The sequence below is a fragment of the Mycolicibacterium neworleansense genome, assembly GCF_001245615.1.
GTDB lineage: Bacteria > Actinomycetota > Actinomycetes > Mycobacteriales > Mycobacteriaceae > Mycobacterium > Mycobacterium neworleansense.
This window is the reverse complement of sequence record NZ_CWKH01000003.1, coordinates 56,597-113,150: the sequence shown is the minus strand read 5'-3', so window position 1 is coordinate 113,150 and position 56,554 is coordinate 56,597. Positions and strand designations below refer to the sequence as shown.

At 67.5% G+C, this 56,554-nt stretch carries 52 protein-coding genes (1 of these 52 only partly in view); 32 read left to right on the top strand and 20 right to left on the bottom strand.

The features are described from left to right. The 3 genes in view from BN2156_RS31555 to BN2156_RS24965 are tightly spaced (at most 49 nt apart) and all read right to left on the bottom strand, a layout consistent with a single transcriptional unit that may run on beyond the window. Nucleotides 1-280, bottom strand: partial view of an HNH endonuclease signature motif containing protein gene (locus BN2156_RS31555; RefSeq protein WP_407661751.1) — the 5' portion only. It extends 227 nt beyond the left edge of the window; 280 of the gene's 507 nt are visible here — the first part of the coding sequence; its start codon is at nt 278-280; the stop codon falls past the left edge of the window. Beyond that, complete coding sequence (locus BN2156_RS31550; RefSeq protein WP_407661750.1) at nt 249-653, bottom strand: DUF222 domain-containing protein; 405 nt, start codon at nt 651-653, stop codon at nt 249-251. The genes BN2156_RS31555 and BN2156_RS31550 overlap by 32 nt, the downstream gene beginning before the upstream one ends. Nucleotides 654-702: 49 nt before the next feature. Next, entirely contained in the window at nt 703-3,870 is a 3,168-nt protein-coding gene (locus tag BN2156_RS24965) for an ATP-binding protein (protein WP_090517710.1), read from the bottom strand. Between the two features lie 84 nt (nt 3,871-3,954). Here BN2156_RS24965 and BN2156_RS24960 point away from each other — a divergent pair, with 84 nt between their 5' ends. Further along, nucleotides 3,955-4,230, top strand: a complete 276-nt coding sequence (locus tag BN2156_RS24960; protein WP_090517709.1) for a ribosomal protein L7/L12 — start codon at nt 3,955-3,957, stop codon at nt 4,228-4,230. A gap of 6 nt (nt 4,231-4,236) precedes the next feature. On the opposite strand, the gene BN2156_RS24955 is transcribed toward BN2156_RS24960, so the two are convergent. The 3 genes from BN2156_RS24955 to BN2156_RS24945 all read right to left on the bottom strand — a co-directional run bounded on the left by BN2156_RS24955 (nt 4,237) and on the right by BN2156_RS24945 (nt 7,341). Further along, a complete protein-coding gene (locus BN2156_RS24955; RefSeq protein ID WP_090517708.1) occupies nt 4,237-4,725 on the bottom strand; it encodes a DNA-deoxyinosine glycosylase in 489 nt (162 codons plus the stop codon). Beyond that, on the bottom strand, nt 4,722-5,426 hold the full coding sequence (locus BN2156_RS24950; protein ID WP_090517707.1) for a polysaccharide deacetylase family protein: 705 nt from the start codon (nt 5,424-5,426) through the stop codon (nt 4,722-4,724). Before BN2156_RS24950 ends, BN2156_RS24955 begins: the two co-directional genes overlap by 4 nt. Before the next feature lie 85 nt (nt 5,427-5,511). After that, nucleotides 5,512-7,341 (bottom strand): flavin-containing monooxygenase, encoded by a 1,830-nt coding sequence (locus BN2156_RS24945; protein WP_090517706.1) that lies wholly within the window; start codon nt 7,339-7,341, stop codon nt 5,512-5,514. Between the two features lie 142 nt (nt 7,342-7,483). Here BN2156_RS24945 and BN2156_RS24940 point away from each other — a divergent pair, with 142 nt between their 5' ends. The 5 genes from BN2156_RS24940 to BN2156_RS24920 all read left to right on the top strand — a co-directional run bounded on the left by BN2156_RS24940 (nt 7,484) and on the right by BN2156_RS24920 (nt 12,480). Further along, a complete protein-coding gene (locus tag BN2156_RS24940; RefSeq protein WP_090517705.1) occupies nt 7,484-8,539 on the top strand; it encodes a 2,3-butanediol dehydrogenase in 1,056 nt (351 codons plus the stop codon). Further along, nucleotides 8,536-9,315, top strand: a complete 780-nt coding sequence (locus BN2156_RS24935; RefSeq protein ID WP_090517704.1) for an acetoin reductase — start codon at nt 8,536-8,538, stop codon at nt 9,313-9,315. Before BN2156_RS24940 ends, BN2156_RS24935 begins: the two co-directional genes overlap by 4 nt. 45 nt (nt 9,316-9,360) lie before the next feature. Further along, nucleotides 9,361-10,641 (top strand): GAF domain-containing protein, encoded by a 1,281-nt coding sequence (locus BN2156_RS24930; RefSeq protein WP_162839256.1) that lies wholly within the window; start codon nt 9,361-9,363, stop codon nt 10,639-10,641. 4 nt (nt 10,642-10,645) lie between these two features. Beyond that, nucleotides 10,646-11,755 carry an adenylate/guanylate cyclase domain-containing protein gene (locus BN2156_RS24925; protein WP_090518530.1) on the top strand — a complete coding sequence of 370 codons (1,110 nt, stop codon included), beginning with the start codon at nt 10,646-10,648 and terminating at the stop codon, nt 11,753-11,755. A 71-nt stretch (nt 11,756-11,826) separates the two neighbouring features. Then, entirely contained in the window at nt 11,827-12,480 is a 654-nt protein-coding gene (locus BN2156_RS24920) for a DUF305 domain-containing protein (RefSeq protein WP_162490957.1), read from the top strand. On the opposite strand, the gene BN2156_RS24915 is transcribed toward BN2156_RS24920, so the two are convergent. Beyond that, a complete protein-coding gene (locus BN2156_RS24915) occupies nt 12,477-13,565 on the bottom strand; it encodes a HAMP domain-containing sensor histidine kinase (protein WP_090517702.1) in 1,089 nt (362 codons plus the stop codon). The two genes, BN2156_RS24920 and BN2156_RS24915, sit on opposite strands and share 4 nt — an antisense overlap. Beyond that, complete coding sequence (locus BN2156_RS24910; RefSeq protein ID WP_090518528.1) at nt 13,562-14,278, bottom strand: response regulator; 717 nt, start codon at nt 14,276-14,278, stop codon at nt 13,562-13,564. The genes BN2156_RS24915 and BN2156_RS24910 overlap by 4 nt, the downstream gene beginning before the upstream one ends. Before the next feature lie 98 nt (nt 14,279-14,376). Between BN2156_RS24910 and BN2156_RS24905 the strand changes: the two genes are divergently transcribed. The 6 genes from BN2156_RS24905 to BN2156_RS24880 all read left to right on the top strand — a co-directional run bounded on the left by BN2156_RS24905 (nt 14,377) and on the right by BN2156_RS24880 (nt 20,425). Beyond that, nucleotides 14,377-14,583, top strand: a complete 207-nt coding sequence (locus BN2156_RS24905; protein WP_090517701.1) for a heavy-metal-associated domain-containing protein — start codon at nt 14,377-14,379, stop codon at nt 14,581-14,583. A 13-nt stretch (nt 14,584-14,596) separates the two neighbouring features. Next, nucleotides 14,597-15,412 (top strand): DUF8832 domain-containing protein, encoded by an 816-nt coding sequence (locus tag BN2156_RS24900; protein ID WP_090517700.1) that lies wholly within the window; start codon nt 14,597-14,599, stop codon nt 15,410-15,412. Further along, nucleotides 15,409-17,625 carry a heavy metal translocating P-type ATPase gene (locus BN2156_RS24895; protein WP_090517699.1) on the top strand — a complete coding sequence of 739 codons (2,217 nt, stop codon included), beginning with the start codon at nt 15,409-15,411 and terminating at the stop codon, nt 17,623-17,625. The genes BN2156_RS24900 and BN2156_RS24895 overlap by 4 nt, the downstream gene beginning before the upstream one ends. Next, a complete protein-coding gene (gene lpqS, locus BN2156_RS24890; RefSeq protein WP_090517698.1) occupies nt 17,622-18,005 on the top strand; it encodes a putative copper homeostasis (lipo)protein LpqS in 384 nt (127 codons plus the stop codon). Before BN2156_RS24895 ends, lpqS begins: the two co-directional genes overlap by 4 nt. A gap of 72 nt (nt 18,006-18,077) precedes the next feature. Next, a complete protein-coding gene (locus tag BN2156_RS24885) occupies nt 18,078-19,166 on the top strand; it encodes a PLP-dependent cysteine synthase family protein (protein WP_090517697.1) in 1,089 nt (362 codons plus the stop codon). Beyond that, on the top strand, nt 19,163-20,425 hold the full coding sequence (locus BN2156_RS24880) for an MFS transporter (protein ID WP_090517696.1): 1,263 nt from the start codon (nt 19,163-19,165) through the stop codon (nt 20,423-20,425). The genes BN2156_RS24885 and BN2156_RS24880 overlap by 4 nt, the downstream gene beginning before the upstream one ends. Here the strand turns inward: BN2156_RS24880 and BN2156_RS24875 are convergent. Beyond that, nucleotides 20,406-21,266, bottom strand: coding sequence for an AIM24 family protein (locus BN2156_RS24875; protein WP_090517695.1), 861 nt, complete (start codon nt 21,264-21,266; stop codon nt 20,406-20,408). The genes BN2156_RS24880 and BN2156_RS24875 overlap by 20 nt on opposite strands. Nucleotides 21,267-21,357: 91 nt before the next feature. On the opposite strand from BN2156_RS24875, the gene BN2156_RS24870 reads away from it, so the two are divergent. After that, on the top strand, nt 21,358-21,561 hold the full coding sequence (locus tag BN2156_RS24870; RefSeq protein WP_090518527.1) for a hypothetical protein: 204 nt from the start codon (nt 21,358-21,360) through the stop codon (nt 21,559-21,561). Nucleotides 21,562-21,636: 75 nt separating this feature from the next. Beyond that, nucleotides 21,637-22,179: an ATP-binding transcription factor AbmR gene (locus BN2156_RS24865; RefSeq protein ID WP_407661761.1), complete on the top strand. Its 543-nt coding sequence runs from the start codon at nt 21,637-21,639 to the stop codon at nt 22,177-22,179. Here BN2156_RS24865 and BN2156_RS24860 read toward each other — a convergent pair. From BN2156_RS24860 to BN2156_RS24850, 3 genes are read right to left on the bottom strand one after another with little or no spacing between them, the layout of a single operon-like run. Continuing rightward, on the bottom strand, nt 22,176-24,341 hold the full coding sequence (locus BN2156_RS24860; protein ID WP_090517693.1) for a molybdopterin-containing oxidoreductase family protein: 2,166 nt from the start codon (nt 24,339-24,341) through the stop codon (nt 22,176-22,178). The two genes, BN2156_RS24865 and BN2156_RS24860, sit on opposite strands and share 4 nt — an antisense overlap. Nucleotides 24,342-24,377: 36 nt before the next feature. Further along, nucleotides 24,378-26,270 (bottom strand): ABC transporter ATP-binding protein, encoded by a 1,893-nt coding sequence (locus BN2156_RS24855; protein WP_162490956.1) that lies wholly within the window; start codon nt 26,268-26,270, stop codon nt 24,378-24,380. Then, nucleotides 26,267-28,012, bottom strand: coding sequence for an ABC transporter ATP-binding protein (locus BN2156_RS24850; RefSeq protein ID WP_090517692.1), 1,746 nt, complete (start codon nt 28,010-28,012; stop codon nt 26,267-26,269). Before BN2156_RS24850 ends, BN2156_RS24855 begins: the two co-directional genes overlap by 4 nt. 147 nt (nt 28,013-28,159) lie before the next feature. Here BN2156_RS24850 and BN2156_RS24845 point away from each other — a divergent pair, with 147 nt between their 5' ends. After that, nucleotides 28,160-28,723, top strand: a complete 564-nt coding sequence (locus BN2156_RS24845) for a DUF3558 domain-containing protein (protein ID WP_090517691.1) — start codon at nt 28,160-28,162, stop codon at nt 28,721-28,723. Continuing rightward, on the top strand, nt 28,723-29,268 hold the full coding sequence (locus tag BN2156_RS24840; protein WP_090517690.1) for a DUF3558 domain-containing protein: 546 nt from the start codon (nt 28,723-28,725) through the stop codon (nt 29,266-29,268). The genes BN2156_RS24845 and BN2156_RS24840 overlap by 1 nt, the downstream gene beginning before the upstream one ends. Here BN2156_RS24840 and BN2156_RS24835 read toward each other — a convergent pair. After that, nucleotides 29,265-29,786, bottom strand: coding sequence for a SixA phosphatase family protein (locus tag BN2156_RS24835; RefSeq protein ID WP_235625495.1), 522 nt, complete (start codon nt 29,784-29,786; stop codon nt 29,265-29,267). The genes BN2156_RS24840 and BN2156_RS24835 overlap by 4 nt on opposite strands. A gap of 127 nt (nt 29,787-29,913) precedes the next feature. On the opposite strand from BN2156_RS24835, the gene BN2156_RS24830 reads away from it, so the two are divergent. The 3 genes from BN2156_RS24830 to BN2156_RS24820 are packed head-to-tail and all read left to right on the top strand — an operon-like array spanning nt 29,914 to nt 35,228. Further along, nucleotides 29,914-31,065 carry a metallophosphoesterase family protein gene (locus tag BN2156_RS24830; RefSeq protein ID WP_090517688.1) on the top strand — a complete coding sequence of 384 codons (1,152 nt, stop codon included), beginning with the start codon at nt 29,914-29,916 and terminating at the stop codon, nt 31,063-31,065. Continuing rightward, nucleotides 31,062-33,695 (top strand): AAA family ATPase, encoded by a 2,634-nt coding sequence (locus tag BN2156_RS24825; protein ID WP_090517687.1) that lies wholly within the window; start codon nt 31,062-31,064, stop codon nt 33,693-33,695. Before BN2156_RS24830 ends, BN2156_RS24825 begins: the two co-directional genes overlap by 4 nt. A gap of 27 nt (nt 33,696-33,722) precedes the next feature. Next, nucleotides 33,723-35,228, top strand: a complete 1,506-nt coding sequence (locus BN2156_RS24820; protein ID WP_090517686.1) for a GMC family oxidoreductase — start codon at nt 33,723-33,725, stop codon at nt 35,226-35,228. On the opposite strand, the gene BN2156_RS24815 is transcribed toward BN2156_RS24820, so the two are convergent. Beyond that, nucleotides 35,219-36,439 carry an acyl-CoA dehydrogenase family protein gene (locus BN2156_RS24815; RefSeq protein ID WP_090518525.1) on the bottom strand — a complete coding sequence of 407 codons (1,221 nt, stop codon included), beginning with the start codon at nt 36,437-36,439 and terminating at the stop codon, nt 35,219-35,221. The genes BN2156_RS24820 and BN2156_RS24815 overlap by 10 nt on opposite strands. A gap of 56 nt (nt 36,440-36,495) precedes the next feature. After that, complete coding sequence (locus tag BN2156_RS24810; protein WP_090517685.1) at nt 36,496-37,101, bottom strand: TetR family transcriptional regulator; 606 nt, start codon at nt 37,099-37,101, stop codon at nt 36,496-36,498. 121 nt (nt 37,102-37,222) lie between these two features. Between BN2156_RS24810 and BN2156_RS24805 the strand changes: the two genes are divergently transcribed. From BN2156_RS24805 to BN2156_RS24785, 5 genes are read left to right on the top strand one after another with little or no spacing between them, the layout of a single operon-like run. Further along, entirely contained in the window at nt 37,223-37,978 is a 756-nt protein-coding gene (locus tag BN2156_RS24805; protein WP_090517684.1) for a hypothetical protein, read from the top strand. Beyond that, a complete protein-coding gene (locus BN2156_RS24800) occupies nt 37,975-38,694 on the top strand; it encodes a hypothetical protein (RefSeq protein ID WP_090517683.1) in 720 nt (239 codons plus the stop codon). The genes BN2156_RS24805 and BN2156_RS24800 overlap by 4 nt, the downstream gene beginning before the upstream one ends. Before the next feature lie 46 nt (nt 38,695-38,740). Then, a complete protein-coding gene (locus tag BN2156_RS24795; RefSeq protein WP_235625545.1) occupies nt 38,741-39,259 on the top strand; it encodes a cytochrome c oxidase subunit 3 in 519 nt (172 codons plus the stop codon). Nucleotides 39,260-39,261: 2 nt separating this feature from the next. Further along, complete coding sequence (locus BN2156_RS24790) at nt 39,262-39,528, top strand: cytochrome C oxidase subunit IV family protein (protein WP_090518524.1); 267 nt, start codon at nt 39,262-39,264, stop codon at nt 39,526-39,528. A gap of 25 nt (nt 39,529-39,553) precedes the next feature. Then, nucleotides 39,554-40,807 (top strand): alpha/beta fold hydrolase, encoded by a 1,254-nt coding sequence (locus tag BN2156_RS24785; RefSeq protein WP_090517681.1) that lies wholly within the window; start codon nt 39,554-39,556, stop codon nt 40,805-40,807. Here BN2156_RS24785 and BN2156_RS24780 read toward each other — a convergent pair. From BN2156_RS24780 to BN2156_RS24760, 5 genes are all read right to left on the bottom strand, one after another. After that, nucleotides 40,800-42,500, bottom strand: coding sequence for an oligopeptide ABC transporter substrate-binding protein OppA (locus BN2156_RS24780; protein ID WP_090517680.1), 1,701 nt, complete (start codon nt 42,498-42,500; stop codon nt 40,800-40,802). The genes BN2156_RS24785 and BN2156_RS24780 overlap by 8 nt on opposite strands. Nucleotides 42,501-42,571: 71 nt before the next feature. Further along, a complete protein-coding gene (locus tag BN2156_RS24775) occupies nt 42,572-44,005 on the bottom strand; it encodes an RNA-guided endonuclease InsQ/TnpB family protein (RefSeq protein ID WP_090518523.1) in 1,434 nt (477 codons plus the stop codon). A 106-nt stretch (nt 44,006-44,111) separates the two neighbouring features. Beyond that, nucleotides 44,112-45,956, bottom strand: a complete 1,845-nt coding sequence (locus tag BN2156_RS24770) for an oligopeptide ABC transporter ATP-binding protein OppD (RefSeq protein WP_090517679.1) — start codon at nt 45,954-45,956, stop codon at nt 44,112-44,114. Then, entirely contained in the window at nt 45,953-46,885 is a 933-nt protein-coding gene (locus BN2156_RS24765) for an oligopeptide ABC transporter permease OppC (protein ID WP_090517678.1), read from the bottom strand. The genes BN2156_RS24770 and BN2156_RS24765 overlap by 4 nt, the downstream gene beginning before the upstream one ends. Next, nucleotides 46,882-47,859, bottom strand: coding sequence for an oligopeptide ABC transporter permease OppB (locus tag BN2156_RS24760; RefSeq protein ID WP_090518522.1), 978 nt, complete (start codon nt 47,857-47,859; stop codon nt 46,882-46,884). The genes BN2156_RS24765 and BN2156_RS24760 overlap by 4 nt, the downstream gene beginning before the upstream one ends. Before the next feature lie 122 nt (nt 47,860-47,981). Here BN2156_RS24760 and BN2156_RS24755 point away from each other — a divergent pair, with 122 nt between their 5' ends. The 8 genes from BN2156_RS24755 to BN2156_RS24720 all read left to right on the top strand — a co-directional run bounded on the left by BN2156_RS24755 (nt 47,982) and on the right by BN2156_RS24720 (nt 56,515). Next, nucleotides 47,982-48,239, top strand: coding sequence for a hypothetical protein (locus BN2156_RS24755; RefSeq protein ID WP_090517677.1), 258 nt, complete (start codon nt 47,982-47,984; stop codon nt 48,237-48,239). Nucleotides 48,240-48,290: 51 nt separating this feature from the next. Then, nucleotides 48,291-48,560 (top strand): hypothetical protein, encoded by a 270-nt coding sequence (locus tag BN2156_RS24750; RefSeq protein WP_090517676.1) that lies wholly within the window; start codon nt 48,291-48,293, stop codon nt 48,558-48,560. Nucleotides 48,561-48,636: 76 nt separating this feature from the next. After that, entirely contained in the window at nt 48,637-48,879 is a 243-nt protein-coding gene (locus BN2156_RS24745) for a hypothetical protein (RefSeq protein WP_235625494.1), read from the top strand. A gap of 209 nt (nt 48,880-49,088) precedes the next feature. Beyond that, nucleotides 49,089-49,793, top strand: a complete 705-nt coding sequence (locus BN2156_RS24740) for a response regulator transcription factor (protein ID WP_164481193.1) — start codon at nt 49,089-49,091, stop codon at nt 49,791-49,793. Beyond that, nucleotides 49,771-51,378 carry a sensor histidine kinase gene (locus tag BN2156_RS24735; RefSeq protein WP_090517674.1) on the top strand — a complete coding sequence of 536 codons (1,608 nt, stop codon included), beginning with the start codon at nt 49,771-49,773 and terminating at the stop codon, nt 51,376-51,378. Before BN2156_RS24740 ends, BN2156_RS24735 begins: the two co-directional genes overlap by 23 nt. 22 nt (nt 51,379-51,400) lie before the next feature. After that, the gene (locus BN2156_RS24730; RefSeq protein ID WP_407661749.1) at nt 51,401-53,251 is read left to right on the top strand and encodes a glycosyltransferase family 39 protein; all 1,851 of its coding nucleotides are present in this window, start codon (nt 51,401-51,403) and stop codon (nt 53,249-53,251) included. A gap of 55 nt (nt 53,252-53,306) precedes the next feature. Beyond that, on the top strand, nt 53,307-54,593 hold the full coding sequence (locus tag BN2156_RS24725; RefSeq protein WP_090517672.1) for a bifunctional glycosyltransferase family 2/GtrA family protein: 1,287 nt from the start codon (nt 53,307-53,309) through the stop codon (nt 54,591-54,593). Then, nucleotides 54,590-56,515 (top strand): ArnT family glycosyltransferase, encoded by a 1,926-nt coding sequence (locus BN2156_RS24720; RefSeq protein WP_090517671.1) that lies wholly within the window; start codon nt 54,590-54,592, stop codon nt 56,513-56,515. The genes BN2156_RS24725 and BN2156_RS24720 overlap by 4 nt, the downstream gene beginning before the upstream one ends. Nucleotides 56,516-56,554: the final 39 nt, after the last annotated feature.

Below are 56,554 nucleotides of genomic sequence, written 5' to 3'. Positions count from 1 at the left end.
GGGTCGGGAACATCGCGGCGCCGTGCGGTTCGGTGGTGTAGGTGTGCCCGGTGGGTGTGGTGATTTCTACTGTCCCATCGGGTAACTGACGATCCGACCAGCCCGGGCAGAACGTTTTGACCAGGTGGTGTGCCCGGCAGTACAGCTTGGTGTTGGACGGATGGGTCGGGCCCTGCGGATAGGGCATGGTGTGGTCGATGTCGCAGCGTTGCACCGGGGCGTCACAACCGGGGAAGCGGCACGTCAGGTCACGGAAGCGGATGAACTCCGAGAGTGCCACCGAGGGGCGGTACCCGGGCTCGGTGCCCTCGGGGGCGGTGGGTGCGGCGGGTGATGATCATCCGAACCACCCGATAATCGATATCGCCGACGGCGAAGCGGGCCGCCACCTGGGGCAGCTTGTCGCGCAACACCCGGGCGTGATGCACCTGGGTGCGGGCCCGGCCCCGGCTGATCCGCATCGCCGCCGACACCTCGGCGCACACCTCCTCGTAGGGGTCGGTGCGCCACAAAATGCTGTCGATCAGTTCCTGTTCACGCAGGGTGTCCAACGCCCCGATCGCGGTGAACCGGGCCGCGATCGCCACCGACTCGGCCCGCGAGGCAGCACCGACCTGGTCGATCAGGACCACATCAGACACCACATCGAACATACGTTCGAGTATGCCACCGCCCACCGACAGGAGAAGAGAAAGCACCCACTCAGGCCAACGCGGCGGCCAGCGCCATGTGCCCCTCGAACCCCAGCCTCGTTGCCGTGTCTCGGTATCGGTCGCGGAAATACCGGTAGCCGGTGTCGTCGCCTTTAGCGCGGGCGATGAGCGCACGGATCCGTAGGAGCACGATGTCGCGAAGGATCAGGCCATCGTCGGCGGGGATCGCACCCAGCCGCCCGATGGCGGCCTCCGCTTCGTCCAAGTCGCCCTCGGCGCCACGATCCAGGAGCGTTTCGGCAAGGATCCCTGTCGCCAGGATGTTGTACGACAGCTGCCCGCTGTGGAAGAGGTCGTCGATCGCCTGGCGCAGCACCCGGATCGCGCCGGCCCGGTCACCGCGCTTGGCCCGCTCGCGCGCGGTGTAGACATCGATGCCGACGAGCTCGGAGAGGTAGAACCGTCCGCTCAGGCACATCTGCCGGACTTGTCCGAGGATCGCCAGCCCTCTTTCCCGGTCGGCCGGGGAATCCCGGTTCAGCAGTGCGTACCCCATGGTCACGCGGGCAAGGCCGAGCGCGATGTCGTCGCCGGCTCCCTCGGTGGTCTGCAGGGCCTCGTCGATGTCGCGCAGTGCTTCGTCGCTGGCGAGCAGTACCCCGCAGGACACCGTGGTGAAGTACGTCCAGGTGATCACGAGCGCGTGGGTAAATCTGTCGGTGTTGCGTGACATGGCGAGTGCATGACTCAGATCCGCCCGCCAACCCTCAAGGCCCAGTGCCCATTTCGCGATGCTACGGGCCGCTACCGCGACCGCCAGTGGTGAGCCGACGATGAAGTTTCCCTTGGTGGGATCACCGTCGGCCAGGTCGATCGCCATCTGAGACCAGCGCAGCACCTCACCCATTTCTCCGCTCTCGATCTTGAGTGAGATCGGGGTGGCGGACAGTCCGACGGTGAGTACCGGATCGCCGATGGACTCGATCAGGCTCATGTGTTCGGAGACTTGGCGCGACGCCTCGCGCACGCGGCCCTGAAGCATCAATTCGCCGGTCAGCCCGGCCATTCCGATGGCAAGGGAGGCCTTGTCTCCGGCGGCCTCGCACAGCTCGCGCAGTTCTTCGAATCGGGCGCCCGAGACGCTGACCTTGCTGCGGAAGCCGTTGCCGCACACCAGGGTGCGAGGCGCGATCCGCATCGCCGGCCGATCCGGATCGTCGGCGGGCAACAGATCGGCGATCTGGCGGGCGCGTTCCCAGCAGACCTGTGCCGCTGCGGTGTCGCGGGTGTTCGCCCAGGCACCGGCGCGCATGTGCCAGGCGTAGGCCGCCCGCAGGTCGCCGGCGGCTTCCAGGTGTTCGGCGATCAACGCCGCGTTCTCGTCGGCTTGCTCGGGCTCGCGCTCGGCTATGGTGTCGGCCAGCCGGCGATGCAGTTCCGAGCGATCGGATTTGAGCTGTGATTCGTAGGCCACGGTGCGCACCATCGGGTGGTGGAACGCGAACTCGGCGTGCGGCGTGTACTGCACTTGGTCGATCAGCTCGGCCTCGATCAGCTCCTCGAACGCCGGCTCCGTGTTCAGGCAGGTCAACAACCCGGCGCTGAACCGTGACCCGATGACCGCGGCGGCGCTCAGTGTTCGCTTGGCCGCCGGGTCCAGCCGGTCGATCCGCGCCGCGATGGTGGCCTGCAGGGTGGCCGGCACGCTCACCCGGCCGTGCCCGTCGCACAACGCGTAGGCGCCTCGTTCGCCGCGGAGCAGGCCGCGTTCGGCCAGGTCACGCACGATCTCGAGGGCGAAGAACGGGTTCCCGGCGGCGCGTCCCGTGATGGTCTCGGTGAGATCACCAACTCCGTCGCCGGTCCCCAGCAGTTCGGTGATCAGGGCGGAGGTCTCCGAATCATTCAGCGGCGCAAGCACAATCGTTTGTGCACCGTGCACATGGCTCAACGCGCCGTGGTATTCAGGGCGGTAGGTGATCACCACCAGGGACGGGGTTTGTGGGGTCACCAACAGGAAATCCGACAGCATCGACTCGCTGACGCCGTCAATCCAGTGCGCGTCCTCGACGACGTAGACCGTCGGGGTGGTCCGTGCCAGCGACGCCGCGTTGACCAGGGTGGTGAGTCGGCGCCGGCGAGCGTCGGGGTCGATCGTCGGCAGAATGACGTCGGGGTCGGCGATGCCGAGCAGGTCGTCGAGCAGCTCCAGGCTCTCCGGGGCGTCGTCGGGAATCTGGGCCCGGACCTTCGCGCGCGCGGCCTCGCGGTCCAGGTCTGCCACGCCGAATCCGGCCCGCAGGAGACCGGCGATGGCGTGGAACGGAATCTCGGTGGTGTGCGACTCGCAGAAAGTCGAGTGCACCGGCACGCCGCGCGCGGCGGCCTTCGCGGCGAGCTCACTGACCAGTCGGCTCTTGCCGATCCCGGGCCCGCCCACCAGCAGGACGATGCTGCCGTGCCCCTGGATCGAGCGCTCGAGGATGCCCTCGACGGCGGACAATTCCCAGCCCCGGCCCACCAGCGTCGATTCGCTGATGTTGAGCAGGTCGTGGGCGGAATCGACCTCCAGGAGCCGGCGTGCCCGGATCGGGTGGTCGGCACCCTTGATCTGCACCATCTCGGGTTCGCCGAGCTTCATGGTGTCCTTGACCAGGTGTGCGGTCGATTCGGTGAGCATCACGCCGCCGGGCGGGGCGACCGATTCCATCCGTTGCGCCATGCCCACGTGCTCGCCGATCGCGGTGTAGCTCATCGTGTCGGTGCCGACCTCGCCGGTGATGACCTGACCGGAACTCAGCCCGATCCGAAGATGCAGGTCGAGGCCGTCGCGGGCTTTCACCTGCACCGCCAGCAGGGCGGTCTGCTGATGGATCTCCAATGCGGCCAGGCAGGACCGAAAAGCATGGTCCTCCAGCGCAACTGGTGCTCCAAAGATGGCCATGATGCCGTCGCCGGTGAACTTGTCGACGGTACCGCCGTAGCGGCGGACCACAGCGGCGGAGCGGTTGAACAGCTCGCTCATGATCTCGCGAAGCCGTTCGGCGCCCAAAGTGGCCGCGATGTCCATTGACCGGACGACATCGGCGAACAAGACGGTGACCTGTTTGTACTCGGCACCGGGTGTCGAGGTGACCGGTGCGCCGCACGCGTCGCAGTACCGGGCACCCGCCCGTGGCTCGGTGCCGCATGCACGGCACGTCGCAGTTTCCGTCATTCGAAGCCCCCGCCATCGGAGAACCTGCTGAAACGAGGATAGAACGCAGCAACGTCGCAGGGGCCCGGATGCCACACTGGCACGATGGGCCTTTTCCGCGGCAACGACGAATCGAGCAACGACCTGCGCCGACGCGTGGAGGAACTGGAGCGACGGGTTGCTGCACTGGAACGCGCGGCCTCGGCTGCCGGGCATCCGGTGTCGCTACCGCCCACGGGTCAGCCCAGCGAGATGATGGCCAGCCAGATGGTCCGCCAGCTCGCCCTGCAGGGGCAGAAGATCGCTGCCATCAAACTGTTGCGCGACGAGACCGGGCTGCGGTTGAAGGAGGCCAAGGACATCGTGGACCGACTGGCCTGACCGAGGCTAAGCGTTGAGCGCCGGCCGCCACGCCTCGAGTTTGTCCTCGTAGCGCATCGTCTGTGCGGGGCTGGTCGACGGCACGCGCACGCTGCGCAGCGGGGGAGCGCCGAGAAGGCGCCGGTAGTTCGCCTCGGCGGCAGCCCCGTTGAACACCACCCGCTGCAGTGTGGGGTGCGAGCCGAAAAATGCGGCAAAGTCGTTGGGTGCCATGCTGTCCCGCTCGACGGCTGAATCCAGGCTCCCGACGCGGCGGCAGGACCGCAGCACATCCCACACCGCGACCCGGTGCGTGCACAGGGCGTTCACTCGATCTGAATACGGTGCATCGGCATCGAACCCGAAGAGCGCGCCGGTGATCCGCCAGAATGCGTTACGCGGATTGCCGTAGTACTGCCCGGACGCCAGCGACATCACGCTCGGCATGTTCCCCAGGATCAGCACGCTGGGCGTCTCGCCGACGATGGGATCCAGCCCGTGCAGCAGCTCGGTCATGGGTTCGCCAGCAATTCGGACACGGTGACGAATCGGTAACCAGCCGAGCGTAATTCGTTGACGATACGGGGGACGGCGGCCCGGGAGGCATCGCGGCTGTCGTACATCGCGTGCAACAGGACGATCGAGCCCGGGTGGACCTGGGAGACGGTCTCGGCCACGATCGCGTCGGCAGCCGCGCCGGTGGCCGAGTCGGGTTCGACGTCCCAGGTGACCATGGTCCGGTCATGTGAGGACAGGTATCGCGGCAGCGTCCACAGCTTCTTTCCGTAGGGCGGCCGGAAGGTGATCGGACCCTGGTACCCGGTGGCTCGGATCGCGGAGTCGGTCCGTTCGATTTCGTCGGCGACGGTGGCCGGTGACGTCAGCACCATCCGCTGATGCGAGTAGCTGTGATTACCGATTTCGTGCCCGGCGGCGGCGATTGCGGCGCCGTATTGTGGCGCGGCGGTCAACTCGGCGCCGGTGAGGTAGAAGGTGGCTCGGACGCCGGCGTCGTCAAGCATCCGCAGCACCTCGGGGGTGTGCCCGGTCGGTCCGTCGTCAAAGGTGAGGGCAACGACTTTGGCGGAGGTGGCGACCCTGGACACCAGGTGCCCGGTGAGCGCGAAGGTGCGTGACTTCGACACCCAGTACCCGGCGGCCGTCACGGTCACCGCGACGATCAGCAGAACGGCGAGACTCCACAACCATCGACGCACCCTCGTATGTATACCCGGCACACACGCGGGCGCCCCGAACGGCGTGGGGGGAGATGTCACGTTCGGGGCGCCATGTCGTGGGTCGTCAGCTCAGGTGATGGACCTCCTGAAGTCCGTACACCGGCGTTGCCAGGCCTTCGTAGCGGGCCTTGAGCTGCAACGCCAGATACAGCGAATAGTGCCGGGATTGGTGCAGATTGCCGCCGTGCAGCCACAGGTTGGGCTGTTGGGTGGGCTTCCACATGTTGCGTTGTTCGCCCTCCCACGGCCCGGGATCTTTGGTGGTGCCCGAGCCGAGGCCCCACACCTTGCCGATCCGGTCCGCAACTTCCTGGCTGATCAGGTCGGCGGCCCAGCCGTTCATCGAACCGAACCCGGTGGCATACACGACCACATCGGCGGGCAACTCCGTGCCGTCGGCCAGGATCACCGAGTCCTCGGTCAGCCGGTCCACGTCGCCGTGCGCGAGTTTGATGCTGCCGTCCGCGACGAGCTCGCAGGCGCCGACGTCGATGTAGTAGCCCGAACCGCGCCGAAGGTACTTCATGAACAGGCCTGAGTCGTCGTCGCCGAAGTCCAGGTCGAATCCGGCGGCTTCGAGCCGGGCGTAGAAGTCCTTGTCGCGCTGGCGGATTGCGTCATAGATGGGACGCTGGAAGTCGGCCATTATGCGGTACGGCAGGGACGCGAACGTGAGATCGGCCTTCTCGGTGGTCATTCCGGCCGCGACGGCCCGCTCGGAGTAGAGGTCGCCGAGCCCCAGCTCCATCAGCGATTCCGATTTCACCACGTGGGTCGATGAGCGCTGCACCATGGTCACGTCGACGTAGTTCTCGTACAACGCTTTACAGATGTCATGGGCGGAGTTGTTGGAGCCGATCACCACGACGCGCTTGCCCACATACTGATCCGGGCCGGGATGGTGGCTGGAGTGATGCTGATCGCCGCGGAAAACGTCCTGTCCGGGCAGCGTCGGAATGCTGGGCTTGCCCGACATGCCCGTTGCCAGCACCAGCTGCACCGGGCGCAGCGTGACGGGTTCGCCGTTGCGGTTCACCTCGACGGTCCACCGCTGTTCGTCTTCGTCGTACGACGCGGACACGCACGTCGTCGAGCTCCAGTACGGCACCTCCATGACGCGGGTGTAGAACTCCAGCCAGTCGCCGATCTTGTCCTTCGGTGCGAACACCGGCCAGTTGGCCGGGAACGGCAGATAAGGCAGGTGGTCGTACCAGACCGGGTCGTGCAGGCACAGCGACTTGTAGCGCTTGCGCCACTGGTCGCCGGGCCGCTCGTGCTGGTCGACGACGATGGCCGGCACACCGAGCTGTCGCAGCCGGGCGCCCAGTGCGATGCCGCCCTGACCACCGCCGATGACCACGGTGTAGGGCTGTTCGGTGTAGCCGAGGGTGAGGTCTTCGTCGAGACGCTTCTCGGCCCAGGACCGCCGGTCCGGATCGGAGCCGTGCACGGCGCCCAGTGGCCGGTTGGCGCCCTTGCGTTCTTCGTGCCCCTTGAGCTCCTGCAGTGTGGTCAGCAAGGTCCAGCCCAATTCGTCTCGCAGCCGCAGGTGCCCTTTGCCGCGGCCCACCGCCGTATCGAACTCGATGAAGGCCGAGGTGACGACGTGTTCCCCGTCGAACTCCTCGGTCGGGGTTTCCGAGGTGCGGAATCCGGAGGGATCGGTGTCGTTCAGCCGGGCGGTCAGCATGTCGGCTATGCCGTCGCGGCCTTCGAGGGTCTTGAGGTTCCAGGTGAAGGCGACCAGGTCACGCCAGAAGCTGTCGGTGGCGAACTTCGCGACAACGCGTTCGACGTCCCGGTCGGCCAGTGCGGATTCGAAGTCGGCCAGCCAGGCGTCCACCCGTTCCTGTGGGGACAGCGTGGCCAGCGGTGCGGCGGTGGTCTGTGTCATGTGGCCCAGCCCACACCGTGTCGAACACCGCAACAAGGGTTGCACGGGGTTGCAATCCACCTGGCGTTTGCCTGTGCAAATTGAAGGCGCAACGTCTTGCAACCCTTACGGCGCACCCGTCTGGGCGCCTACAACGTCCTCTATGAAAGCAGCCGTGTACTACGGACCGAACAAGGTCGAAGTCGCCGACGTCCCCGAACCTGACCCCGGCCCCGGAACCGTCAAGGTCAAAGTCGGCTTCAATGGCATATGCGGTACCGACCTGCATGAATACTATGCGGGCCCCATCTTTGTGCCGACCGAGCCGCATCCTTTGACGGGCCGGCAGCTGCCGCTGACCATGGGCCATGAGTTCTCCGGGACCATCACCGAGGTGGGTGCGGGCGTGGCAGATTTCGCGCCGGGCGACCGCGTCGCCGTCGAGCCGATCTACCGGTGCGGACATTGCGCGCCGTGTCGGGCCGGGACCTACAACATCTGTCAGCAGATCGGCTTCCACGGCTTGATGTCCGACGGCGGGATGGCCGAATACACCGTGGTGCCGACCGACATGCTGCACCGGCTTCCCGGCAACGTGTCCCTCGAACTCGGTGCGCTGGTCGAGCCGATGTCGGTGGCCTATCACGCCGCCACACTCGGTGAGGTCGGCCCGCTGCACACCGCGGTCATCTTCGGCGCCGGACCGATCGGCATCGGCCTGTGGTTCGCGCTGCGGGGCAAGGGGCTCGACGACGTATTCGTCGTGGAACCCTCGCCGACCCGGCGGACTGCGATCGAGACTCTCGGCGCCAAGACCCTGGACCCGACGACCATCGATGTGCCGGCCTTCATCGTCGATCACACCGACGGGCGCGGGGCCGACGCGGCGTTCGACGCTGCCGGGGTGGCACCGGCGATCGAGGCGGCCACGGCATGCGTGGGTGCACGCAAATCCACCGTCAGCGTGGCGATCTACGAGAAGCCGCTGCCGACACCATTGCTCAATCTGGTGATGAACGAGTCCAGGATTCAGGGTTCGCTGTGCTACACGTCGGCGGACTTCGAGGCAGTCATCGATCTCATGGCCCAAGGGGTGTACGACACGAGCGGGTGGGTCACTCCCATCGCGATCGACGACGTGATCGACGAGGGATTCGAAGCCCTGCACGCAGGCAAGAAGATGAAGGTGTTGGTCGATCCGAGCGGAGGCGCATCGTGACACTGCACGGCAAGGTAGCGCTGGTCACCGGCGCGGGCCGCGGAATCGGGCGGGGCATCGCGCTGCGGCTGGCGCGGGACGGCGCCGATGTCGCACTGGTCGACGTGGTACCGGACGGGATCGATGCGGTTGCCCGGGAGATCTCCGAAATCGGGTCGAAGACAACAACTTTCGTCTGTGATGTGAGTGACCGTGATTCGGTGTACGCCGCCGTCGCACATGCCGCGTCCACTCTGGGCGGGTTCGACATCATGGTCAACAATGCCGGGGTGGCCCTGGTCGGCCCGATCGCCGAGGTGACGCCCGCCGACATCGCCCGGGTGTGGTCGATCAACGTCGACGGTGTGCTGTGGGGAATCCAGGCTGCCGCGGCCAAGTTCATCGAATTGGGCCGGCCGGGCAAGATCATCAACGCCTCGTCGATCGCGGGGCATGACGGTTTCGCGATGCTCGGGGTGTACAGCGCAACCAAGTTCGCGGTGCGTGGTCTCACCCAGGTCGCGGCCAAGGAATACGCGTCTGCGGGCATCACCGTCAACGCCTACTGTCCCGGCATCGTCGGCACCGACATGTGGGTCGAGATCGACAAGCGGTTCGCCGAACTCACCGGCGCCGCCGAGGGCGAGACATTCCAGAAGTACGCGGGCGGCATCGCGTTGGGTCGCTCGGAAACACCGGAGGACGTGGCCGGATTCGTTGCCTACCTGGCCGGGCCGGACGCCGATTACATGACTGGTCAGGCCGGTTTGATCGACGGAGGGCTGGTCTATCGGTAGCCCGCGATTGGCGTCCAGATGTGATGTGGAGCACAATCGGCGGTGATGGCCGGTTCATCGGTACCCGAGCCCGCGGTCTCACCTGGTGAGGATCCGCGGCGGTACGCCATGCTCCTATCGGCGGTCTATGACGCGACCATGTCGGGCGACCGTGCGCCTGCCCGGCCCCGGGCGGTGATCGAGGATTCATGGAACAGGCTGCGGGCCAAGGGGATAAACCCAGATCATCACATTCCGCCGCAGGTCGAGACGGCCGGGTTGGATATGTTGCGGCAGCAGTCCGGTCTCATCGCGGTCCTTGACGACGTGTCGCGCGGGCTCGAGTCGGTGATCGAAGAGGGCGACAACATCCTGGTGGTGGCCGATGCGCGGGGCCGGGTGCTGTGGCGCTCGGGTTCGCCGCGCGTGCTCAGCCTCGCCGACCGGCTCGGTTTCATCGAGGGCGCGACGTGGAGCGAGAACGCAGTGGGCACCAACGGGATCGGTACCGCACTGGCGTCGCATCGTGCGGTGCAGATCTTCTCGGCCGAGCATTTCCTGCGTAGCCATCATCCGTGGACGTGCGCCGGCGCGCCGATCCGTGATCCGCGGACCGGCCAGGTCATCGGCATCGTGGACGTGTCCGGCCCGGCCTCGACGGTGCATCCGACGACGGTCGCTCTGGTGGACTTGGTGGCGCGGCTCGCGGAATCGCAACTGCGCGAGGCACATGACCGCACGTTGAACCGGTTGCGCACGGTGGCCGCGCCCATCCTGGCCAGAGTGGGCAATCCGGCGCTGGCGGTCGACGCCGACGGCTGGGTGGCGGCGGTGGACTCCCTGCCGTTGCACAACCGGATCCTGTTGCCCGAGAGCGGGTTACCCGGCCGGGCGTGGATCCCTCCGCTCGGCATGTGCGATGTGGAGGCGCTGCCCGGCGGGTGGCTGGTCCGGGTGGCCGACGACGCCGAGCCCAGCGCGGCGCCGTCACGGGTGATCCTCGACCTGCGCGACAACGAGCCGTCGCTGGAGATGGCCGGCCAGTTCGGCAATTGGCGACGCAGCATCTCCAGTCGCCACGCCGAGATCCTGCTGGTGCTGGCGACCAACCAGCAGGGCCGCTCGGCACCGGAACTGGCGGAGGATCTCTACGGCGATCGGTCCAGGGTGGTGACGGTGCGTGCCGAGATGTCGCGGTTGCGTAAGCAGTTCGTCGGCCTGGTAGCCGGCAAGCCGTACCGTTTCGGGGACTCGGTGGTGGTGGATGTCCGTTACCCCCAGGACATGTCGACACTGCTGACCTCCTCGACAGCTCCGGCGGTTCATGCGGTGCGTGGACTACCTTGACCTGATGACGGCCGACCCCACACTCCTGGACGGGCTCGACGGCGAGGCCGGCGCACAGCGTGCCGAGCTCGTCGAATGGCTTCTGTCCCGCGGTATCACCGCCGACCAGATCCGCCAGGCGGTCACCCCGATGCTGCTGGCCTCGCGCCGGGTGGCCGGCGACGACGGCACGTACGTGTCGACCCGCGAGATCAGTGAGCAGACCGGACTGGACGTCGCACTGGTGCAGCGACTGCAGCGGGCGATGGGGCTGGCAACGGTCGAGGATCCCGACGCCGCGGTGTTGTTGCGGGCCGACGCCGAGGCGGTCGGCTTCGCCGAGCGGTTCATGGAGCTGGGGATCGAGCCGGACCAGATCGTGTTGATCACCCGGGTGCTCTCCGAGGGCCTGGGCCGGGCCGCCGAGGTGATGCGGTATGCCGCGCTGGCGGCGGTGCTGACCCCGGGGGCCACCGAACTGGAGACCGCCAAGGCGAGCGAGGCGCTGGTTGCCGAGGCGGCCCCGCTGATCGGGCCGATGATCCGGGACATGTTGTTCGTGCAGCTGCGCCACGCGATGGAGACCGAGGCCGTCAACGCGTCCGAGCGGGCCGAGGGGGTGCCACTGCCCGGCGCCCGGGTTGTCACCATCGCGTTCGCCGACATCGTCGGGTTCACCCGGTTGGGTGAGGTCGTGCAGCCCGAAGACCTTGAGCGCCTGGCGAATCGGCTGGCCGAGGCGGCACGTGAGGTATCCGTCGGCCCGGTGCGGCTGATCAAGACGATCGGCGATGCGGTGATGCTCGTCAGCACCGATCCGGCGGCCCTGCTCGACGCGGCGCTGCGGTTGGTGGCCACCACCGAAACCGATGAGGATTTCCCGCGGTTGCGGGTCGGGCTGGCCACCGGGCCTGCGGTGAGCCGGGCCGGCGACTGGTTCGGCAGCTCGGTGAACCTGGCCAGCCGGGTCACCGGGGCGGCCAGGCCCGGCACCGTGCTGGTGGCCGAGTCCACCCGCACCGCTATCACCGAGGCCCGGGGCGAGAACCGGTTCGCCTGGTCGTTCGCCGGGGCTCGTCATCTCAAGGGCGTCAAGAGCGACGTGAAGCTCTTCCGGGCCCGGCCCGCACAGTGATCCCGCAGAGCTTTATCGAATCTTCATCGAACGACTAGGGCAGCCACATCGAGTCTCGGGACTCTGGAGGCATGACGAAACTGATGATGCTGAGTGCCGGCGCGGCGGTCGCGGCGGTCCTGGTGGCCGGCTGTAGCAACGACCAGGCCGACAGGACTGCCGAGCCGATGACGCACACCACGACGACCTCGGCCGCGGCGAGTGCGCCGGTCACCAGTGAGGCTCACAACGACGCCGACGTCATGTTCGCCCACCACATGATTCCGCACCACCAGCAGGCGGTCGAGATGAGCGACGTGCTGCTGGCCAAGCAGGGCATCGATCCGCGGGTCACCCAGCTGGCCACCCAGATCAAGGGCGCCCAGGCGCCCGAGATCGAGCAGATGCAGGGCTGGCTGAAGCAGTGGGGCAACCCGCCGATGCCGCCGATGCCGCCGCAGGGCCACGGCGACATGGGCCACGGCAACATGGGACCGGGCGACATGCCGGCCATGCAGGGCATGGTGTCGGAGACCGACATGACCGCGCTGCGCAATGCGCAGGGCGCGGAGGCGGCCAAGTTGTACCTGACGCACATGATCGCTCACCACGAGGGTGCGATCACCATGGCCGAGGATGAGATCAAGGACGGTCAGTACCCCGCTGCGGTCGAGATGGCCCGCACCATCGTGAAAACCCAGCAGCAGGAGATCGACACCATGCGCCAGATCCTGGGTTCGCTCTAACCGGTCGGCAGGATGATCGTGAAGGTGGTTCCGGTGCCCGAACTGCTCACGCTGATGTGGCCGCGGTGCCCTTCGACCAAGGCCTTCACGATCGCCAGTCCGATCCCGGAGCCACCGTGGTCGCGGTCGCGCGCGGTGTCGGCGCGGTAGAACCGGTCGAAGACGTGGGCCAGGTGCTCGGCAGGGATGCCCTCGCCGGTATCGGCCACGGTCAGTGTGATGCTCCGGTCGGGGCCTGCGGCGGCGGTGATCGTCACCCGCCCCCCGGCCGGGGTGTGCCGCAGTGCGTTGTCGAGCAGGTTGCCCAGGATCTGGGCCAGCCGGTGTGGATCGGCGGACAGCGACGGCAGGTGCTCGTCCACCCGCCGGCTCAGCGTCACACCTTTGTCGTCGAACCGGTCGGTGGCCGCGGCGATCGCGGCTGCCACCACGGCGTCCATCGACACCGGTACCGGGGTGATCGTGGCCGGGGTTTCCTCGGCCTTGGCCAGGGCGCCGGCATCGCCGGCGAACCGGACCAGTCGGTGGGTCTGCTGGCGCAGCATCGAGACGGTCTCGGGGTCAAGGGTTCTCACGCCGTCCTCGATGGCCTCGAAGTAGGCCTCCAATACCGAAACCGGAGTGCGGATCTCATGCGCAAGATCGCTGAACAGCCGCCGACGGCCGGCGTCTACGGCCTCCAGGCGTCCGGCCATCTGGTTGAACGACCTTGCCAGAGAGTCGAATTCGTCGCCGAGATGGGCCGGTGGAACCCGCGAGTCGTAGTGGCCGTCGGCGATCGCCGTGGCCGCCTGGGACAACTGGGTCAGCGACCGCTGCAGGCGCCGGCCGACGTACCAGGTGACGATCAGGGCGGCCAGGATCGCCACACACGATGCGACCCCGATCGAGATCACCGTGGCGTAGACGTAGGCCTCTTCGGCGTGCATCTGCTCGGCCGAGTCGCCGGACACCCCGGCACGGTGCAGGTGTTCGCGGAACAGCGGCGGCCCGACGATGGCGGCCACCAGCCCGGTGGTGCCGGCACCGGCGAGCAGTACGAGGGCCTGGGCCGACAGCAGCCGGGTGCGCAAGCCGACGGTCATCGCTGGCTGTCCTGCCCGGTGCCCATCCGGTATCCGACCCCGCGCACGGTGATCACGTACAGCGGGTCGGCCGGGTCGTCGCCCAGTTTGCGGCGGAGGTGACCGATATGGACGTCGACGAGGTGTTCGTTACCGACATAAGTGGTCTCCCAGACGGATTCGAGGATTTGGCGACGGCTGAGCGCCACCCCGGGTCGGGCCGACAGGGCGGCGAGTACGTCGAATTCGGTGCGCGTCAGCATGATCGGCTCGTCACCGAGGAAGACCTGGCGTCCGTCGACATCGATGCGCAGTGCGCCGAACACCCGGCCGTCGGTCGCCGCGGGGGAGGAGACGCGCGGCCGGCGCAGCATGGCCCGGACCCGGGCCACGAGTTCGCGCGGGCTGAACGGTTTGGTCATGTAGTCGTCGGCGCCCACCGACAGCCCGACGATGGTGTCCATCTCCGAGTCGCGGGCGGTCAGCATCACCACGTAGGCGTCGGAGAACGTGCGCAGCGACCGGCAGACTTCCACGCCGTCGATGCCGGGCAGGCCGAGGTCGAGAACGACCACGTCGGGGTCGACCTCGCGGGCCAGTCGCAGGGCCTCGGTCCCGTCGTTGGCGATGGTGACCTCGAACTGGTCGCGGGTGAGGTAGCTCGCGATGACCTCGGCCAGTGGCGCTTCGTCGTCGACCACCAAGGCCCGGTAGCCGCCCGGTATCTGCTCCATCTGCCCATAGTGCAGCAGTCGGAAGGGGGAGACATGCATTTCATACCCTAGGGGGGTATAGTATGAACCGACACAAGCTCGCTTCAGGAGGAAATTGCATGAGCACCCAATCCGTCACCGTCACCGGCATGACCTGCGGCCACTGCGCCACGTCGGTCCGTGAAGAGGTCGGTGGCCTACCTGGTGTGCGCACGGTCGAGGTCGACCTGGCAACCGGTCTGGTGACCATCGACAGCGACGGCCTGCTCGACCCGGCTGCCATCAATGACGCGGTCGCCGAGGCCGGCTACGCCGTCGCGGGCTGAGTAGGGGTAGATCGTGAGTGCGCCGCAGAAGCTCATCGGGTTCGTCGTCGGACTTGTCATGGTGTTCGCCGTGTCCTTCGGGATCGGCTCTGCGGTCATGCCCAACAGCGTCCCCGCCGAAGGCCATGACGCCGGCCATGGGGCGGGGTACGCCCTGCGCCTCGATCAGACCGAGCTGCCGTCCGGTGCTGCGGTGCCGCTGCGGTTCCGGATCGTCGACAGCTCCGGCGCTCCGGTGGCGAAGTACGTCGAGAGTCACGAAGAGCTGCTGCATCTGATCGTGGTCCGCCGCGATCTCGCCGACTACCAGCATGTGCATCCGGTGCTCGGCGAAAAAGGCATCTGGAGCGTTCCGCTGGATCTGGTCAAGCCCGGCGATTACCGGGTGTTCGCCGACTTCGTCCCGGTAGATGGTCATCCCGTCACACTCGGCGCCGACATGACCGTCGCCGGCAATTATCAGCCGCAACCGCTGCCCGCGCCGGCCGGTACCGCCACGGTCGACGGCTACACGGTGTCGCTCACGGGGGTGGCCAAGGCCGGTCAACCATCGGAACTGACGCTGTCGGTCAGCCGGGACGGCAAGCCCGTCACCGATCTGCAGCCTTACCTGGGCGCCTACGGACACCTGGTCGCAGTGCGCGCGTCGGACCTGGAGTACCTGCACGTCCATCCGATGAGCGATGCCGCCGACCCGGCCACTGCGCCGGGCCCGCAGATCGCGTTCCACACCACACTTCCCAGCGCCGGTGAGTACCGGTTGTTCCTGGATTTCAAGCACCGCGACGCGGTGCACACCGCCGAATTCACCGTTGAGGGGGAACCGTGAGCACCGCCACCGACCACGTCGTACTGGAGATCGGTGGAATGACGTGTGCCTCATGTGCCGGACGCATCGAACGCAAGCTCAACAACCTCGACGGCGTCACCGCGACGGTGAACTTTGCCACTGAAAAGGCCACCGTCGACGTCGCGGGTGAGGTGACGCCCGAGCAGCTGATCGAGGCCGTCGAAAACGCGGGCTACACAGCGCAATTGCCCGCCACCGAGTCGTCCGAGGCTCACGCCGAGGACGATCCGACCGTGGCATTGCGCACCAGGCTGATCGTCTCGGCGGTCCTGACCATCCCGGTCGTCGCCATGGCGATGATCCCGGTGCTGCAGTTCACCAACTGGCAGTGGCTCTCGCTGACGCTGGCCGCACCCGTCGTGGTGTGGGGTGCATGGGCGTTCCACCGCGCGGCCTGGACGAATCTGCGGCACGGCACCGCCACCATGGACACGCTCATCTCGATGGGCACGATCGCGGCATTCGGCTGGTCGCTCTACGCGCTGTTCTGGGGCAGCGCCGGGATGCCTGGGATGACGCATCCGTTCTCGCTGTCCATCTCCCATTCCGACGGCACCGGCAACATCTACCTGGAAGTTGCCGCGGGCGTCACCACCTTCATCCTGGCCGGCCGGTATTTCGAGGCACGGTCCAAGCGCCGCGCCGGCGCGGCCCTGCGGGCGCTGCTGGAACTGGGAGCCAAGGACGTCGCGGTCCTGAGAGACGGTGTGGAACAACGCATTCCCATCGAGTCCCTGGCCGTGGGTGACGAGTTCGTGGTCCGGCCCGGTGAGAAGATCGCCACCGACGGTGAGGTGGTCGACGGCTCGTCGGCGGTGGACGCTTCGATGCTCACGGGAGAATCGGTCCCCGTCGAGGTCGCCCCGGGCGACCAGGTGGTGGGTGCCACGGTGAACGTCGGCGGTCGGCTCGTGGTGCGGGCCAAGCGAATCGGATCCGACACCCAACTGGCCCAGATGGCCCGGCTGGTCGAGGATGCGCAATCCGGCAAGGCGCAGGCACAACGCCTGGCGGACAAGGTTTCCGCGGTCTTCGTGCCGATCGTCATCGCGCTCGCGGTCGGTACCCTCGGCTTCTGGCTGGGCACCGGCGGGCCGGTGGCCGCGGCCTTCACCGCCGCCGTGGCGGTGCTGATCATCGCCTGCCCGTGCGCGCTGGGCCTGGCCACGCCGACGGCGCTGTTGGTCGGGACCGGCCGCGGTGCCCAGCTCGGCATCCTGATCAAGGGGCCCGAGGTGCTGGAGTCCACCCGCCGGGTGGACACCGTGGTGCTGGACAAGACCGGGACGGTGACCACCGGGGCGATGACGCTGCTCGACGTGATCGCCGCGCCAGATGAGGATCCAGCCGAGGTGCTGCGGTTGGCCGGGGCGGTCGAGGACGGCTCCGAACACCCGATCGCCCAGGCCATCGCCAAGGGCGCCCGCGAAAAGGTCGGCGACCTGCCCGCGGTCGAGGATTTCGCCAATGTGGCGGGTCTCGGGGTGCAGGGCATCGTCGACGGACACGCCGTCGTGGTGGGACGACGTCAGCTGCTGGCTGACTGGGGGCAGCAGTTGCCTCCCGAACTGGACACCGCGATGCGTGAGGCCCAGGACCAGGGCCGCACGGCGATCGCCGTGGGGTGGGACGGTCAGGCGCGGGCGGTGCTGGTCGTCGCCGACGCGGTCAAGCCCACCTCGAAGGAGGCGATCGAGCAGCTGCGTGGCCTCGGTTTGGAGCCGATCATGCTGACCGGTGACAACGAGGCGGCAGCCCGTGCGATCGCCGAACAGGTTGGTGTGCGAGAGGTTTACGCGGAGGTGCTGCCGCAGGACAAGGTAGACGTGATCAAGCGGCTGCAGGACGAGGGCCGGGTGGTGGCCATGGTCGGCGACGGCGTCAACGACGCCGCGGCGCTGGCCCAGGCCGATCTCGGCCTGGCCATGGGTACCGGCACCGATGTGGCGATCGAGGCCAGTGACCTGACCCTGGTCCGCGGAGATCTGCGGGCCGCGGCCGACGCCATCCGGTTGTCCCGCCGCACCCTGGCCACGATCAAGGGCAACCTGTTCTGGGCCTTCGCCTATAACGTCGCCGCGTTGCCGCTGGCCGCGGCCGGGCTGCTCAACCCGATGCTGGCCGGCGCCGCGATGGCCTTCTCATCGGTGTTCGTGGTCAGTAACAGCCTGCGGCTGAGACGGTTCCGATGAAGCGGGTGATCGCCCTGGTGGCGGTTGCGATGTGGGCGGCAGTGCTGGCCGTGCAGTGGCAGGCCGGCGCCCACGATCGGGCGCCGCACCTGCCGCACGCCGTCGCAGCCGCGATCGGCGAAGGCGCCGAAGCCATGATGCTGGACCACCCGCACATCAGCGACGGGACGGTTCCGCACTCCCCGGATACCTTCACCGCAGCCGTGCTGCCCCGGACGATCGCCGGCGCGGCCGCATTGTCGGTTGTGGCGTTCATCGTCGGCTGCGCGGTGTTGTGCGGATGCGCAGCCGTGCGGGCGACCCGGGGTCCTCCCGACCGTCATGGGGTCTTACTCGCCGGACAAGAACTTCTGATCCGAATCTGTATCGCACGCCGCTGATCTGTCTGCGTCCCAACGCTGTCCAGATCAGGTGCCGCGCGTCGCGGCCGGAGATACAGAAATGACGAATCCATGAACCATGTTCTGTCCACCCGTTCATTCCATGTCCTGCGCCGAAACCGCGGGCCCAGCACCATGGTCGGGCACACGCCCACCCTGTGGGTTTCCACTCCGTTCGCCGACGAAGGGCGCGGATTCTGGGCGAAACTCGAAGGTTTCAACCCGGGCGGCATGAAGGATCGCCCCGCCATGCACATGGTGGAGCAGGCCCGGGCCCGCGGTGATCTGAAGCCCGGTGGCCGCATCATCGAATCAACCAGTGGCACATTGGGGCTCGGGCTCGCCTTCGCGGGCACGATCTACCACCACCCGGTGACCCTGGTGACCGATCCGGGCCTGGAGCCCATCATGGAGCGCATGTTGGCCGCCTACGGTGCGCAGGTTTCGACCGTGACCGAACCACATCCGACCGGCGGCTGGCAGCAGGCCCGGCGGGACCGGGTGGCCGAACTGCTCGCGGCTGACGCCTCCTCCTGGTATCCCGACCAGTACAACAACCCGGACAACGTCGAGGCCTACCGGCCACTGGCGCTGGAGCTCAACGCCCAGATCGGCCACGTGGACGTCCTGGTCTGCTCGGTCGGCACCGGCGGACATTCGGCCGGAGTGGCGCGGGTACTGCGCGAGTTCAACCCGGATATGCGGCTGATCGGGGTGGACACGATCGGCTCGACGATCTTCGGCCAGCCCGCTGCGACGCGCGTCATGCGTGGTCTCGGTTCGAGCATCTATCCCCGCAACGTCGACTACGGCGCGTTCGACGAGGTGCATTGGGTCGCGCCGGCCGACGCCGTGTGGGCAGCGCGGACATTGGCCTCGACGTACTACGCGAGCGGGGGCTGGAGCGTCGGCGCGGTAGGTCTGGTGGCCGGTTGGGCAGCGCGGAATCAGCCGCGCGGCACCACGATTGCCGCGGTGTTCCCCGACGGCCCGCAGCGCTATTTCGACACGGTGTACAACGACGACTACTGCCGCGAGCTCGGCCTGCTCGATCACCGGCCGGCCGATGAACCCGAGACGATCGCCCACCCCGCCGACCGCGTGGTGCAATCCTGGACCCGCTGCGAGACGGTCTCCGACCCGACGGCGGTGGCCGGATGAGCGGACTGATCAGGCAGTTCCGCAGTTTCGACCTGCCCAGCCGCCTGCTGATGGTCAACCAGTTCGGTATCAACCTCGGCTTCTACATGCTGATGCCTTACCTGGCCGGCTACCTCGCTGGACCCCTGGGCCTGGCGGCCTGGGCCGTCGGCTTGGTGCTGGGCGTGCGCAACTTTTCGCAGCAGGGCATGTTCATCGTCGGCGGCACCCTTGCCGACCGGCTGGGCTACAAGCCGCTGATCGTGGCCGGCTGTCTGCTTCGCACCGCCGGGTTCGGTCTGCTCGTCGTCGCGGACTCGCTGCCGGCGATGCTGATCGCCTCGGCGGCAACAGGTTTCGCTGGTGCGCTGTTCAACCCTGCGGTGCGGGCCTACCTGGCCGCCGATGCCGGTGACCGGCGGGTCGAGGCTTTCGCCACCTTCAACGTGTTCTACCAGGCCGGGATCCTGCTGGGCCCGCTGGCAGGAATGGCGTTGCTGGCCTTCGATTTCCGGGTGACAGCGGCGGCGGCGGCCGGAGTCTTCGCGGTGCTGACGGTGGCCCAGCTGCTGGCCCTGCCGCGCCACCGCGCCGAACCGGTCGCCGAGCGGAGTTCGGTCCTCGACGACTGGCGCAGCGTCGTGGCCAACCGCGGATTCCTGCTGTTCGCGGTGGCGATGATCGGCTCCTACGTCCTGTCCTTCCAGGTGTACCTGGCGTTGCCGCTGCAGGCCGCCGTGCTGCGGCCGGGAAACGAAACCGCACTGGTGGCAGCGGTGTTCGTGGTTTCCGGTCTGATCGCGGTGGGTGGTCAGTTGCGCATCACGCGGTGGTTCTCCGACCGCTGGGGTCCGCGCCGCAGCCTGGTGGTCGGCCTGCTGGTGCTCGCCGCGGCGTTCATCCCGATGGCTGTGGTGCCCGACGGAGACCGGTTCGGTACCGCCGCCGCGGTCGCCGCGCTGCTCGTCTCATCCGGGCTGTTGGCTCTGGGGTCGGCGGCGGTGTTCCCGTTCGAGATGGACACCGTCGTGGCGCTGTCCGGTGACCGGCTGGTGGCCACCCACTACGGGTTCTACAACACCGTTGTCGGAGTGGGGATTCTGCTGGGCAATGTGGCCACGGGTTCGTTGATCGGCGCGGCGCGCGCCGCGGGCCTGGCCGAACTCGTGTGGCTGGGCCTCACTGCGATCGGGCTGGTGTCCGCGGCGGCGCTCTACGTGCTGATGCGGGACGGCGGCAGGCTGGCGCCCACCGCGTCGCTCACTGCATCGGAACCGTGACGCCCTCCGAGGGCTGCACGATCACGAAGCCGTTGCCGTGGAATGCGACCTGAAGGGCCTCGCCGGAGCCTCGGCCGATCAGTGCGCCTGCCTTGAAGCTGGTCTTGAGCTGCGTCTGCAGGTGCGCCGACCAGGCCACCACGGCATTGGTGTCGGCGAAGGTCGGGGCCTCGGCGGCGTTGAGCACCACCGGCGGGCCGTCGGTGGTCAGCGCCACCCACCCGGTGCCGCGCAAGGTCGTGTTGAACAGGCCGCCGGTGGCGATGCTGCCCCCGCGGACGCGTTCGATGTTCCAGTCCAGGCCCGACGAGAACGCCAGCACGTTCTTGCCGCTGATCGACAGACCCGAGTTGGACAGCTGCAGCAGGTGGACATCGAAGCCCTGGTCGGCCAGGAACACGTCGCCTTGGCCCTGGCAGCGCATGAGCGGAAGTCCTTCGCCGGTGAGGGCTTTCTTGATGAACTTCGACGCGCCGCCGCCTTCGAAGGCGAAGTCGACGTTGCCCTGGTAGGCGACCATCGAGCCCTGCCGGGCCATGAACGGTTCGCCGAGGCGGACGCGCAGCATCTTCTTGTTCTGGTTGGCGATCGGCGTCGCCTCTTTCTCGCTGAACCGACCGTCGACGAGATCCCCGCTGATTCCGGCGAACCCGTCACCAGTCGGCTGCGCCTCGGCCTGAGGTTGCTGGGGTGGTTGTGCAGCAGCTCCCATCGGCGCCCTGCCGGGCTGTCCCTGATGAGACACCTGGTCGGTCCAGGATTGCCCATCCCACCACCGGTATTCGTAGCGGCCCTCGGGATCGGGCAACCAGCCGGGTTGCCAAGTTCCGTTCACAGTCATTCCTCGAATCGTCGGGTGGGGGAGAAATCGACACCAGGTTACAAGTCGCCACTGCACTACGAACGTGGCGGACAGCTGGCATTCTGGTGCCATGGCAAAGGAAATCGACCCGATCCGTGCCCAGGGTGCGCTCGCGGTCTTGAAGCAGCACCCCGGCATGGTGCTGTTCGCGGCATCGCCGGCACTCATCGTGCTGGGCGCCGTGTGGTGGCTGGCCGGCCCGGGCTGGGCGGGGCTGCTGCTGGTCGCGCTGGTGCTGGCCGGCGGCGCTGCACTGCTGCTCAAACGCAACTGAGGCCGAACGGCGAAAAATCGACGTTCGCCGGGGGTGAACGCCGGCCCATCAGCGGTGTAACAGTGTAATCATGTAATCATGACCAAACATCAACACCGTCGCCGGCCCGCAGACGAGGCCGCCGAATGGTTCGCGGGGCGACTGCCCGATACCTGGTTCACCGGCGATCCGACCGTGATCGTCGACCGTGAAGAGATCACCGTCATCGGCAGACTCCCCGATGCCACCGACAATCCGGAAGGCGAGACCGCGGCACGCGCCTCTGGGCGGGCCTCCCGGTTCCGGGAGGAGACGCGCGGCGAACGCATGCGCATCGCCGACGAGGCGCAGGGCCGCTTCGACCGCAAGGTGTCCTGGGGCGTGGAGATCAACGCCGGTGAGGGCAACACCGAGCGAATCCTGTTCACCCACATCGCCGTACCGGTGATGACCCGGCTCAAGCAGCCTGAGCGGCAGGTGCTCGACACGCTGGTCGACGCCGGCGTGGCGCGGTCGCGCTCGGATGCCCTGGCCTGGTCGGTGCGCCTGGTCGGTCAGCACACCGAGGAGTGGCTGGGCAAGCTGCGTGAGGCGATGAAGACGGTCGACGATCTGCGTGCCGAAGGACCCGGCTCCTAGATCCGTTCGATCCCGACATAGACCGAGCCCAGCGTCGAGGTCTGGGACAGCGGATCGATGGACGAGCGGTCGGCCAGCAGGTTGCGGTTGACGCCGTAGGAATCCGGTGCGCCACCGTGACGCGGGTCGAATACCCGCGAGCCCCAGCCATGATCGAGCACCACGACACCGCGGCGGGGCCGGTCGCTGAGTGCGGCCGTCACCTCCAACTGCCCCGCAGGCGAGAACACGCGGACCAGGTCGCCGGTCCCGATGCCCAGCGCTGCGGCGTCCTCGGGGTGCACCAACACCTCGTTACCCTTGCCCGCCGGGTGCAGGCCCGGCAACTCATTGAGCCACGAATTCATCGAATGCCGCCGTCGGCGGTTGCCCAGCAGGAACGGGAAGCCTTCGGGCGGCGCGGGATCCGGCGCTGTGAGCAATTCGCGGGTTCGCGCCACGAACTCGGCGGGCGCCGCATGGACCTTGTGGTCGGGTGTCCGCAGCGCGTCGCGGAACCGGCCGAACTGCCGCGGGCCGAGCACCAGGCCATGCGGGTGGGCTTTGAGTTCGCGCCAGGTGAGCTTGTGTCCGTCGACCCTGCGCGAGGTGAGGATGATCAGGCGGTCCATCCAGTGCGGGCCGAATGACAGCCCGGGCCGTCCGGTGCGCGCCGCCAGCCACCGGGTGGCGCGGATGAAACCGTTGAACCCCTTGGCGCCGAACAGCGGACGGCGCATGGCCAGCGCCAGATCGGTGAACACCCGCCACTCCTCGCGAGCATCCTCCGGCGGTTCGACGGCCCTCACGCCGTACTGCACATAGGGCTCGTCGTGCATGCCGCTGGTGAAGGCCAACAGGTCGTCGCGTTCCAGCCAGTGCACCGCGGGCAGCAGCCAGTGTGCGTGCCGGTGGCTCTCGCGCTGCACCAGGTCGATGGCCACGAGCAGGTCCAACTGGGCCAGGGCCTGGTCGAGTCCGGCGCCGTCGGGGCCGGAGACCACGGGATTGCCCGAGTTGATCAGCAGGGCGCGGATCTGGCCGCGGCCGGGTGTGGTGATCTCGTCGGGCAGTTCGGCCAGTGCGTGCGCGCCGGCCACCAGATCACGTCCGGCCAGCCGGCTGATGTGCGGGCGGGTGGCGGCCAGGCCCGCCAGTCGCAGGGTGTCGACATAGCCGGGTTCGAAGCGGCGCCCACCCGGGCGGTCCATCCGGCCGGTGATCACGTTGAGCACGTGGCCCAGCCATTCGGCGACCGTGCCCGCGGCATGCAGCGACACCCCGGTGCGAGTGATCACCATCCCCGTTGGCGCCGAGGCGAATTCGCGGGCCACCTGTTCGATCACGGCACGGGCGATATCGCAGCGTGCCGCCAGGTCGTCGAGGTCGGCTTCGGCGGTCAGGGCGCGCAGGTCGGCCACTCCGGTGGCCAGCTCGGCGCAGTCGGTGCGGTGCTCGCGCCCCTCGTCGAGGATCACCTTCACCATCGCCAGCAGCAACGCCCAGTCCTGCCCCGGACGCACCGGCAGATGCAGATCGGCAGCCCGCGCGCTCTCGGTATGGATCGGGTCGACCACGACGATGCGCGCCCCCCGCTTCTGGCGCGCCAGCGCGCGTCGCCAGCCGCCCGGCACGGATTCCACCCAATTCCAGGCGCTCACAGCGGGGTTGGCCCCGATGATCAGGAAGTAGTCGCAGTTGTCGACATCGGACACCGGCACCATCAGCGGTGATCCGTACATTGCCTCGGCCACCACGTGCAGGGCGTTCTGGTCTACCGATCCGACCGCGTACCGGTTGTGCGTGCCGATGGCGTCCAGCCAGGCGTTCATGAACACCAGATTCGACGACGAGTACCCGGCCGGATTGCCGTAGTAAGCCGCGACCGCATCCGGTCCGCCGGTGTCGATGATCCGGTTCAACCGCTGGGCGATATCGCTGATCGCCTCGTCCCAGCTCGCCTCGACGTAGGTGTCGCCCACCCGGCGCATCGGCGCCATGATCCGGCGTGGATGTTCGACCACCTGGCCGGCAGTGCGGCCCTTGGCGCAGAAATCGCCCCAGGAGTGGGGATTGAGCTTGTCGGCGGCGATCTTGCGCACCCGGTTGTCCTCGACCGTCACCTCCAGCCCGCACGACGCCAGGCAGTACCGGCAGAACGTGTGCACGGTACTGGTCGTCATTACACTGACACTACAATTTGTAATGGGATTCGGGTGCTAAACCTGGGTCATTTCCCAGTACCGTCCGTGGCGTGACACGAGCTCCTCGTGGGTACCGCGTTCGATGATCCGGCCGGCATCCATCACCAGGATCAGGTCGGCATCGCGGATCGTCGAAAGCCGGTGGGCGATGATGAAACTCGTGCGGTCCCGGCGGAGTTCGGCCATCGCATGCTGGATCATCAGTTCGGTTCGGGTGTCCACCGCGCTGGTCGCCTCGTCGAGCACCAGCACCCGCGGCCGCGCCAGCACCGCCCGCGCGATCGTGATCAGCTGCTTCTCGCCGGCGCTGATGGCACCGCCGTCGTCGTCGACGCGGGTGGCATATCCGTCGGGCAGGGTGTGCACGAACCGGTCCACGTACGCCGCTCTGGCTGCCTCGAGCACCTCCTCCTCAGCGGCATCCGGCCGGCCGTAGGCGATGTTGTCGTAGATGGTGCCGCCGAACAGCCAGGTGTCCTGCAGCACCATGCCGATCGAGGACCGCAGCGACTGCCGGCTCACCGTAGAGATGTCCACGCCGTCGATCAGGATGCGGCCGGAGTCGACGTCATAGAACCGCATCAGCAGGTTCACGCACGTCGTCTTGCCCGCTCCGGTGGGCCCGACGATGGCCACGGTGCTGCCCGCCTCGGCCACCAGCGACAGGTCCTCGATCACCGGGGTGTCCGGGAGGTAGCTGAAGTTCACCCGCTCGAATTCGACCCGGCCAGAGCGGATCTGAAGCGGGGGATCCGGGTCGGGGGATTGTTCGTCGGCATCGAGCAGGTCGAAAACCCGTTCGGCGCTGGCGATTCCGGACTGCAGCGTGTTGTACATCCCGGCCACCTGGCCCAGCGGCTGGTTGAACTGCCGCACGTACTGGATGAACGCCTGGATGCTGCCCAGCGTGATCTGCCCGGTGGCCACCTGCAGGCCGCCCACCACCGCGACCGCCACGTAACTGAGATTGCCGATGAACATCGTCGACGGGCCGACCAGGCCGGAGAAGAACTGCGCCCCGATGCTGGACCGGTAGACCTCGTCGTTGAGTTCGTCGAAGCGCCGCTGCGCGGCCTCGCGGTGGCCGAAGGTCTTGACGATCGTGAAACCGCTGTAGGTCTCCTCGATGTGGGCTGCCAAACGGCCGGTGTTGCGCCACTGCGCGACGAACAACGGCTGGGAGCGGCGGGTGATCCAGCGGATCACCCACAGGGACAGCGGCACGGTGACCACGGTCAGCAGCGCCAGCAGCGGCGAGATGGTCAGCATCATCACCAGCACCGCGAAGACCGTCAGCACCGAGGTCAGCAGCTGGCTGATGGTCATCGACACCGAGCCCTGGATGTTGTCGACATCGTTGGTGACCCGGCTGAGCACCTCACCGCGCTGACGGGAATCGAAGTAGGACAGCGGAAGTCGGTGCAACTTGTCCTCAACTTCGGCGCGCAGTGCCACCATGGTGCGCTGCACGGTGACGTTGAGCAGCCGGGCCTGCAGCCAAACCAGCACCGCGGCAAGCAGATACAGCCCGAGCGCCAGGGCCAGGGTGCGGGCCACCGCGGCGAAGTCCACGCCCTGGCCGGGGACCACGTTCATGCCGGAGAGCAGGTCGGCGAACGCGGTGTCGCCGCGGGCCCGGGCCGCCTCGACGGCCTGCTCCTTGCTCAGGCCGGCGGGCAGCTCGCGACCGATCACGCCGTTGAACAGCAGGTCGGTGGCGTGCCCGAGGATCCGAGGGCCGATCACCCCGAGCGCGATCCCGGCCACACCGAGCAGCACCACCGAGATCGCCAGCCCCCGTTGCGGCATCAGGCGTCTGAGCAGCCGCACGGCCGATCCTCGGAAGTCCCGGGTGCGCTCGACCGGCGCGGCCGGGGTTCCGCTGCGGCGCAGCACGGGCCCGGTCATCGCGGGTCTCCGGCGGTGATGGCCTGCGAGGCGGCGAACTCGGCGTACGTGGGACAGTCGGCGAGCAGCGACTCGTGGGTGCCGACACCGACGATGCGGCCGTCCTCGACCACGACCACCTGGTCGGCCTCGATCACCGTGGAGATGCGTTGCGACACGATCACCACGGTGGCCTCGGCCGACACCTCACGCAGGGCCGCGCGCACCCGGGCATCGGTGTGCACGTCGAGCGCCGAGAACGCATCGTCGAACAGGTAGACGGCGGGTCTGCGGATCACCGCGCGGGCGATCGCGAGCCGTTGTCGCTGTCCGCCCGAGAAATTGATGCCGCCCTGGGCCACCGGGCGGTCCAATCCGTCGGGGTGGGCCCGGACGAAATCGTCGGCCGCGGCGATCCGCAGGGCGTCCCACATCTGTTCTTCGGTGAGGTCCTGTCCGGGTGCGGCGCCGTAGCGCAGGTTCTCGGCGACGGTCCCGGAGAACAGGTAGCCGCGCTGGGGGACCAGGCCGATCACCGCCCACAGTTGTTCGAGGTCGAGTTCGCGGACATCGACGCCGTCCATGCGGACCGCACCGGAGGTGACGTCGTAGAACCGGCAGATCATGGCCAGCAGGGTGGACTTGCCCGAACCGGTGGACCCCACGACCGCGGTGGTGGTCCCCTGGGCGGCGGTGAACGAAACCTGCTGCAGTACCGGGCGGTCGGCGCCGGGGTAGCTGAATGACGCCGCTTCGAACACGATCTCGCCGGCGATGGACACCGGTCGGACCGGCTCGGCGGGGCTGGTGATCTGGGGGCGGGTGGCAAGCACGCCGGTGACGCGCTCGGCGCACACCGAGGCCCGCGGGAGCATCACCGCCAGGACCGTCGCCATCAGCACGGCCATCAGAATCTGCATGAAGTAGGCCAGGAACGCGATCAGCGAGCCCACCTGCATGTGCCCGGCATCGATGCGCAGGCCGCCGAACCAGATCAGTGCGACGCTGGAGACGTTGATCACCAGGGTGGTGGCCGGCAGCATCAGCGCCTGCCACTGCCCGGCTTCCAGTGCGGTGGCCGACAGGGACTGGTTGGCCTCGGCGAACCGGCTCCCTTCGACGGGTTCGCGGGCGAAGGCCCGGATCACCCGGATGCCCGACAGCTGATCGCGCATCACCCGGTTGATCCCGTCGATCAGCCGCTGCATGCGACGGAAGATCGGCATCAGGCGGGTGATGATCCAGTAATTGGCCAGCGCCAGCACCGGGACGCTGACCAGCAGCAGCCAGGACAGTCCGGCATCCTGATGCAGCGCCATCAGGATCCCGCCGATCGACATGATGGGCGCGGTGATCAGGATGGTGGCGGTCATCTGTAGCAGCTGCTGGATCTGACCGACGTCGTTGGTGGTGCGGGTCAGCAGCGACGGCGCGCCGAACCGGGCGGTCTCCTCGGCCGAGAACGTGGTGACGTGATGAAAGATCGCCGAACGCAGATCGCGGCCGAAACTCATGGCCGCCCGTGACCCGAAGAACACCGCCCCGATCGCGCACACCACCTGCAATGCCGTCACGCCCAGCATCACGCCGCCGAGTTCGACGATGCGCCGGGTGTCGCCCTTGGCCACGCCGTCGTCGATGATGGCCGCGTTGACCGTCGGCAGGTACAGCGAGGCCAGGGTGCTGATCACCTGGAGTGTCGCGACGACCGCGAGCAGCCGCCGGTACGGCCGCACGTACTGTCGCAGCAGCGCCCAGAGCATCTGGCTACTCTCGCACACCGGCCCGGTGTCGTCGGTGTCCCGGCGTCATCGTGTCCGCGCCGATGAAAGTCCAGGTCAGTCGGCATGTCGGGATAGGGCATAGGTGTTGCCGCTACAGTGCATGGCGTGACTGTCCGCACGGCTGCCATGCCACGATTCGCCCACGCCAGAACACTTGCGGTATTGGCTGCGGCAATGGTTCCGGTGTTCGCCGGGTGCTCGTCCGGCGAGCCGGCGTCTCCGCAGGTTCCGCAGACCGAGTCGCCGAGTGCCGGTGGGGCGGGCAAGCACGGCCCGCATTTCCCGCATTGCGGCGGCGTGACCGACCAGACGGTGACCGAGTTGACGCAGGTGCAGGGGCTGGTCAACACCGCGACCAATTCCTCTGGCTGCCAGTGGCTGCAGGGCGGCAGCATTCTCGGACCGCACTTCTCGTTCACCTGGTTCCGGGGCAGCCCGATCGGCCGGGAACGCAAGACCGAGGAGTTGTCGCGGACCAGCGTGGAGGACATCAACATCGAGGGCCACGGCGGCTTCATCGCCATCGGGGAGAACCCGCTCAAGGCCGGCGACGTGAACCTGTGTGAGATCGGCATCCAGTTCGACGACGATTTCATCGAGTGGTCCGTGAGCTTCGACCAGAAGCCCTATCCCGATCCGTGCGAGGTCGCCAAGGAGCTGACCCGCCAGTCGATTGTGAATTCCAAATGATGACGCGACGTGGGGTTGCCGGGTTCACGGCCGCACTGGCGGTGCTCGCCGGGCTGACCGGGTGCACCAGCACGGTGGAGGGCACCGCGGCCAAGGAAGGTTCCAGCGGCGGCCCGAGCAACAACAAGTCGGAGAAGACCTACCCGAACCTGCTCAAGGAATGTGACGTCCTGACCGAAGACATCCTGGCCAAGACGGTGGGCGCCGACCCGCTCGACATCCAGAGCACGTTCGTCGGCGCGGTGTGCCGCTGGCAGGCGGCCAATCCCGCCGGCCTGGTCGACATCACCCGGTTCTGGTACGAGCAGGGCAGCCTGGAGAACGAACGCCAGACCGCCGAGAAGCTGCAGTACGCGATCGAGCAGCGCCGCATCGCCGGTGTCGATTCGATCATCATGAGGCCCGACGGGCTCAACGGGGCATGCGGCGTGGCCAGCGACGCCGCCGGTGTGGTCGGCTGGTGGGTCAACCCACAGGGGCCGGGCATCGACGCCTGCCCGATGGCCACCAAGCTCATGGAACTGACGCTGGCCACGAACTCCTAACGGGGTACGTGGAAGCGCACCAGCGTCGCGCCGCCCAGCGCGAGCTGGTCCCAGGGCCCGCTGGTGCGCAGCACGGCGATCGCCGAGGTCGGGAACTTCAGCGAGATGCTCTCGGCCGCAGTGCGGTTGGAGCCGTCGGACAATCCGAGTGCGACGGCGGACATGGCCGGCTCGTGGCCGATCAGCAGCACCGTGGACGGGTCGGTGCCGAAACGTGACGACACCCCGTTGATCTCGTCGATCACGGTTCCCGGCCTGGCGTCGTAGATCCGGTCGGCGTACTGCACCGGCGCTTCGATGGCGGTGCGCTCCAGCGTCTGACGGGTCCGCGTCGCCGTCGAGCACAGCACCGCGTCGACCGCGGCGAAATTGGCCCGGATCCAGTCGCCGGCCAGCGCCGCCTCCCTGATACCGCGAGCGGCCAGCGGACGGTCGTGGTCGGCCACCCCGTCGGGGTAGTCCGACTTGGCGTGGCGCATCAGCAGGAGGGTTCTGACCGGACTGATCGGAGTAGCCATCCTCAACAGGGTAGGCAACCAACCCGGGCCATGCCGTCGCAGGTCCCGGGACTTGTCGGCCCCCGGTTTTACACTCGCTTTGCTCGCACGATGAACCCGCGGGGATGACATGGAAGGGACAGGGCCGATGCGTTTTCTGCACACCGCCGACTGGCAGCTCGGCATGACCCGTCACTTCCTGAACGGTGAAGCGCAGCCCCGTTATTCGGCTTCGCGCCGGGAGGCAGTCGCGGCCCTTGGCGCGGTGGCCGCGGCCTCGGGTGCGGAGTTCGTCGTGGTGTCCGGTGACGTTTTCGAGCACAACCAGTTGGCCCCGCGCGAGGTCAGCTTGTCGCTGGAGGCCATGCGCGCCATCGGCGTGCCGGTGTATCTGCTGCCGGGCAACCATGATCCGCTCGATGCGGCGTCGGTCTACACCAGCGCGCTGTTCACCGCCGAATGCCCGGACAACGTCGTGGTTCTCGATCGCGCGGGGGTATACGAGGTGCGGCCCGGTCTGCAGATCGTGGCTGCGCCGTGGCGGTCCAAGGCGCCCACCTCGGATCTGATCGGCGATGTGCTGGCCGAGCTGCCCGCCGACGGGACGACTCGCGTCGTGGTCGGTCACGGTGGTGTCGACATCCTCGATCCGGACAAGGACAAGCCGTCGCTGATCCGCCTGGCCGTCGTCGAGGACGCCCTGGCGCGCGGTGCGGTTCACTATGTGGCATTGGGGGACAAGCACTCCCGCACCGAGGTCGGGTCGACGGGCCGGGTCTGGTACTCGGGCTCACCCGAGGTGACGAACTACGACGACATCGAGTCCGACCCGGGGCACGTCCTGCTGGTCGAGATCGACGAGACCGATCCGCACCGCGCCGTTCGGGTCGACTCCGAACGCGTGGGCCGGTGGCGGTTCGTCACGCTGCGTCGTGAGGTGGACACCGACCGCGACATCGCCGACCTGGATCTCAACCTGGATCTGTTGGCGGACAAGGAACGCACCGTGGTGCGCCTGGCGCTGACGGGCTCTCTGACGGTGACCGACAAGGCCGCGCTGGACGCCTGCCTGGACAAGTACGCCCGGTTGTTCGCGGCGCTGACCCAGTGGGAGCGGCACACCGAGATCGCGGTACTGCCGGCCGACGGTGAATTCGACGACCTGGGTATCGGCGGCTTCGCAGCGGCCGCGGTGGACGAGTTGGTGGCGACCGCCCGCACCGAAGGCGCCGGGGCCGACGACGCGCGGGCGGCGCTCGGGTTGTTGCTGCGCCTGGTCGATCGCGGGAGTGCGGCATGAAACTGCACCGCCTCGTCCTGACCAATTACCGCGGAATCACCCACCGCGAGATCGAATTCCCCGATCACGGTGTCGTGGTGGTCAGCGGCGCCAACGAGATCGGCAAATCCTCGATGATCGAGGCGCTGGACCTCCTGCTCGAAGCCAAGGACCGCTCGGGGAAGAAGGAGGTCAAGCAGGTCAAGCCCACGCATGCCGACGTCGGCGCCGAGGTGGTGGCCGAAATCTCCACCGGTCCTTACCGGTTCATGTACCGCAAGCGTTTTCACAAGCGCGCCGAGACCCAGTTGACGGTCCTGGCTCCGGTCCGCGAACAGCTCAGTGGCGACGAAGCGCACGAGCGGGTGCTGGCCATGCTCGCCGAGACCGTCGACACCAGTCTGTGGCAGGCCCAGCGGGTGTTGCAGGCGGGCTCGACGGCTCCGGTCGACCTTTCGGGCTCGGATGCACTGGCCCGGGCGCTGGATGTGGCCGCGGGCGAAGCGGTCACGCTCTCCGGGGACGAGCCGCTGTTGATCGAGCGGATCGACGCCGAATACCTGCGCTACTTCACCGCCACCGGCCGGCCCACCGGCGAGTGGGCAGCGGTCACCAAGAGGCTCGCCGCCGCCGAGGGCGAAGTCGCGCAGTGTGCCGCCGCGGTGGCCGAGGTCGACGACGCGGTGCGCCGGCACACCGAACTCAGCGCCGAGGTCAGCGGTTTGGCCGGTCAGCGCGAACAGGCCCAGGCCGGCCTGGCCACGGCCCGCAAGGCTGCCGAGACGGTTGCGGCGCTGATGCAACGGCTCAAGGAGGCCGAGGTGGTGGCCGAGGCCGCCCGGGTGGCGCAGGCCGCATCGGCTGCTGCGCTCACCGAACGCCGTCGGCTGCGGGCCGAACTCGACGAGCGCGCCGCCACCATCACCGAACTGCAGGCCGCATTGACCGTGGCCGATGGCGAATCCACCTTGGCGCGTGAGGTTCACGAGGCGGCCGAGGCTGCGGCCGAAGCGGCTCGGGTCGCGGCGCACGAGCTCGAGCTCCGGGTCGAGGCCGCCCGTGCCACGTTGACGCGGATGACCGACCGCGACGAGGCCGACCGGCTCGCCACCCGGCTGAGCAAGATCGATGCCGGGGTTCGGGAGCTGGACCGGGTCAACCGCGAACTCGCCGAGATGAGCCTCGACGATGACGGGATGCGGGCCATCGAGGCGGCCGCGGTGGCGGTGGAGCGTGCCGCGGGGCAGGCCGAACTCGCCTCGGCGCGCATCGAACTCGTCACCGTGGACAACCTCGCTGTCCGGGTGGACGATGCCGACGTCGCCTTGGAGGCCGGCCGGCCGTGGTCGGTCAACACCACCGCCGACACCGAGATCGACGTGCCCGGGGTGCTGACGGTGCGTGTGGTGCCGGGTGCCCCCGCCGCGCAGACTCAGGCCCGCCTCGCCGAGGCGCAGACCGCGCTGAGTGCCGCGCTGGCCGCGGCCGGAGTCGACGGCGTGGAGGCCGCTCGTGCCCTCGACACGCGCCGTCGTGAACTCCTCGGCAGCCGAGATCGGCTGAGCGCCACCGTCGATGCTCTCACCGGCGAGGATCAGCTGACGGAACTACGATCCCGGCTGACGCAGCTGCGTGCCGGTCAGCCCGATGAGGCCGGTCTGTTCGAACTGGCCGGCCCCACCGACACCGCCGCCGCCCGAACCGAACTCGAGGCCGCGGTGGGCGCGCACCGCCAAGCGGTGGCCGATTGCGAGACCAGCCGCAAGGTGATCGCCGCGGCGGCCCAGAAGCTGTCGGAGAAGTCGACCCGGCTGAGCGTGCTGCGCGACAAGCTCACCACCGCGCAGGCCGAGCTGACCGTGGCCGGTGGCCGGCTGGAAGTGCAGCGTGCGCAGACCGGCGACGACGAGCTGGCAGTCAAGGCCCAGGCCGCTGACGAGGAGGCGGCCGCCACCGCCGGCCGGGCCGCCGCCCTGCGCACGGAATTGGCTGCCACCGAACCTGATTCGGTGAACGCCGCGCTCGACGAGGCGGTCCGCGGCGCCGGCCTGCTGGACGCCCGTCACGAGTCGGCGGTCGAGGCGCTGCGGGAGGTGGCCGCGCAACTGAAGGTGTACGGCACCCAGGGACGCAAGGGACAACTGGATGCCGCCGAGACCGAACGCGAACACGCCCATGCCGAGTATCTACGGGTGCACCGTCGCGCCCGCGCGGCCGAGACGCTGCGGTCGGTGATGGCGCGCCACCGTGACGCCACCCGGCAGCGCTACGCCGACCCGTTCCGCCTGGAGGTGCAGCGGCTGGGCCGGCTCGTGTTCGGCGAGGACTTCGAGGTCGACGTCGACAGCGACCTCAACATCCGGACCCGCACCCTGTCCGGGCGGACGGTCCCGTACGAATCGCTCTCGGGTGGCGCCAAGGAGCAGTTGGCGATCGTCGCGCGGCTGGCCGGCGCCTCGATGGTGGCCAAGGAGGACAGCGTGCCTGTCATCATCGACGACGCGCTCGGCTTCACCGACCCGGACCGGCTGACCAAGATGGGCGCGGTGTTCGACGCCGTCGGGGGAGACGGGCAGGTCATCGTGCTGACCTGTAGTCCCGACCGCTACGCGAGCGTCGGCGGCGCACACCACATCGAATTGGCCATTTAGCCCCTCGCGCGGCATACACTCCGCCACGTGGAGGCTGACTACATCGTGGTGGGGACCGGTTCGGCCGGCGCGGTCGTGGCGAACCGGCTGAGCGCACAACCGGATGTGTCCGTGCTGGCCCTGGAGGCCGGACCCCCCGACCGCGACAAGTTCATCCATATCCCCGCGGCGTTCTCGAAGTTGTTCCGCAGCGAGGTCGACTGGGACTACCTGACCGAGCCGCAACCGGAACTCGATGGCCGCCGGATCTATTGGCCGCGGGGCAAGACGCTGGGTGGCTCATCGTCGATGAACGCGATGATGTGGGTGCCGGGTTTTCCGGCCGACTACGACGAGTGGGGTGACCAGGCCGGCGACGACTGGAACTACGCCGGCCTGGAAAAGTATCTGAAGCGCATCGAGGCCGGGCCGCTGGTGATCGAGGCGCAACGCAGTCCGCGCAACTCCACGGCGGCCTGGCTGGCCGCGGCGAAGGAGTGCGGCCACGACGGGTTCTGCGAAACACGGGTGACCCAGCGCCGTGGCGCCCGATGGAGCACCGCCGATGCCTATCTCAAGCCCGCACTGCGGCGCCGAAACCTCAAGTTGCTCACCGAGGCCACCGTCACCCGCATCGTCTTCGCGGGAAACCGGGCCATCGGGGTCGAATTCGACAAGGCGGGTGTCCGGGATGTGCTGACCGCCCGCCGCGAGGTGATCCTGTGCGGGGGCGCGATCAACTCCCCGCAACTGTTGATGCTGTCGGGCATCGGCGACCGTGACCAGTTGTCGCGCCACGGTATCGAGGTGACCTACCACGCTCCCGGTGTCGGCGCGAATCTCCTTGACCACCTGGTGGTTCCGCTGGGATTCGAAGTGCGGAACGACAGCCTGTTCGCTGCCGAGAAGCCGCTCGAGCTCATCAACTATCTGGCCCGGCGGCGAGGCATGCTGACCTCCAACGTCGGGGAGGCATACGGATTCGTCCGCAGCAGGCCCGAATTGGAACTTCCGGACCTGGAACTGATCTTCGCCCCCGCCCCGTTCTTCGACGAGGGCATCGGCGACCCCTACGGTCATGCCATCGTGATGGGACCGATCCTCCTCAAACCCCGCAGCAAGGGCACCATCACGCTGCGGTCGGCCGACCCGATGGACAAACCGATCATCGATCCGCGCTACTTGAGCGACCAAGCCGACCGGGCGGCGCTGATGGCCGGTCTGCGGATGACCGCGGAGATCGCCCGATCCCCGGCGCTCAAAGACGTCGTTGGCCAGATAGCCCGGCCACTCGAGGCCACCACACTGGACGATGAAACATTCACGCGTGCATTGAATTCGTTGTCGCACACGCTCTATCACCCGGTCGGCACCTGTCGCATGGGCAGCGACGAGAGCAGCGTGGTCGACCCGCAACTGAGAGTCCGGGGGACCGAGGGGTTACGGGTCGCCGACGCCTCCGTGATGCCGACGCTCATCCGCGGCCACACCCACGCGCCCAGTGTGTTGCTCGGCGAGAAGGCAGCCGAGCTCATCACCGCGGATCAGAAGTAGGCGTTGGCCGGAACCGGCGTGCCGTCCAACAGGTTCTGGCCGATCACCCGTGCCTTGTAGGCCACCGGATTGTGCAGGGTGATGGTGCGGATGTTGCGCCAGTGCCGGTCCAGGTTGCGCTGCCGGGACGCGGCGCTCGCTCCGCCCAGCTCGAGCAGCCGGGTGGCGGCCTCGGGGGCGACGTCGTCGAGGTGCACCTTGACCTTGGCAACCTTGAGCTGAGCTGCCGCGGCCAAGCCGGTGTCGGGAATACCGTCGACGGCCGAATCGGTGGCCGCACCGATCGCCGCGGCGGCATCGAGCACCGCGGCCCGGGCCACATACGCCGTGCTGGCCAGCACTCCCAGCTGGCGTTGCAGCAGCGGGTCGTCGGTGGGCCGTTCGGTGACGGCATGGCTGAAGTTGCGCTCGCGGGAGCGCAGGAGCGCCACCCCGTCGTCGACAACATTGGCCAGGATGCCGGCGACCACCGCGTGAATGAACAACTGCAGTGAGGCGTACTGCACGGTCGGCACCGGTTCGGCGTCATACGAGGTGTCGGTGAGGATCTCGTCGGCGGCGACCGCGACATCGGTGAACGTCGTGGTGCCGGTTCCGGTGCGGCGCTGGCCGAACCCGTCCCAGTCATCGACCAGCCGGACGCCTTCACGATCGGTGGGAACCAGCACGTTGGCCACCGAGTCGTGGTCAGTGGTGGCGGTCACCGTCAGATAGTCGGAGAACAGGGTGCCGGTGCTGTAATACTTCTCGCCCGTGAGCCGGAAGGCGCCCGCATTCTCCGGATCGGCCAGCAGCCGGGTGTTGAACACCAGGCTGCCCACGGCCAAGGAACCCTTCTCGCTGAAGGCATTACCGAAGATCTTTCCCTCGGCGATCTTGCCCAGCCAGTGCTTCGACACCGGATCGTCGGCGTTGCGCAGCCGCTCCTCGGTGAACCAGAAGTGGGTCCGGAAGATGTGGGCGACGATCGGATCGGCCGCGGCCACATCGATCACCGCGGAGAACAGCTGAGGCACCGTGAATCCCGCGCCGCCGAGGGACTCGGGAAGTCGCAGCGTGCCGAAACCGGCTCGCTTGAGCGCGGCCACCTGGTCGAACGGATTCTCGTCGTTGAGGTCGCGGTCTTTGGCGCCCGCGGCGATCGAGGCCAGCAGGTCATCCCATTCCGGCGTACCGGGCAAAACACGGGTCACGTTCTCGACGGTGGTCATGGCACTGTTGTATCCGTACCGGTTACCGGTGGGCACGTGTTTGGATCAGCCCGAACCTAACGCGCCGCTACCACGCGCAGGCCGTACAGATATGTGCTGAGGTACGCGGTGATCACCGGGGCCCGGACCTCGGCCGCGTCCGGGATGGTGATCAACAGCGCGTAGAGCCCGACCAGGAATGACACGCCGTTGTGCATCACGTCGACCTCGGCCGGGATCTCGCCGCGCGCTTGAGCCCGCTGCAACTCCTCGACCACCGCGACGATCACCGGATGATGCGCCCATTCCTCCGATGGTGGTCGGGTGGTAGAAAAGTGCAGGGCGAGAAAGTCTTTGAACAGGCGGTTGCCCAGGCGCCGTTCGAGCTTCTCCAGCACGCGCACGGATTCGGCCAGGGTGTCGCCGACATCGTGCGGTGTCGCGAAGAACCGCGTCAGCTCGGTGGCCATACGCAGTTGCTCGCGCTGTTCGAGTTCCACCAGGACGTGTTCCTTGGTGGGGAAGTGGAAGAAGAACGTGCCGTGGGCGACACCGGCGGCCGACGCGATCGCAGCCGTATCGGCTGCGGCCATGCCATCGCGTTTGAACTCCGAGATCGCGGCCCCCAGTAACCGCTCCCGCGTCTGCAGGCCCTTGCGGCTGCGGGGCGGTCCGGTGAGCACGGCTCGATGCTACGACATCAACAAACTGACTGTACTCAGTATCGGTCTTTCCTTTTATTCCATCTGCCATTACGGTTTCGGAGGAAGTCGCATCTGACTTGAGTCAGTTTTGGAGGTTGGCATGCAGATCCTGGAGCAGGTTCAAGACCTGCCGAAAGCCGGAAACATCAAGGCCCAGTGGGTGAGCCTGTGGACGGGGCCGGTGGTCGGGGCCGTGCTGGTGGTGGCACTGCTGGCGTTCCCCGGCTTCTGGCCGCCGATGTCGCCGACCTGGAGCGCGCAGCAGGTGGCCGAGTTCTATGCCGATCACACCGCGTGGATCCGGTTCAGCCAGGTGACGTTCAATCTGTGCGGGATCCTCATCCTGCCGTTCTTCATGGTGATCGTCGTCCAGATGAAGCGCATGAAGACCCAGAGTCATGTGTTCGCCTACTGCTACCTCACCGCGGTGATCAGCGGTGCCACCATCTTCGCGTTGTCCAACGTCTTCTTCCTGGTCGCCGCGTTTCGTCCCGACCGCAATCCCGAGCTGGTCCTGCTGCTCAACGACCTGGCCTGGATCGTGTTCGTCGCACCGGTGGGGATGGTGGTGTCGCAGTTCGCGCTGCTGGCAGTGGCGGTGTACTTCGACAACGGGGCCGCCCCGGTGTTCCCGCGCTGGGTGGGGCATTATTCGCTGGTCACCGCAGTGGCGATGATCCCGGCCGCGGGCGCGGCGGTGTTCCACACCGGACCGCTGGCCTGGGACGGTGTGCTGGCGTTCTGGCTGCGCAACGGCGCGTTCGCGGTTTTCGTCGTGGTGATGTTCTTCGTGCTGCGGCGCGCGGTGATCAGCCAGGCCATCCAAGAAGGCGTAGTAGAGGGCACTGCGGCATGACGTTGTTGACCGACGCACCCCCGGGCAGGCCCGATGTGCGGTTGATGACGTGGTTCTTCCCCCTCTGGTACGGGGCATTCGGCGTCATCATCTGCATCCTGACCCGAGTGACACCGCCACCGCGGCCCGATGTCACCGCGGCCGACAAGGTGGCGTTCTTCACCGAGCACGGTCTGACCATCAAGATCGGCTTCTGCCTGCTGCTGATCCTCCTCGGCGGCGCGGCGATGACCAACGGACTGGTCGCCTATCAGATGAAACGTATGTCGGTGGGTTCGGTGTTCGCCTACGGCTATATCGGCGGTATGGGTGTCGGTGCGGTGCCGGGGTTTCTGTTGGTGTCGGTGTGTTTTCTGACCGCGGCGTTCCGGCCCGACCGTGACCCGGAACTGATCAGCCTGCTCTATGACCTCGGAATGCTCTCCTACAACGGCTCATTGGGCTGCTTCACCGCGGCATACCTGGTGCTGGCGATCGCCGTCCTCTACGACAAGAACAACATCTTCCCGGCCTGGTTCGCCTACGTGACCATCTGGCAGATCATCACCGAGGTGATCGCCACCCAGATGTTCGTGTTCCAGTCCGGGCCGTTCGCGTGGAACGGCTCGATCGCCTTCTGGTTGGCGGTGGTGGTGTTCTCGGTCTGGTTGTCGGCGCTGATCGTGCTGTTGCGGCAGGCCGCGATACGTGAGGAAACATCCAGTGACGCAAACTGATTCACGGCCACAGGCTCCTCCCGAGCATCTGCCCGGCGACGGGCACATGTGGGTGATGGTGCTCGGAGACCTGGTCATCTTCGGCGGCTACTTCATCATCTTCATGATCTACCGGACGATGCACCCGGATGAGTTCCTGCGAGCCCAACAGCATCTCGACGTCACGATCGGCGTCGTCAACACGGTGATCCTGTTGACCAGCTCCTGGTTGGTGGCCAGGGCGGTGCTGGCCGCACGGGCCGGCCGTCATGACACGGCCATCGGGCTCACGTACGCCGGCGGTGTCGGAGGCCTGATGTTCATGGCCTGCAAGGGATATGAATGGCTGGTCAAAATCCAGGCCGGACATACCAATTCGGAGGTGTTCTACTCGTTCTACTACGTGCTGACCGGCGTGCATCTGATCCACGTGCTGATCGGGCTCGTCGTGTTGGGCGTCATCGTGCGCGAGTTGCGCAACCCCTCCCGGCGGCGTGCGTCGGTGGTCGAGGCGGGTGCGGTCTACTGGCACATGGTCGACCTGCTGTGGGTCGTCATCTTCGGCTTGCTGTACGTGGTGAGGTGATCATGACCGAGAGGGCAGTGACCCGTACCTGGCTCGTACTCGTGGCCATCACCATCGGATCCTGGTGGCTGGCGCCGGCCCAGTACTCGGACACGCTCGCGGCCAGCGTGCCGATCACCGCGCTGGTGCTCGCGTTGACGCTGATCAAGTCGCGGTTGATCATCCGGCAGTTCATGGAGGTGCGGGCCGCGCCGAGATGGCTCAAGCTCGCCACCGACGGCTGGCTGGCGGTGCTGTTCGGGGCGGTCTTCGCCATCTATGTGATCTGAGCATTGCGCGGCACAATGGAGCGTAATGACCATGAACGCCAAGCGCAGGCGGGTGCACGACAAGCTGGCCGCGCTACCGGGGGTGCGGGCGGTACGACGCCCGGTCAGTCCTGGTTCTGACGAGCATTTCGATCTGTTCTACGTGCGGGCTGGTCGCAAATCGGCGTATCCGGTGGTGATCATCCCGGGCGGCCCCGGCGTCGCGTCGATCCAGCCCTACCGGGCGCTCCGGCGCCGGGCGGCCGCGGCCGGATTCGACGTGATCATGATCGAGCATCGGGGTATCGGGATGTCGCGGCACACGGATGCGGGCGCGGATCTGCCTCCGGCGGCCATCACCGTCGAGCAAGTGGTCGACGACGTCGCCGCGGTGCTCGACGACGCGGGTGTGCACGAGGCGGAGCTCTACGGCACGTCGTACGGCAGCTACATCGCTGCCGGCTTCGGGGTACGGCACCCCGACCGGGTCGCCGCGATGGTGCTGGATTCACCCCTGCTGTCCACGGCCGATATCGAGGCCATGCGCACCGCCATTCGCGCTCTGCTCTGGGAGGGCTCCGACCCCGAGACCGCCGAGCTGGCGCCCAAGGTCCGCCGCCTGGTGGCGGACGGTGTTCTGGCCACCAGAGGGGGAGAGCTGGCCGGTTTGCTGTACGGGTTCGGCGGCGGCGCGCTGCTGGACCGCCAACTCGATCTGCTCCTGCGTGGGCGCGCCCTGGTGTGGTCCGGGCTCGCGCGGCTGAGCCGGCTTTCGACGCGAAAAGCGCCGTACCGCAACGAGGTAGATCTCGTCGGGCGGATCGCCTTCCGCGAGTTGAACTACGCCGGGGTGCCCGACGGCCTGCCGCTGGACCCGGCGCTGGAGATGGCCGACATGATCGGTAGCGCGAAGTTCTACGAACCCTTCGAGGCCGAGCCCTTCGACCTGATGGCCGAGTTGCCCCATTTCCACTGGCCCACCGTCGTGGTGTCCGGGGGCCGGGACCTGACCACGCCGCCGGCGGTGGCCGAGCAGATCGCGGCGCTGGTGCCCGATGCCGTACTGGTGAGGATGCCGACGGTCGCCCACAGCGTGCTCGATACCCGGGAGCGTGCCGCCTTCGCGGTGATCCGGGCGGTCCGCGACGGTGTGACCGAACAACTTTCGGCCACCGCGGACGAGCTGGACGCCCTACCCGCGCGGCCGGTCATCCAGGTGACGGTTGCGGCGATCGCGGCGGCCACCACTGTGGAGGCGGTGCTGCCCGGGGCCCAGTGGCTGAGTCCGGCGACTACTTGAGGAAACCGACCTTGGTGTAGTCGGTGTCGGCCAGACCGGGGGCCCCGAAATTCGCCAGGCTGCTGCGCACGGCAACGTTGCCGGGGGATTGGAACAGCGGAAGGCTGAACACCTCCTCGAACAACATTGTGTCCAGCTCGTTGGCCAGGGTCAGCGCCTTGGCCGGGTCCAGCTCTTCGAGCGTCTGCTCGATCTTGGCGTCGATCTCCGGGCTGCCGATCTTGCCGAAGTTGCTGGCGCCGTCCTGGGCGTAGATCTGGGTCAGTGAACTCAGCGGGAAGGCGTCGCCCAGGAACGCGAACTGGGCGATGTCGAAATCACCCTTGATGATGTAGTTGGTGAAGAACCCGGTGCCCGGCTTGGTGTCGAGCTTCAGGTTCACGCCGATCTGGCCGAGCATGTTCTGCGCGATCTGGGCCACCTGCCGGGTGCTGCCGGCGTCGTAGAACACATTGCGGATGACGAGTTCCTTGCCGTCCTTCTCCCGGAACTGCCGTCCCTCAGGCACTTTCCAGCCCAGCGCGTCGAGTTCGGCCTTGGCTTTCTCGGGGTCGAAGGCCACCGAAGCGGCGTTGTCCTGATAACCCTGCTGGCCCGCCACGAAGATGTGGTTGTTCAGCGGCACCGGATTGTCGGTCAGACCCCGCTGGGTGATGTTGGCCAGCGCCTGACGGTCGAGGCCCTTGGCGACGGCGCGACGCAGGGCCGGGTCGGCCAGGATCGAGCCGGGCGCGCCGTTGAACGTCAGGTGGTACCAGCTGGCCGACGGCGCCCGCCGGATGCTGATACCCGCGGTCTTGCGGGCGATGGTCAGTTCGTCCAGCGACGTGGTGCCGGTGGCGTCGATGGTGTTGTTCTGCAGTGCCGGGATGCGGGCGGCATCATCGAGCACCAAGTAGGTGATGGTGTCCAGCAGCGGTGGGGTGCCCCACCATTTCGGGTTGCGGCTCAACGTGATCCGCTGCGATCCCCGGTCGATGTTGGACACCATGAACGGGCCGGCCGACGGCCCGGGCGCGTTGAGTTGAGCCTTGTTGAAGGCCTCGGGGGTCGCGGTCATGCTCTTGGGCAGCAGCCGGCCGTTGCCGGCGAACATGCCCTTCCAGTCGGCGTAGGGCTTGGCGAAAGTCATCACGGCCTGGCGGTCGTCGACGCCGCGGGTCACCGAGGCCACCCGCTCGAAGCCGTTCGGCGCGGCGATGACGAACGCCGGGTCCTTGCCGCTGTTGGCCTCGGTCTGGGACTTGATGTCCTCCCAGGTGATCGGCGTGCCGTCGGTCCAGACCGCCTTGGGGTTGATCGTGTAGGTGACCACCTGGGGGTTGTTGCCCGTCAGTTCGACGTTGGTGAAGTAGTCGGTGTTCACCGCCGTCGACCCGTCGGCCGCGATCACGAAGGCCCGGGGCAAAGTGGGCTTGGTCAGCGCGCCGACGTCGCCGGTGTTGCCGTCGAGGTGCAGAGGGTTGAAGTTCGACGGGAACTCGGTCAGGGCAAGGCGAAGGTTGCCGCCCTGGCGCAGGTTCGCGACGTCCTGCGGATTGATGTCGTTGGTGGCGCCGAGCTCGGCGTTCCCGCCGGCCGACGGGGTTTCCCGGTCGCCGCCCGAACACCCGGCCAGGGTGAGTGCGGTGATTGCGGCGACGATGGCAAAACGCTGGAGCTTGAACCCCTTGAAGCCCTTGAACCCGTTCACCCAGTCGATGCTAAAGCGTGCCGAACCAATCTGGTGATTCTTGGCACCACCGTTCTCGGGTGATCGTCGGTTCAAGCTGCTGGAGCAGGGTGAACGTCAGTTCCCGCGTCATCCGAGTCGGTTTCGCCTACACGATTGCGTAGGCCAGCGCCGTCTCGTCGGCGGGCATTGATGGCCCGGCCTCCGTGCTTGGGGGTCCGGGGTTCTGGTGACGCATTGGTGTGGGCTTCCCCCCACTGCGCAAGGTTGGTTGCCGCATTCGTGTCCCGGTCGATCTCATGGCCGTTCGGGCAGACAAATGTCCGGTCGGCCAGCGTAAGTGTTGCATTGCGCTCGCCACACACACTGCAGAGTCGGCTTGACGGGAACCATCTGTCCGCGTAGATGAGTTCGCCACCTCGCCACGCTTGCTTGTAACCAAGCATGCGGGCAAACTCGGCCCACCCAGCATCGGAAATAGCCCTTGCTAGCTGACGGTTGCGCCGCATACCTGACACGTTGAGGTCTTCGATGACGAGTCGGTCGTGAGTCTTGACCACCGCGTTGGAAACCTGGTGCAGGAAATGACGTCGGATATTGGCCACACGGTAGTGGTGGCGAGCCAGCTTCGCGGCAGCGATCCTTCGGTTCCGTGATCCTTTCTCTTTGCGCGACAACGATTTGGCGAGTTGCCGTTGCACTTTCATTCCGGTGCCCAGGGCCCTCGGGCCCCTGCCGGTGCGGACTACTTCGGTGCCGTCGCTGGTGGCAGCGACGGCGAACGATGACAGACCGCGGTCGATACCGACCCAATCGCCAGCGGCTGATTGGTCACGGGTCGGATGTCGGTGAGCAGCGTGGAAGTCGGCCGCCTCAACAGTCAGCGACGCCCACCAGCGGCCACCCCGGTTACTGATGGTGGCAAACAGGATTCTCGCGCGGTTTTTCGCGAGCAGGCGTCGCAGTCGGCGGGTGTCATCGTGCACCGCGATCTGTCCGAGACCGGGCAGCGTAATCGAACGCGGTCGGTCATGGTCGCCGACGCGAATCGCTGATGGCCGCCCCTTAGAGTGCTTATTACGCAATCGAAGTGACTGTGTTCCACGAGTTTTCTTCTTAAACTTGGGAAAACCGACCCTTGCCCCTCCGCGTCTACCCGCACACGAATCAGACCACGCTTTCAGTGCGTTTCCGAGATCGACGGCGGCTTCTTCGAACACCTGCTGGCAAATTTGGTTTCGCCAGGCGAGGCCGGTGACCAAAAGTTGAGCCGCACCGCTGCCGTCTACGGTAAATGTGCGGCCGGCGTCGGCGGTTATCTTCCAGGTGTTGAAAGCATTAATCAGGTCGAACCCCGTCCACGGCACCCGAGCGGTCGAATCCGAGTCGCGAACCGTGAGAGCGGTCTTGACGAACTGCAAACACTGATTGAACGCGAAACGAGACGCGCCGGTATGGCGGGACAGCAGCACGTACTGCTCAACTGTCGGGTTGAGGCAGAACCTGAATGTCGTGTGGCGGCTCATTGCCTGCGAGCATCGCACTTACCACCGACAACCACTCTGACCACAGGAGAGGGGCCAAAACGCCGGAGCGCCATCGAGATGCCGCATCCAGTAGATGCGGCAATACCTAACCGTTGACAGGCCGTGGTTGCGGAACCGCGGCCAGCAACTTGCGGGTGTACTCGTGCTGCGGGGCGGCGAACACCGCATCACCGGAGCCCTGCTCGACGACCGCGCCCTTGTACATCACCGCGACATCGTGAGCCAGGTGTTTGACCACCGACAGATCGTGAGAGACGAACAGATAGGCCAGGCCGAACCGGTCCTGCAGGTCGAGCAGCAGGTTGATGATCCCGGCCTGGATGGAGACATCCAGCGCCGAGACCGGTTCGTCGAGCGCGATGATCTTGGGCTGCAGAGCCAGGGCGCGGGCGATCCCGATGCGCTGCTTCTGCCCGCCGGAGAACTCGGCCGGGTAGCGGCTGGCGTCGGCGCGTCGCAGGCCCACCAACTCGAGCAGCTCGGCCACGCGTTCGTCGATCCGCGGTTTGTCGAATCCGTTGGCGGTCAACGGCTCTGCCAAGACATCCGATACCGGCAGCCGCGGGTCCAGTGAGGCCACCGGATCCTGGAACACCACCTGCAGGTCGGTGCGCAGCGCCCGCCGCGTCGTGCGGTCCAGACCGGCCACGTCCGAGCCGAGCACCTCGATCGAACCTGATTGCGGTGCAGACAGATTCAGGATCTGGTGCAGGGTGGTTGACTTGCCGGACCCGGACTCGCCAACGATGCCGAGGGTGCGTCCGCTGCGCAGGTCGAAGCTGACGTTGTCGACGGCGCGGACCTCGCCGACCTGCCTGCGCAACACCACGCCCTTGGTCAGCTTGTAGGTCTTGGACAGGTCGCGCACCCGCAGCACCACGTCGGCGTCGGCGCGCGGAGTGTCGGGTGCGGTGGCGGCGGTGCCCGCCACCTGATAGATGTCGGCGGCGCTGCGCCCGGAGACCTGGTCGGTGCGGATGCAGGCGGCGTGGTGGTCCGGTGCCAGCTCGATGAGTTCGGGCTCGGCGGCCTCGCATTCGTCGATGGCCAGCGGACAGCGCGGGGCGAACGGACAACCGTGGGGTGTCACCGTGAGCGACGGCGGCGCACCCGGGATCGGCACCAGGCGCGTGCCCTGTGGGGCATCCAGGCGCGGCACCGAGCCGAGCAGGCCGACGGTGTAGGGCATGCGGGCCCGTTCGTACAGCCGGTCCACCGGTGCATCCTCGACAGCCCGCCCGGCATACATCACCAGGGCACGGTCGGCGAATTCGGCCACCACGCCGAGGTCGTGGGTGATGATCAGCACCCCGGCGCCGGTGACGTCGCGCGCGGTCTTGAGCACCTCGAGGATCTGGGCCTGCACCGTGACGTCGAGAGCGGTGGTGGGCTCATCGCAGATCAGCAGATCGGGATCGTTGGCGATCGCGATGGCGATGACCACCCGCTGGCGTTCGCCACCGGACAGCTCGTGCGGGAACGAACGGGCGCGTCGTTCCGGCTGGGCGATGCCGACCAACTCGAGCAGTTCGACGGCGCGGGTCCGGGCCGCGCGCCGGCCCAGGTCGCGGTTGTGGACCGTCAGCGCCTCGGCGATCTGGTCGCCCACGGTATAGACCGGGGTGAGTGCGGACATCGGATCCTGGAACACCGTGCCTATGGTGTTGCCCCGGATACGCGACATGTCGGCGTCCGACAACCCGAGCAGTTCCTCGCCGCGCAGCCGCAATGACCCGGACACCTCGGCGAATTCGGGCAGCAGACCCACGACGGCCATGGCGCTGGCCGATTTCCCGGCGCCGGATTCGCCGACGAGCGCGACGACTTCGCCGGCGTCGACATGAAAGTTCACACCCCGTACGGCCTGCACGGGCTCGCCGTCGGTGGGGAACGTCACCCGCAGATCGGATACCTCAAGCAACCGGCTCACTTTCGCGACCTCCGCCGACGTAACTGGCCGCTACCGGGATCGAACGCGTCGCGCAGGCCGTCGCCGGTCAGGTTGGCGCACAGCACGATCAGCACCAGTACCCCGGCCGGGAACAGAAACACCCACGGGAACGTCGTGGTGGATTTGGTGCCGTCGGCGATCAATGTGCCCAGCGATACGTCGGGCGCCTGGATGCCGAAACCCAGGAAACTCAAGCCGGTCTCGCCCAGAATCGCCAGGCCGACGTTGAGCGCGGTGTCGATGATCAGCAGTGAGGCCACGTTGGGCAGGATGTGGCGGGCGATGATCCGCCAGTTGCTCACGCCCATATACCGTGCGGCGACGACGAATTCACGCTCGCGCAGGCTCATCGTCATGCCGCGGACGATTCGCGAGCTGATCATCCAGCCGAACACCGAGAACAACACGATCAGCCAGAACACGCGATCGGACTGGCCCAGGCGCGGGGTCACGATGGCGATCAGGATGAAGCTGGGCACCACCAGCAGCAGATCGACGATCCACATCAGTGCGGTGTCCCGCCAGCCACCGAAGTAACCGGCGACCGCTCCGACGGTGGCGGCGATGATGGTCGAGATGAACGCCACGCAGACCCCGATCAGCATGGACTTCTGCATGCCGCGCAGGGTTTGGGCGAAGATGTCCTGCCCGAGTGCGTTGGTGCCGAACCAGTGGTCGGCCGACGGCGGCTCCTGCAGCGCGTAGTAATCAAGGTCGGTGTAGCTGTACGGCAGCAGGGGCGGCAGGGCGTAGCAGCCGACGAACAACACCACGAGCAGCACCAGCGACACCACCGCGGGTTTGTTGCGCATAAAGCGCCGCAACACCAGGGTGCGCCGGGTGGCGAATTCCTCGGTGTGCAGACCCGAACGTGCCGACGTGGCCGAAGCATCAGGGGTTTGTGTCATGTCACCCGCACCCTCGGATCCAGTGCCGCATAGATGACGTCCGACAACAACCCGGCCAGGAGCCCCACCGAGCCGGTGAACACCGTGATGGCAGCGATGATGTTGGTGTCCTGGGTGGCGATGCCCTGCACCACCCATTCGCCCATCCCGTGCCAGCCGAAGATCTTCTCGACGAACACCGCACCGGTCACCAGGCCGGCCACGCCATAGGCGAAGAGTGTGGCCATCGGGATGAGCGCGGTACGCAGGCCATGTTTGAACAGCGCCCGGCCCCGGGTCAGCCCTTTGGCCCGTGCGGTCCGGATGAAGTCCTGCCCGAGCACGTCGAGCATCGCGTTGCGCTGGTAACGGCTGTAGCCGGCGATGGCACCCAGCGCGAGCGTGAAGGTGGGCAGCGCCAGGTGCTGTAGCCGGTCCACGAACTGGTTCCACCATCCCCCGATGGCATCGGGCGAAGTTTCCCCGGTGTATTCGAACAACTGCACTCCGAGAACCGAGTTCACGTTCAGCGCAGCGAGGATGAGAAGGTTGGCGATCACGAACGTCGGTGCGCTCAGGACGAGCAGCGACAGCACGGTGATGAACCGGTCGGACAGCCGGTACTGCCGGATGGCGCTCCACGCGCCCAGCACCACGCCGATCACGGTCCCCAGGACCGAGCCGATGATCAGCAACCGGAGGCTGACCCCGATGCGCCGCCACAGCTCATCGGACACCGGTTGCCCGGTGACAGTGGTCCCGAAGTCGCCGCGGACGGCACTGGATGCCCAGTCGACGTACCTAAGCGGAATGGGCTTGTCGAGGCCGAGTTCGGCGGCTTTGGCGTCGATCGCGGACTGTGGTGGCCGCGGATTGCGCTGCAGCAGGCTGTCGAGCGGCTCGAACGTCAGCGACGTCAGCGTGAACGTCAGGAACGATGCCAGGGCCAGCAACACGATGTAGTTGAGCAGCCGGCGCGCCAGAAAGCGCGTCATCCGGTTGTTCCCGCCCACGGCTGCATGCCAGATAGGGTAGAGCAGTCACGAACCGGAATCCGGCGGGTAACTGACAGTCGTGCCACAGCCTTGACATAGAAATCAGGCGTTCACTGAAAAACATGAAGGTCAGCGGACTCAAGAACGTCAAAGTGATCGCCGCGGTCGCCGGTGGGGCAGCAGTGATGGGGTTGGGTGTCGTCGGAGCCATCGCCGATGGTGCGCCGACGCCTGCGTCTCCGGCATTGGCCGCGGGGTCACACATGAATCTCCGCCAGACCAGCACGGAGACGACACCGCCGACCGCGCCGGCCGTGTCCATGGCCGTACCTGCGCTCCGGGGCAACACCCCGCCGGCGGGTTTCGCCACCACGCACTGATCGGGTGGTGGTTTCACCTCCGGCCGCCGCGGATATACGTCGCAGTGGGAGGTGAGCGCATTGGGTAGCGCTAAGGGAAACAATCAGCGAAATCTCAAATTGATCTCCGCGGGCATCGGCGCCCTCGGCGGGTTAGCCACGGCCGTGCTCGGAATCGGGGTGGGTGGTGGTCTGACCGGTGCCCAGCACCGGGTCGAACCGCCGGCCATCACCACAGGACAAACCATCACCGAAACGACCGCGCCGTCAGCTCCGGAGACGTCCGAGGCGTCGCCGACCGTCTCGGCGACGACGCCGCCTGGGTTTGCCACACCGCACTGATCGCGGCTGATGCCGTCAGCCTGCGCGCAACGCGGGCGGTTTACCTCTGCCCCGGATTGGCGGTAGGGAGGTCGGTGTGACAGGAGACGAACGCAACAAACGGACCAAGTACGCGATGGCCGGTGTGGGAGCGATCGCACTGGCGACAATGGGCGCAATCGGCGCCATGATGGGCGGGGCGTCGGCTAGTGGGGCGGTGATCGGCCCGGTGCCGGCCGCTGGCGAAACCGTAACCAAGACAACGGCTCCCAGTGAGCTGGAGACGTCTTTCGCGAAGCCGACGGTGAAGGTGGAACTGCCTGACGGGTACGGCAACTAGGGCGGCGGCCGGAGGTCCGGCGGTCGGCAACCCCGAACGGGGCGCCGGTGTTGTCTGTGAGTCGGCTGTGTATTCGCGCTGCAGCGGATATGGCGGTTTTTCACAGCTCGCGCATAGACAAGACACAGTCTGGGCCTATTGCCCGGGCGAATAATGAGCCCGTGAGTATGACGACCAACGGCGGTGATCCCGAGTCCGGGCGCGCGGTGATGCGGCGCGCCGACGGCAACCCGATCCAGGTACTGGTGGTCGACGACGAGCCCGTACTGGCCGAGTTGGTGTCGATGGCGCTGCGCTACGAGGGCTGGGACATCGCGACGGCGGGGGACGGCGCGAGCGCGATCGCCGCGGCGCGGGAGAACCCACCGGATGTGGTCGTCCTCGATGTGATGCTGCCCGACATGAGCGGTCTGGACGTGCTGCGGAAGCTGCGCGAACAGATCCCTGGCCTGCCCTTGCTGCTGCTGACGGCCAAGGATTCGGTGGAGGACCGCATCGCCGGGCTCACCGCGGGCGGGGACGACTACGTCACCAAGCCGTTCAGTCTTGAGGAAGTGGTGCTGCGGTTGCGGGCGCTGCTGCGGCGCACCGGGGTGACCAGCGAAGACGGTGGCGCCAAGATCGTCGTCGGCGACCTGGTGCTCGACGAGGACAGCCACGAGGTGACCCGTGGCGGTGACCCGATCACGTTGACGGCCACCGAGTTCGAGCTCTTGCGGTTCATGATGCGAAACGCCAAACGGGTGTTGAGCAAGGCGCAGATCCTCGACCGGGTGTGGAGTTACGACTTCGGTGGACGGTCCAACATCGTCGAACTGTATGTGTCCTATCTGCGCAAGAAGATCGACAGCGGACGCGAACCGATGATCCACACGCTGCGTGGTGCGGGATATGTCCTCCGGCCCGCTCGCTGAGGTGGCGGTCGGGACCGGCAGCGCCACCCGGTGGTGGTCACCGCGCACCTGGTCGTTGCGGGCCCGTCTGGTCGTCACCCAGGTGGCTCTGCTGGCTGTGGTGTGCGCGAGCATCGGGGTGGCGACGGAGTTTGCGCTGCAACGGTTTCTGATGCACCAGCTTGACGATCAGCTGATCGAGGCCGGCCGGCGCTCGGCGGCGATCTTCGAACTGCCGCCTCCGCCACCGGGTTCACCGCCGCCGCCGGGTATGCGCGGCCACCATCGCGGGCCGTTCGACCCGGAGGAGGGGCCGGGGCCCGGATTCCTCAACGCACCGGGTCAGGCCGCGCGCACGGTCGGGGCCGTGGTGTCGCCCTATCGGCCCGTGGACGCGGGTGTGATCACCGCAGAAGGTGAGCGGATCGAGGTCAGTGCGGCTGCGGCCGAACAACTTTCCCAGATCCCGGCGAACCGGGTTCCCGAAACCGTTGTGCTCGACGGGCTGGGACGCTACCGGCTGATCGGTCTTCACCCCCGCCACGGCGGACCGCAGGTCATCGTGACTGGGCTGCCGACCGCCGTCGTCGACGACACCCTGCTCTGGGTGCTCGGAATGTTCTGTGTGCTGGCGGCCATCGCGCTGATCGCCGCGACCACTGCCGGGACCCTGATCATCCGGCACCAACTCGCCCCGCTGTCACGGGTTTCTGCGGCCGCGCGCAAGGTGGCCGATCTCGAACTCGACCGTGGCGAAGTGCAGCTGCCCACACCGATCGTGCCGGTCGACCCGGCCGGCGCCCACACCGAGGTCGGCCAGCTGGGCACGTCCCTGAACCGGATGCTCGACCGCATCGCCAGTGCGCTGTCGGCCCGGCACGCCAGTGAGACGCGGGTGCGCCAGTTCGTCGCCGACGCCAGCCATGAGTTGAGGACACCGCTGGCCGCGATCCGCGGCTACACCGAGCTGGCTCAGCGCAAGCGCGACGACCTGCCCGCCGACGTGGCCCACGCGATGAACCGGGTGGAGTCCGAGACGGCGCGGATGACGCAGTTGGTCGAGGACATGCTGCTCCTGGCTCGCCTCGACGCCGGGCGGCCGCTGGAACGCGACAGCGTGGACCTGTCCCGGCTCGTGGTCGATACGGTCAGCGACGCCCACATCGCCGGTCCGGACCACCGATGGTCACTCGACCTGCCCGAAGACCCGGTGGTGGTCGAGGGCGATGAGGCCAGGTTGCATCAGGTACTGGCGAATCTGCTGGCCAACGCGCGGACCCATACACCGGCGGGCACCTCGGTGACCGTGTCGTTGAAGTCCGTCGCGAACGACGCGGGCGCGGTATTGCTCAGTGTCGCGGACAACGGTCCCGGGATCCCGGCGAGCCTGCTGCCAGACGTGTTCGAGCGGTTTGCGCGTGGCGATTCGTCGCGCTCGCGGCGCGAGGGCAGTACCGGGCTGGGCCTGGCGATCGTGGCCGCGGTGGTCAAGGCACACGGCGGCACCATCGAGGTGAGCAGCGCCGCGGGTGCCACCGAGTTCGCGGTGCGATTGCCCGGGCCGAGCTCACAGGCCACACACAGGACGGACCAATCGGGTACCTAGCCGCCGCGGCAAACATGGGGTAGTGACCCTCGTTGCCGCAGACCCTGCTGTCGAGGTGGAGACGGCTACGCCGGCTGCCTCGGGCCCTGGCCATCCGAAGCCGGTACTGATGGCCTTGTTGGCCGGAACCGCGGTGCTCTATCTGTGGAACCTGTCGAGCAGTGGGTGGGCGAACGCGTTCTACTCGGCCGCGGCGCAGGCGGGGGCGCAGAACTGGACCGCGATGCTGTTCGGGTCCAGCGACGCGGGCAACGCCATCACCGTCGACAAGACGCCCGCGGCCCTGTGGATCACCGACATCTCGGTGCGCCTGTTCGGGCTCAACTCGTGGAGTGTGCTGGTACCGCAGGCGCTCATGGGGGTCGGTGCCGTCGCGGTGCTCTACGCCGCGGTTCGCCGGGCCGCCGGACCGTGGGCCGGCCTGCTCGCCGGTACGGTGCTGGCGCTGACGCCGGTGGCCGCATTGATCTTCCGGTTCAACAACCCCGACGCCCTGCTGGTGCTGCTGCTCGTCACGGCGGCCTACTGCATTCAGCGTGGCATCGAAAAAGACTCCAGCCGTTGGTGGTTCGTCGCCGCAGGTACCGCGGTGGGCTTCGGATTCCTGGCCAAGATGTTGCAGGCCTTCCTCGTCCTGCCGGCCTTCGCCGCCACGGCGCTGATCGCCGGGGACCGTCCGCCGAGCCGGCGCGTGCTCGATGTCGTCACGGCCGCAGCGGCCATGGTCGTCAGCGGTGGCTGGTATCTGGTGCTGGTGGAGTTGTGGCCGTCCTCGGCGCGGCCCTACATCGGTGGATCACAGAACGACAGCATCATCGAACTGGCATTGGGTTACAACGGCTTGGGCCGCTTGACCGGCGACGAAACCGGCGGGCTGGGCAACCTCAACTTCGATGTCGGGCCAGGCCGATTGTTCGGTTCCCAGATGGGCGCCGACATCGCCTGGCTCCTGCCGGCCGCACTGATCTGCCTGGCGGCCGGCCTCTACCTCACCCGTCGGACCGCCCGCACCGATCCGATCCGTGCCGCAATGACCATGTGGGGTGGTTGGCTGTTGGTCACCGCGGTGGTGTTCAGCTTCATGCACGGCATCGTGCATCCCTACTACACCGTCGCGCTCGCGCCGGCCGTCGGCGCGGTGACCGGCATCGGCGCCGTGCTGCTGTGGCAGCGTCGCGCCGAAATCCGGGCCGCCACAGTGATGTCCGGTGTCGTGCTGGTGACCACGATCCTGGCCGCGGTGCTGCTGGCTCGCCACGACGACCCGTATCCGTGGTTGCGGGCGGCGGTGGCGGTAGCAGGAGTGGGCGCGGCGGTGCTGCTGCTCATGGCGAGGCGGTTGGACCGCCCAGTGACGCGGGTGACCGCGACACTGGCGCTGGCGGCCTGTCTGGCCGGTCCGGCCGCCTATTCGATCGCCACCGCGGCCAGCCCGCACACCGGGGCGATACCGGCGGTAGGGCCTTCGCGCGGAGGCGGATTCGGTGGACTGTTCGCCGCTCCGGAACCCGGTCCCACCCTCACCCAGGTCCTGGCCGCCGGTGCCGACCGCTACCAGTGGGCGGCGGCCGTCGTGGGTTCGTCGAACGCCGCGGGGTACCAATTGGCCACCCGCGCACCGGTAATGGCGCTCGGAGGCTTCAACGGCACCGATCCGGCGCCGACGCTCGGCGAGTTCCAGCGTCTCGTCGACGACGGTGCGATCCACTACTTCATCCGATCCCGCATCATGACCGGCGGATTCGGCGGACACACCCCCAGTGGCAGCCGGGCGGCCATCGAGATCGCGGAATGGGTGCAGGCCCACTACAACCCGGTCACCGTCGACGACGTGACCATCTACGACCTGACTGCCCGTGCGACGAACACATAGCAGGCGCATAGCTTCGCCCCACTCAGATCACAAGCCTCCGGAGAACGATGAACTCATGACAACCTTGGTCCAAGACCCCGAACAGCGGTTCCACTTCGCGTCCCGGCCAAACGCCGCACTGGCCGCCCGGGAGGCCGGGGTCCCGGTGCTCGATGTCGTCGTGCCGGTGTACAACGAGCAAGCCGCACTTGCCCATTCGGTGCGGCGGCTGCACCGCTACCTCGACGAGAACTTCGCGGTGCCGGTCCGTATCACCATCGCCGACAACGCCAGCGTCGACGACACCCCGCGCATCGCCGCCGAACTGGCTGCCGAACTCGACGGTGTGCGTGTGGTGCGACTGGAGGAGAAGGGGCGCGGCCGGGCCCTGCGCACCGTGTGGTCGACCTCGGATGCCGCGGTGCTGGTCTACATGGATGTCGACCTGTCCACCGACCTGGCTGCGCTCGCACCCCTGGTGGCACCGCTGATCTCGGGTCACTCCGATCTGGCGATCGGCACCCGGCTGGGCCGCGGCTCACGGGTGATCCGTGGCGCCAAGCGCGAGTTCATCTCGCGCTGCTACAACCTCATCCTCAAATCGACTCTGTCCGCCCGGTTCTCGGATGCGCAGTGCGGGTTCAAGGCGATCCGCGCGGACGTCGCCCGCCGGCTGCTTCCGCATGTGGCCGATACCGGATGGTTCTTCGACACCGAGCTGCTGGTCCTGGCCGAGCGCAGCGGCCTGCGAATCCACGAGGTGCCGGTGGACTGGGTGGACGATCCGGACAGCCGCGTCGACATCGCCGCCCCCGCCACCGCCGATCTCAAGGGCATCGGCCGGCTGCTCCGCGGGTTCGCCAACGGCTCGATCCCGGTGAACACCATCGCCGCGCAGCTCGGCTCGTCGCGGAAGTCGGCGGCGCCCGAATCGCTGCTGCGCCAGGCGGTCCGCTTCGCCGCCGTCGGCGTGGTCTCCACACTGGCCTACCTGCTGCTGTTCACCGCGCTGCGGGCCGGCGTCGGTGCGCAGGCGGCCAACCTGATCGCGCTGCTGGTGACCGCGATCGGGAACACCGCCGCGAACCGGCGATTCACCTTCGGTATCGCCGGGGCGGGCAACATCACCCGTCACCATCTCGAGGGCCTGACCGTGTTCGCGATCGCGCTGACCATCACCAGCGGTTCCTTGGGACTGTTGCATGCCGTGGCGCCCGTGCCGCACCGCGGCGTCGAACTCGCAGTATTGGTGGCAGCCAACCTGCTGGCCACCGTGGTGCGGTTCGTCCTCTTGCGGGGGTGGGTCTTCCACCCGTCGCGGACGCGGGCAGCCACCGAACCGAATCGAGAGACAGGGATATGACGACCATCGCCGACGCGGCACCCGATGCCGCCGCCGTGACCGCGCAATCACCGGATGCGGTGACCCCGCGCTGGGTTCGGCCGTCCTACTGGGCCCTGCTGGCCGGCACCGCGGTGCTCTACCTGTGGGGCCTGGGATCGTCGGGCTGGGCCAACAGCTACTACGCCGCGGCGGCACAGGCCGGTACCCGGTCATGGAAGGCCTGGCTGTTCGGATCGCTGGACGCCGGCAACGCCATCACGGTGGACAAGCCGCCGGCGGCCATGTGGGCAATGGGTTTGTCGGGCCGGCTGTTCGGCTTCAACGAGTTCACCATGCTGCTACCGCAGGCACTGATGGGCGTCGGCGCGGTGGCACTGCTGTACGCCACCGTGCGGCGCACCAGCGGCCCCGGCGCCGGTCTGATCGCCGGGGCGGCGCTGGCGTTGACGCCGGTGGCGGCCTCGATGTTCCGCTACAACAACCCCGACGCGCTGCTGGTGCTGCTCCTGGTGCTGGCCGCCTACTTCATGGTCCGTGCGGTCGGGCCGGTACCGGCCAGGGCCAGTGCCGGGTGGGTGGCGTTGGCCGGCGCGGCGCTGGGCTTCGCCTTCCTGACCAAGATGCTGCAGGCGTTCCTCGTCGTCCCCGGGCTGGCGCTGATGTTCCTGGTGTCCGCACCCGCGGTCGGAGTGTGGAAACGCTTGGGTACCTTGCTGATCGGCGCGGTCACGATGATCATCTCGGCAGGTTGGTACATCGCGCTGGTGGCGTTGTGGCCGGCCGGCTCCAGGCCCTACATCGCCGGCTCGACCGACAACAGCCTGCTGCAACTGGCATTCGGCTACAACGGACTGCAGCGCATCATGGGGCAGAACGGTCCGGGGCCGGGCGGAGGCGGCGGGCCGGGACACGGCCCCGGTGGTGGCGCCAACCTGGCGTTTGGCGGTGATCCGGGGATCGGCCGGATGTTCGGGATGTCCATGGGTACCGAGGCCTCGTGGTTGTTGCCCGCAGCACTGATCGGCCTGGTTGCCGCGCTGTGGCTCACCCGGCGCACCGCGCGCACCGCCGGGGCGCGGGCCGGCCTGCTGATGTGGGGTGGCTGGCTGCTGGTCACGGCCGTGGTGTTCAGCTTCATGGACGGGATCATCCACCCGTACTACACGGTCGCGCTGGCACCGGCCGTGGCAGCCGTCGTGGGAATCTCCGTCACCGAATTATGGCGTGTGCGTGCCCGATTGGCGTCGCGACTGGTGCTTGCGGTCATGCTGGCCGGCACCGGGGTGTGGGCCTTCGTACTGCTGAACCGCACCCCCGACTGGCTACCGGCGTTGCGCTGGATCGTGCTGATCGGCTCGGTGCTGACCGCCATCGCCCTGGCCTTGGTGGCCCACCGGCCGGGGAGGCTGCCGGCGGTAGCGGCGTTGGCGGCCATGTTCTTCGGGCTCTCGGCGACCGCGGCCTACACCGTCGAGACGGTGGCCGCCGGGCACAGTGGTGGACCGATTGCCATGTCGGGTCCCAAGCGGGACATCGGATTCGGTGGCCCGGGTGGGCCCGGTGGTCCGGGCGGTCCAGACTTCGGGCGGGCCGACGACCCGGCACTGGCCGAGCTGATCGCGGGTGCCGACGGCCGCTGGGCGGCGGCGAGTGTCGGGTCGATGATGGTCAGTGACCTCGAGCTCAAGACGGGGGAGTCGCTGATGGCGATCGGCGGGTTCACCGGCAGCGACAACTCGCCGACCCTCGCGCAGTTCCAGCAGTACGTCGCCGACGGTCAGGTCCGCTACTTCCTGGACCGGCCCGAGGGCGGCCGGGGCGGGCCTCCCCACGAAGAGCGCGGCAGCGCCGCACAGATCAGCGACTGGGTGCACCAGCACTTCACCAAGTCCGTGGTCGGCAATGTCGGAGTGTATGACCTGTCGGCACCGCGTACCTGACCACCTGACCGCGATGGCCGTCCCGCTTCCCCCCGAGCG

What these genes read in the sequence shown, in the direction of transcription:
- BN2156_RS24840 (WP_090517690.1), top strand. Translation starts at nt 28,723, where the DNA reads ATGACGCGACGTGGGGTTGCCGGGTTCACGGCCGCACTGGCGGTGCTC.
- BN2156_RS24920 (WP_162490957.1), top strand. Translation starts at nt 11,827, where the DNA reads ATGACGAAACTGATGATGCTGAGTGCCGGCGCGGCGGTCGCGGCGGTC.
- BN2156_RS24860 (WP_090517693.1), bottom strand. Translation starts at nt 24,341, where the DNA reads ATGACGACCAGTACCGTGCACACGTTCTGCCGGTACTGCCTGGCGTCG.
- BN2156_RS24815 (WP_090518525.1), bottom strand. Translation starts at nt 36,439, where the DNA reads ATGACCACCGTCGAGAACGTGACCCGTGTTTTGCCCGGTACGCCGGAA.
- BN2156_RS24885 (WP_090517697.1), top strand. Translation starts at nt 18,078, where the DNA reads ATGAACCATGTTCTGTCCACCCGTTCATTCCATGTCCTGCGCCGAAAC.
- BN2156_RS24755 (WP_090517677.1), top strand. Translation starts at nt 47,982, where the DNA reads ATGAAGGTCAGCGGACTCAAGAACGTCAAAGTGATCGCCGCGGTCGCC.
- BN2156_RS24800 (WP_090517683.1), top strand. Translation starts at nt 37,975, where the DNA reads ATGACGTTGTTGACCGACGCACCCCCGGGCAGGCCCGATGTGCGGTTG.
- BN2156_RS24870 (WP_090518527.1), top strand. Translation starts at nt 21,358, where the DNA reads ATGGCAAAGGAAATCGACCCGATCCGTGCCCAGGGTGCGCTCGCGGTC.
- BN2156_RS24910 (WP_090518528.1), bottom strand. Translation starts at nt 14,278, where the DNA reads ATGGAGCAGATACCGGGCGGCTACCGGGCCTTGGTGGTCGACGACGAA.
- BN2156_RS24875 (WP_090517695.1), bottom strand. Translation starts at nt 21,266, where the DNA reads ATGACTGTGAACGGAACTTGGCAACCCGGCTGGTTGCCCGATCCCGAG.
- BN2156_RS24725 (WP_090517672.1), top strand. Translation starts at nt 53,307, where the DNA reads ATGACAACCTTGGTCCAAGACCCCGAACAGCGGTTCCACTTCGCGTCC.
- BN2156_RS24785 (WP_090517681.1), top strand. Translation starts at nt 39,554, where the DNA reads ATGACCATGAACGCCAAGCGCAGGCGGGTGCACGACAAGCTGGCCGCG.
- BN2156_RS24720 (WP_090517671.1), top strand. Translation starts at nt 54,590, where the DNA reads ATGACGACCATCGCCGACGCGGCACCCGATGCCGCCGCCGTGACCGCG.
- BN2156_RS24850 (WP_090517692.1), bottom strand. Translation starts at nt 28,012, where the DNA reads ATGCTCTGGGCGCTGCTGCGACAGTACGTGCGGCCGTACCGGCGGCTG.
- BN2156_RS24835 (WP_235625495.1), bottom strand. Translation starts at nt 29,786, where the DNA reads ATGGCTACTCCGATCAGTCCGGTCAGAACCCTCCTGCTGATGCGCCAC.
- BN2156_RS24805 (WP_090517684.1), top strand. Translation starts at nt 37,223, where the DNA reads ATGCAGATCCTGGAGCAGGTTCAAGACCTGCCGAAAGCCGGAAACATC.
- BN2156_RS24915 (WP_090517702.1), bottom strand. Translation starts at nt 13,565, where the DNA reads ATGACCGTCGGCTTGCGCACCCGGCTGCTGTCGGCCCAGGCCCTCGTA.
- BN2156_RS24855 (WP_162490956.1), bottom strand. Translation starts at nt 26,270, where the DNA reads ATGACCGGGCCCGTGCTGCGCCGCAGCGGAACCCCGGCCGCGCCGGTC.
- BN2156_RS24735 (WP_090517674.1), top strand. Translation starts at nt 49,771, where the DNA reads ATGTCCTCCGGCCCGCTCGCTGAGGTGGCGGTCGGGACCGGCAGCGCC.
- BN2156_RS24955 (WP_090517708.1), bottom strand. Translation starts at nt 4,725, where the DNA reads ATGACCGAGCTGCTGCACGGGCTGGATCCCATCGTCGGCGAGACGCCC.
- BN2156_RS24825 (WP_090517687.1), top strand. Translation starts at nt 31,062, where the DNA reads ATGAAACTGCACCGCCTCGTCCTGACCAATTACCGCGGAATCACCCAC.
- BN2156_RS24740 (WP_164481193.1), top strand. Translation starts at nt 49,089, where the DNA reads ATGCGGCGCGCCGACGGCAACCCGATCCAGGTACTGGTGGTCGACGAC.
- BN2156_RS31550 (WP_407661750.1), bottom strand. Translation starts at nt 653, where the DNA reads ATGTTCGATGTGGTGTCTGATGTGGTCCTGATCGACCAGGTCGGTGCT.
- BN2156_RS24925 (WP_090518530.1), top strand. Translation starts at nt 10,646, where the DNA reads ATGACGGCCGACCCCACACTCCTGGACGGGCTCGACGGCGAGGCCGGC.
- BN2156_RS24795 (WP_235625545.1), top strand. Translation starts at nt 38,741, where the DNA reads ATGTGGGTGATGGTGCTCGGAGACCTGGTCATCTTCGGCGGCTACTTC.
- BN2156_RS24960 (WP_090517709.1), top strand. Translation starts at nt 3,955, where the DNA reads ATGGGCCTTTTCCGCGGCAACGACGAATCGAGCAACGACCTGCGCCGA.
- BN2156_RS24940 (WP_090517705.1), top strand. Translation starts at nt 7,484, where the DNA reads ATGAAAGCAGCCGTGTACTACGGACCGAACAAGGTCGAAGTCGCCGAC.
- BN2156_RS24880 (WP_090517696.1), top strand. Translation starts at nt 19,163, where the DNA reads ATGAGCGGACTGATCAGGCAGTTCCGCAGTTTCGACCTGCCCAGCCGC.
- BN2156_RS24945 (WP_090517706.1), bottom strand. Translation starts at nt 7,341, where the DNA reads ATGACACAGACCACCGCCGCACCGCTGGCCACGCTGTCCCCACAGGAA.
- lpqS (WP_090517698.1), top strand. Translation starts at nt 17,622, where the DNA reads ATGAAGCGGGTGATCGCCCTGGTGGCGGTTGCGATGTGGGCGGCAGTG.
- BN2156_RS24790 (WP_090518524.1), top strand. Translation starts at nt 39,262, where the DNA reads ATGACCGAGAGGGCAGTGACCCGTACCTGGCTCGTACTCGTGGCCATC.
- BN2156_RS24905 (WP_090517701.1), top strand. Translation starts at nt 14,377, where the DNA reads ATGAGCACCCAATCCGTCACCGTCACCGGCATGACCTGCGGCCACTGC.
- BN2156_RS24965 (WP_090517710.1), bottom strand. Translation starts at nt 3,870, where the DNA reads ATGACGGAAACTGCGACGTGCCGTGCATGCGGCACCGAGCCACGGGCG.
- BN2156_RS24765 (WP_090517678.1), bottom strand. Translation starts at nt 46,885, where the DNA reads ATGACACAAACCCCTGATGCTTCGGCCACGTCGGCACGTTCGGGTCTG.
- BN2156_RS24930 (WP_162839256.1), top strand. Translation starts at nt 9,361, where the DNA reads ATGGCCGGTTCATCGGTACCCGAGCCCGCGGTCTCACCTGGTGAGGAT.
- BN2156_RS24845 (WP_090517691.1), top strand. Translation starts at nt 28,160, where the DNA reads ATGCCACGATTCGCCCACGCCAGAACACTTGCGGTATTGGCTGCGGCA.
- BN2156_RS24830 (WP_090517688.1), top strand. Translation starts at nt 29,914, where the DNA reads ATGCGTTTTCTGCACACCGCCGACTGGCAGCTCGGCATGACCCGTCAC.
- BN2156_RS24775 (WP_090518523.1), bottom strand. Translation starts at nt 44,005, where the DNA reads ATGAGCCGCCACACGACATTCAGGTTCTGCCTCAACCCGACAGTTGAG.
- BN2156_RS24760 (WP_090518522.1), bottom strand. Translation starts at nt 47,859, where the DNA reads ATGACGCGCTTTCTGGCGCGCCGGCTGCTCAACTACATCGTGTTGCTG.